At 67.9% G+C, this 57,671-nt stretch carries 36 protein-coding genes and 5 pseudogenes (2 of these 41 cut by a window edge); 28 read left to right on the top strand and 13 right to left on the bottom strand.

From position 1 onward, the window contains the following. From flhA to EO156_RS07490, 7 genes are all read left to right on the top strand, one after another. A protein-coding gene (flhA, locus tag EO156_RS07520) for a flagellar biosynthesis protein FlhA (protein WP_029828960.1) crosses the window boundary here: on the top strand, nucleotides 1–1,131 show its 3' portion. The gene continues 942 nt to the left of window position 1, outside the view; 1,131 of the gene's 2,073 nt are visible here — the last part of the coding sequence; the start codon falls outside the window, past its left edge; it ends in the stop codon at nucleotides 1,129–1,131. 664 nt (nucleotides 1,132–1,795) lie between these two features. Beyond that, the gene (gene flhF, locus EO156_RS07515; protein WP_029828958.1) at nucleotides 1,796–3,496 is read left to right on the top strand and encodes a flagellar biosynthesis protein FlhF; all 1,701 of its coding nucleotides are present in this window, start codon (nucleotides 1,796–1,798) and stop codon (nucleotides 3,494–3,496) included. Then, entirely contained in the window at nucleotides 3,483–4,367 is an 885-nt protein-coding gene (locus EO156_RS07510) for a MinD/ParA family protein (protein WP_005918202.1), read from the top strand. Before flhF ends, EO156_RS07510 begins: the two co-directional genes overlap by 14 nt. After that, nucleotides 4,364–5,131, top strand: coding sequence for an RNA polymerase sigma factor FliA (locus EO156_RS07505; RefSeq protein WP_005918198.1), 768 nt, complete (start codon nucleotides 4,364–4,366; stop codon nucleotides 5,129–5,131). The genes EO156_RS07510 and EO156_RS07505 overlap by 4 nt, the downstream gene beginning before the upstream one ends. 22 nt (nucleotides 5,132–5,153) lie before the next feature. After that, nucleotides 5,154–5,546 carry a chemotaxis response regulator CheY gene (gene cheY / locus EO156_RS07500; protein WP_002813536.1) on the top strand — a complete coding sequence of 131 codons (393 nt, stop codon included), beginning with the start codon at nucleotides 5,154–5,156 and terminating at the stop codon, nucleotides 5,544–5,546. Continuing rightward, nucleotides 5,546–6,172, top strand: a complete 627-nt coding sequence (locus EO156_RS07495) for a protein phosphatase CheZ (RefSeq protein ID WP_005918195.1) — start codon at nucleotides 5,546–5,548, stop codon at nucleotides 6,170–6,172. The genes cheY and EO156_RS07495 overlap by 1 nt, the downstream gene beginning before the upstream one ends. A 2-nt stretch (nucleotides 6,173–6,174) precedes the next feature. Further along, on the top strand, nucleotides 6,175–7,833 hold the full coding sequence (locus EO156_RS07490; protein WP_029828956.1) for a chemotaxis protein CheA: 1,659 nt from the start codon (nucleotides 6,175–6,177) through the stop codon (nucleotides 7,831–7,833). A 597-nt stretch (nucleotides 7,834–8,430) separates the two neighbouring features. On the opposite strand, the gene EO156_RS07480 is transcribed toward EO156_RS07490, so the two are convergent. The 3 genes from EO156_RS07480 to EO156_RS07470 are packed head-to-tail and all read right to left on the bottom strand — an operon-like array spanning nucleotide 8,431 to nucleotide 11,003. Further along, nucleotides 8,431–9,264, bottom strand: a complete 834-nt coding sequence (locus EO156_RS07480; RefSeq protein WP_016851025.1) for a hypothetical protein — start codon at nucleotides 9,262–9,264, stop codon at nucleotides 8,431–8,433. Next, complete coding sequence (locus EO156_RS07475) at nucleotides 9,261–10,631, bottom strand: radical SAM protein (protein WP_015463139.1); 1,371 nt, start codon at nucleotides 10,629–10,631, stop codon at nucleotides 9,261–9,263. The genes EO156_RS07480 and EO156_RS07475 overlap by 4 nt, the downstream gene beginning before the upstream one ends. 3 nt (nucleotides 10,632–10,634) lie before the next feature. Continuing rightward, the gene (locus EO156_RS07470) at nucleotides 10,635–11,003 is read right to left on the bottom strand and encodes a hypothetical protein (protein WP_005923946.1); all 369 of its coding nucleotides are present in this window, start codon (nucleotides 11,001–11,003) and stop codon (nucleotides 10,635–10,637) included. A 232-nt stretch (nucleotides 11,004–11,235) separates the two neighbouring features. On the opposite strand from EO156_RS07470, the gene EO156_RS07465 reads away from it, so the two are divergent. Next, complete coding sequence (locus tag EO156_RS07465; protein WP_015472057.1) at nucleotides 11,236–11,643, top strand: helix-turn-helix domain-containing protein; 408 nt, start codon at nucleotides 11,236–11,238, stop codon at nucleotides 11,641–11,643. Here EO156_RS07465 and EO156_RS24140 read toward each other — a convergent pair. Next, nucleotides 11,621–11,860, bottom strand: coding sequence for a hypothetical protein (locus EO156_RS24140; protein WP_206513884.1), 240 nt, complete (start codon nucleotides 11,858–11,860; stop codon nucleotides 11,621–11,623). The genes EO156_RS07465 and EO156_RS24140 overlap by 23 nt on opposite strands. On the opposite strand from EO156_RS24140, the pseudogene EO156_RS07460 reads away from it, so the two are divergent. Further along, a pseudogene (locus EO156_RS07460) lies at nucleotides 11,756–11,974 on the top strand (transposase); the annotation flags it as partial. The gene EO156_RS24140 and the pseudogene EO156_RS07460 overlap by 105 nt on opposite strands. 14 nt (nucleotides 11,975–11,988) lie before the next feature. Here the strand turns inward: EO156_RS07460 and EO156_RS07455 are convergent. The 5 genes and pseudogenes from EO156_RS07455 to EO156_RS07430 form a co-directional block, all read right to left on the bottom strand. Then, a pseudogene (locus EO156_RS07455) lies at nucleotides 11,989–12,204 on the bottom strand (endonuclease); the annotation flags it as partial. A gap of 70 nt (nucleotides 12,205–12,274) precedes the next feature. Then, on the bottom strand, nucleotides 12,275–13,576 hold the full coding sequence (locus EO156_RS07450; protein WP_029829635.1) for a histidine-type phosphatase: 1,302 nt from the start codon (nucleotides 13,574–13,576) through the stop codon (nucleotides 12,275–12,277). Nucleotides 13,577–13,679: 103 nt separating this feature from the next. Then, nucleotides 13,680–16,565: a TonB-dependent receptor gene (locus tag EO156_RS07445; RefSeq protein WP_016850017.1), complete on the bottom strand. Its 2,886-nt coding sequence runs from the start codon at nucleotides 16,563–16,565 to the stop codon at nucleotides 13,680–13,682. A gap of 465 nt (nucleotides 16,566–17,030) precedes the next feature. Beyond that, nucleotides 17,031–18,101 carry a FecR domain-containing protein gene (locus EO156_RS07435; protein ID WP_126936739.1) on the bottom strand — a complete coding sequence of 357 codons (1,071 nt, stop codon included), beginning with the start codon at nucleotides 18,099–18,101 and terminating at the stop codon, nucleotides 17,031–17,033. Then, on the bottom strand, nucleotides 18,098–18,625 hold the full coding sequence (locus tag EO156_RS07430; protein WP_005926389.1) for an RNA polymerase sigma factor: 528 nt from the start codon (nucleotides 18,623–18,625) through the stop codon (nucleotides 18,098–18,100). The genes EO156_RS07435 and EO156_RS07430 overlap by 4 nt, the downstream gene beginning before the upstream one ends. 348 nt (nucleotides 18,626–18,973) lie before the next feature. Here EO156_RS07430 and ecfK point away from each other — a divergent pair, with 348 nt between their 5' ends. From ecfK to tssA, 18 genes and pseudogenes are all read left to right on the top strand, one after another. Next, a complete protein-coding gene (gene ecfK, locus EO156_RS07425) occupies nucleotides 18,974–19,513 on the top strand; it encodes an ECF-type sigma factor EcfK (protein ID WP_003487343.1) in 540 nt (179 codons plus the stop codon). Next, complete coding sequence (locus EO156_RS07420) at nucleotides 19,492–22,011, top strand: serine/threonine-protein kinase (protein WP_029996410.1); 2,520 nt, start codon at nucleotides 19,492–19,494, stop codon at nucleotides 22,009–22,011. Before ecfK ends, EO156_RS07420 begins: the two co-directional genes overlap by 22 nt. Nucleotides 22,012–22,054: 43 nt before the next feature. Then, the gene (locus EO156_RS07415) at nucleotides 22,055–22,369 is read left to right on the top strand and encodes a PAAR domain-containing protein (protein WP_014091406.1); all 315 of its coding nucleotides are present in this window, start codon (nucleotides 22,055–22,057) and stop codon (nucleotides 22,367–22,369) included. A 235-nt stretch (nucleotides 22,370–22,604) separates the two neighbouring features. Next, nucleotides 22,605–23,936: a tetratricopeptide repeat protein gene (locus EO156_RS07410; RefSeq protein WP_016850541.1), complete on the top strand. Its 1,332-nt coding sequence runs from the start codon at nucleotides 22,605–22,607 to the stop codon at nucleotides 23,934–23,936. Between the two features lie 150 nt (nucleotides 23,937–24,086). Beyond that, a complete protein-coding gene (locus tag EO156_RS07405) occupies nucleotides 24,087–26,054 on the top strand; it encodes a type VI secretion system tip protein VgrG (RefSeq protein ID WP_016850542.1) in 1,968 nt (655 codons plus the stop codon). Continuing rightward, on the top strand, nucleotides 26,051–26,599 hold the full coding sequence (locus EO156_RS07400) for a hypothetical protein (RefSeq protein ID WP_029829631.1): 549 nt from the start codon (nucleotides 26,051–26,053) through the stop codon (nucleotides 26,597–26,599). The genes EO156_RS07405 and EO156_RS07400 overlap by 4 nt, the downstream gene beginning before the upstream one ends. A gap of 286 nt (nucleotides 26,600–26,885) precedes the next feature. Then, complete coding sequence (gene tagH / locus EO156_RS07395) at nucleotides 26,886–28,202, top strand: type VI secretion system-associated FHA domain protein TagH (protein WP_016850250.1); 1,317 nt, start codon at nucleotides 26,886–26,888, stop codon at nucleotides 28,200–28,202. 578 nt (nucleotides 28,203–28,780) lie between these two features. Next, a complete protein-coding gene (gene tssK, locus EO156_RS07390; RefSeq protein ID WP_026007049.1) occupies nucleotides 28,781–30,115 on the top strand; it encodes a type VI secretion system baseplate subunit TssK in 1,335 nt (444 codons plus the stop codon). Further along, nucleotides 30,097–31,377, top strand: coding sequence for a type IVB secretion system protein IcmH/DotU (gene icmH / locus EO156_RS07385; RefSeq protein WP_016850253.1), 1,281 nt, complete (start codon nucleotides 30,097–30,099; stop codon nucleotides 31,375–31,377). The genes tssK and icmH overlap by 19 nt, the downstream gene beginning before the upstream one ends. After that, nucleotides 31,374–34,904 carry a type VI secretion system membrane subunit TssM gene (gene tssM, locus EO156_RS07380; RefSeq protein WP_029829628.1) on the top strand — a complete coding sequence of 1,177 codons (3,531 nt, stop codon included), beginning with the start codon at nucleotides 31,374–31,376 and terminating at the stop codon, nucleotides 34,902–34,904. Before icmH ends, tssM begins: the two co-directional genes overlap by 4 nt. After that, nucleotides 34,901–35,476, top strand: coding sequence for a type VI secretion system-associated protein TagF (gene tagF, locus EO156_RS07375; protein WP_029829626.1), 576 nt, complete (start codon nucleotides 34,901–34,903; stop codon nucleotides 35,474–35,476). The genes tssM and tagF overlap by 4 nt, the downstream gene beginning before the upstream one ends. Next, nucleotides 35,473–36,189, top strand: a complete 717-nt coding sequence (locus EO156_RS07370; RefSeq protein ID WP_003487360.1) for a PP2C family serine/threonine-protein phosphatase — start codon at nucleotides 35,473–35,475, stop codon at nucleotides 36,187–36,189. Before tagF ends, EO156_RS07370 begins: the two co-directional genes overlap by 4 nt. A gap of 4 nt (nucleotides 36,190–36,193) precedes the next feature. Then, the gene (locus EO156_RS07365; RefSeq protein ID WP_029829625.1) at nucleotides 36,194–39,895 is read left to right on the top strand and encodes a bifunctional serine/threonine-protein kinase/formylglycine-generating enzyme family protein; all 3,702 of its coding nucleotides are present in this window, start codon (nucleotides 36,194–36,196) and stop codon (nucleotides 39,893–39,895) included. After that, nucleotides 39,892–40,352 (top strand): annotated as a pseudogene (locus EO156_RS07360) (hypothetical protein). Before EO156_RS07365 ends, EO156_RS07360 begins: the two are co-directional and overlap by 4 nt. Continuing rightward, nucleotides 40,349–42,025 (top strand): ShlB/FhaC/HecB family hemolysin secretion/activation protein, encoded by a 1,677-nt coding sequence (locus tag EO156_RS07355; RefSeq protein WP_016850058.1) that lies wholly within the window; start codon nucleotides 40,349–40,351, stop codon nucleotides 42,023–42,025. Before EO156_RS07360 ends, EO156_RS07355 begins: the two are co-directional and overlap by 4 nt. Before the next feature lie 11 nt (nucleotides 42,026–42,036). Next, nucleotides 42,037–44,745 (top strand): annotated as a pseudogene (locus tag EO156_RS24605) (filamentous hemagglutinin N-terminal domain-containing protein); the annotation flags it as partial. A gap of 31 nt (nucleotides 44,746–44,776) precedes the next feature. Continuing rightward, nucleotides 44,777–50,203, top strand: a pseudogene (locus tag EO156_RS07345) (hypothetical protein); the annotation flags it as partial. A 49-nt stretch (nucleotides 50,204–50,252) separates the two neighbouring features. Continuing rightward, nucleotides 50,253–51,296, top strand: a complete 1,044-nt coding sequence (gene tssA / locus EO156_RS07340) for a type VI secretion system protein TssA (RefSeq protein WP_029829622.1) — start codon at nucleotides 50,253–50,255, stop codon at nucleotides 51,294–51,296. A 309-nt stretch (nucleotides 51,297–51,605) separates the two neighbouring features. Here the strand turns inward: tssA and EO156_RS07335 are convergent, their stop codons facing one another. Next, on the bottom strand, nucleotides 51,606–51,896 hold the full coding sequence (locus EO156_RS07335; RefSeq protein ID WP_003487371.1) for a DUF2782 domain-containing protein: 291 nt from the start codon (nucleotides 51,894–51,896) through the stop codon (nucleotides 51,606–51,608). A gap of 76 nt (nucleotides 51,897–51,972) precedes the next feature. Between EO156_RS07335 and polA the strand changes: the two genes are divergently transcribed. Continuing rightward, on the top strand, nucleotides 51,973–54,777 hold the full coding sequence (polA, locus tag EO156_RS07330; protein ID WP_029829621.1) for a DNA polymerase I: 2,805 nt from the start codon (nucleotides 51,973–51,975) through the stop codon (nucleotides 54,775–54,777). Between the two features lie 855 nt (nucleotides 54,778–55,632). On the opposite strand, the gene hemF is transcribed toward polA, so the two are convergent. From hemF to EO156_RS07305, 3 genes are all read right to left on the bottom strand, one after another. Next, entirely contained in the window at nucleotides 55,633–56,532 is a 900-nt protein-coding gene (gene hemF, locus EO156_RS07320; protein ID WP_016849296.1) for an oxygen-dependent coproporphyrinogen oxidase, read from the bottom strand. 283 nt (nucleotides 56,533–56,815) lie between these two features. After that, nucleotides 56,816–57,385: a hypothetical protein gene (locus EO156_RS07310; protein ID WP_016849295.1), complete on the bottom strand. Its 570-nt coding sequence runs from the start codon at nucleotides 57,383–57,385 to the stop codon at nucleotides 56,816–56,818. Beyond that, nucleotides 57,382–57,671, bottom strand: partial view of a hypothetical protein gene (locus tag EO156_RS07305; protein WP_026006883.1) — the end only. The gene runs 427 nt beyond the window's last position; 290 of the gene's 717 nt are visible here — the last part of the coding sequence; its start codon lies beyond the right edge, outside the window — the gene reads right to left on this strand; its stop codon occupies nucleotides 57,382–57,384. Before EO156_RS07305 ends, EO156_RS07310 begins: the two co-directional genes overlap by 4 nt.

Below are 57,671 nucleotides of genomic sequence, written 5' to 3'. Positions count from 1 at the left end.
ATCGCCTGGAAGCTGTACAAGCGCAGCTTGGCAAAACCGGCGTCCGGCGATCCGGCGGCCGATCCGCAGGCGGCCGCCGCTGCGACCGCCGCCCAGGCCAGCGCCGAACTGAGCTGGGACGAACTGCGCCCGATCGACCCGCTGGGCCTGGAAGTGGGCTATCGGCTGATCCCGCTGGTGGACAAGAACCAGGGCGGCGAGCTGATGGCGCGCATCAAGGGCGTGCGCCGCAAGCTCACCCAGGACATCGGTTTCCTGGTGCCGCCGGTGCACATCCGCGACAACCTGGAACTGTCGGCCAATGCCTACCGGCTACTGGTGCATGGCGTGCCGGTGGCCACCGCAGAAATCTATTCCGACCGCGAACTGGCGCTGGACCCGGGCGGTGCGCTCGGCCAGCTCGACGGCATCCCCGGCAAGGACCCGGCATTCGGCCTGGACGCCACCTGGATCCAGCCGCACCAGCGCGCCTATGCCGAATCGATGGGCTACACCGTGGTCGACCCGGCGACCGTGGTCGCCACCCACCTGTCGCACCTGATCCGCGAACATGCCCCCGAACTGCTCGGCCACGAGGAGGTTCAGCAGTTGCTGGCGACCCTGGCCAAGACCGCACCGAAGATGGTCGAAGACCTCACCCCGAAGGCGCTGCCGCTGTCGGTAGTGGTGCGCGTGCTGCAGAACCTGCTGATCGAGAAGATCCCGGTGCGGCAGTTGCGCAAGATCGTCGAAGCGCTGGTCGAACACGCCCCGCATAGCCAGGACCCGGCCACCCTCACCGCCGCCGTGCGTACCTCGCTGGGCCGCTTCATCGTGCAGGAAATCGCCGGCATGTCGGCCGAGCTGCCGGTGTTCACCCTGGCCCCGCAGCTGGAGCGCGTCCTGCAGGAATCCACCCACGGCAACGGCGTGGCGCTGGAGCCCGGGCTGGCCGAACGCCTGCACCAAAGCCTGGCCGATTGCGTGGGCAAGCAGGAAGCCCGCAACGAACCGGCGGTGGTGCTGGTCCCCGGGCAGGTGCGCGCCGCACTTGCCCGCCTGGTCCGCCACAGCGTGCCCAGCCTGTCGGTGCTGGCCTATAGCGAAGTCCCGGAAGACAAGCGCCTGAAGCTGGTGGGCACGATCAGCTGAGACCGCCCCGGCAACCACGCACCCGTCGCGCGCCGGGTTTGCCGGGGCCGCCCGTCGCGCCCGGGTGCGCTCCTACGACATTGGAGGCAATGCCGCCCACGCGACACCCCCGTAGGAGCGCGCCTGGGCGCGACCGGCGTTACCGGAACGGCCTATCGCGCCCAGGTGCGCTCCTACCAAGCGATTCCCGCGCCCGGCCGCATGCCGGTCAGCGATGGATACCTGCCGGCAACCGACGACCCTAGCCGGCGTCGGAAAGCCGCCACCGGCCCGGACCTCCAATCGATTGCGTGGCGCCGGCCGCTTCGGGGCGTTCCAGGTGCGCCCGGCTCGGCCTCCGGCCTGCGAGCGCATCAGCCCGCCCGAAGGCGTCTGCGCCTGGCCCTTCCGGAAAAACGTCAATCAATCCATCGACTTGAAACCTTCGGACCGGATCACACGCACAGCGCCCACCCTGCCCCAATGCTCCAGCTCCACGCGCCGGAACCCCGGCACCGCGTTTTGGCACACCGCATGCATTAGCTCTGCCGAGACCACAGCCAGCACCACCGCTGCGGAACTGGACGAACGAACGGGACAGGCAACTCATGACGCTGGCAACACACCCACATTCATCGCACATCCGTCCGGCGTCCGGCGGGTCCCGTTCCTGGAGGCACTTCGCATGAAAATCAAACGCTTTGTCGCCCCGGACATGCGCACCGCATTCCGCATGGTGCGTGAAGAACACGGCCCGGACGCGGTGATCCTGTCCAACCGTCGCACCGCCGAAGGCATCGAGATCGTCGCTGCCAGCAATTACGACGAAGAGCTCGTGCAGCGCGCCCTGGAAACCGCGCGCTCGGACACCCCGGCCTCCGCACAGCACCAGCAGGCTCCCGCGCAGCAGGCGCCGGCCGCGCAAGTCCCGGCCAAGCCCGCTGCACCGGTGCACGCGCTGCTCAAGCCGTCTGCCGACGCCGAGGCCAGCCAGCGCCAGCGCGTGGCCAGCGCCGCCGACGACATGATCGCCGCCATGGCGCTGCGCCAGCCGGTCAGCGTGCCGCGCCAGGCGCCGGTCGCCGCTCCGGTGCGCACCGCCAGCATTCCTTCGCCCGCTGCCCAGGCACTCGCCCACGCGGTTGCCGTCACCGCTGCGCCGCGCCAGGAACACGCGCTGTCGGCCGTGCCGGAACAGTTGTTCGCCGACTTTTTGACGACTGCCCCGGTGCAGCGCCCGGCCGTCCCGGCCACGGCGGTGCAGGCACCCGCGCCGGTCGCGGCGGCAATGGCCACCGCCCCGGCCTTCGCTGCCGCAGGCCAGGACGACGACGCCTTCGCCGATGAAGCCGACTTCGATCTGGACGATGCCCTGCCGCAGATCCTGCCGCCGGCCGCGCTGCCGCCGATCGTGGTCGCCCCGCCCGCCCCGCCGGCCCTGGCCGCCGTGCCGGTTGCCGCCACGCCCGCACCGCAGAACGACGAAGAACTCAAGCAGCTGCGCGGCGAACTGGCGCTGATGCGGCAGATGATCGAGCGCGAGATGAACCGCCTCACCGACGAGCGCCTGCGTGGCTCGCCGGTGCGCGCCCAGGCGCTGGAACTGATGGACGACTACGGTTTCGACGCCGGCCTGACCCGCGATATCGCCCTGCAGATCCCGGCCGATACCGAATTGCACCGTGGCCGCGGCCTGATGCTGGGCCTGCTGTCCAAGCGTCTGCCGGTGGCCCCGGTCGACCCGTTGGAACGTGGCGGCGTGATCGCCCTGGTCGGGCCGACCGGCGCCGGCAAGACCACCACAATCGCCAAGCTTGCCCAGCGCTTCGCCGCCCAGCACGCCCCGCGCGACGTGGCCCTGGTCACCACCGACACCCAGCGCGTGGGCGGCCGCGAACAGCTGCACAGCTACGGCCGCCAGCTCGGCATCGCGGTGCACGAGGCCGACAGCGCCGAAAGTCTGCTGGACCTGCTCGAGCGCCTGCGCGACTACAAGCTGGTGCTGATCGACACCGCCGGCATGGGCCAGCGCGACCGCGCCCTGGCCGCCCAGCTGAACTGGTTGCGCGCCGCCCAGCAGGTCACCTCGCTGCTGGTACTGCCCGCCAACGCCCATTTTTCCGACCTCGACGAGGTCGTACGCCGATTCGCCCACGCCAGACCCCAAGGCGTGGTGCTGACCAAACTCGACGAGACCGGCCGCTTCGGCAGCGCCTTGTCGGTGGTGGTCGATCACCAAATGCCCATCACCTGGGTGACTGACGGACAGCGGGTCCCTGACGACCTGCACCGCGCCAATGCCGCCAGTCTCGTTCTTCGCCTTGAAGATTTGCGGCGCGCTGCCGATAAGCCCTGTACTCCGGAGCACAACCATGCAGTCGCGTGAATACGCCAAGCTGACCAACGCCTTCCCCCTGTCGGCGACCCGTCCCGAGCCTTTGGGCCCGGTGCGCACCATTGCCGTGACCGGTGGCAAGGGCGGCGTGGGGAAAACCAACATCTCCGCCAACCTGGCCGTGGCGCTTGCCGACATGGGCAAACGCACGCTGCTGCTGGACGCCGACCTCGGCCTGGCCAACCTGGACGTGGTCCTGGGGCTGGCGCCCAAGTACACCCTGGCCGACCTGATCGCCGGCCGTTGCACGCTCGATGAAGTCATCATCGAAGGCCCCGGCGGCGTGCTGGTGGTGCCGGCCGCCTCCGGTCGCCGCCACATGGCCGAACTGGCGCCGGCCCAGCACATCGGCCTGGTCAACGTGTTCTCCGAACTGGAACGCGACCTGGACGTGATGGTCATCGACACCGCCGCCGGCATCACCGACAGCGTGCTGACCTTCTGCCAGGCCGCCCAGGACACCGTGGTGGTGGTCTGCGACGAGCCGGCCTCGATCACCGATGCCTACGCGCTGATCAAGGTGCTCTCGCGCGAACGCGGCGTGGACCGCCTGCAGATCATCGCCAACATGGTGCGCGACCCCAACGAAGGTCGCCTGCTGTACGACAAGCTCTCGCGCGTGTGCGAAAAGTTCCTGGGCGATGTTTCGCTGAACTATCTCGGCCATGTGCCGCAGGACGACTGGCTGCGCCTGTCGGTGCAGCGCCAGCAACCGGTCATCAAGGCCTACCCCGCCAGTCCGTCGGCGCAGGCCATCGCAGAAATCGCACGCCGTACCTCGCGCTGGCAGGCCCCGACCGTGCCGCGCGGCAACGTCGAGTTCTTTGTCGAACGCATCATCCAACGGGGAGTGGCCGCATGAGCACCGCTACCGCAACCACGGCCAGCGCCCAGTACCGCGCCGTGCAGCGCAACAACGCCAACGACGTGGTGACCCAGCACGCCGACCTGGTCCGCCGCATCGCCCACCATCTGGCAGCGCGTCTGCCGGCCAGCGTGGAAGTGGACGACCTGATCCAGGCCGGCATGATCGGCCTGATCGAAGCCTCGCGCAGCTACGACTCCGAACAGGGCGCGTCGTTCGAAACCTACGCCTCGATCCGCATCCGCGGCTCGATGATCGACGAGATTCGCAGGGGCGACTGGGTGCCGCGTTCGGTGCACCGCCGCGCCCGCGATGCCGCCGCCGCCGTGCGCAAGATCGAACAGAACACTGGCCGCGCCGCCGCCGCCACCGAAGTGGCCGCCGCCATGGAAATGCCGCTGCCCGATTACCTGCGCCTGATGGAAGATGCCGCACGTGGCCAGGTGCTGAGCCTGGAATCGCGCATCGAAGACCACGGCGAGCTGGACACCACCGCCAAGGGCGGCCCCAATCCGCAGCAGATGATGGAGCGTGGCGAATTCGGCCGCGAGCTGGGCAAGGCCATCGGCCAACTGCCCGAGCGCGAGCAACTGGTGCTGTCGCTGTACTACGAACAGGAATTGAACCTGAAGGAAATCGGCGCCGTGCTGGGCGTCAGCGAATCGCGCGTGTGCCAGATCCACGGCCAGGCGGTGGTGCGTTTGCGTGGCCGCCTCAAAGTCTTCGAACTGGCCGATGCCGGTGTCGAAATTGACGACTAATTTTTTGTGTTAGGAGCTTGATGTGAACAAGAACATGCGGATCCTGATCGTGGACGACTTCTCGACGATGCGACGTATCGTCAAGAATCTGTTGGGCGATCTCGGCTTCACCAATACCGCAGAGGCCGAAGACGGCAACAGCGCCCTGGCGGCGTTGCGTGCCGGCCCGTTCGATTTCGTGGTCACCGACTGGAACATGCCCGGCATGACCGGCATCGACCTGCTGCGCAACATCCGCGCCGACGCCAAGCTCAAGCACCTGCCGGTGATGATGGTGACCGCCGAAGCCAAGCGCGAGCAGATCATCGAAGCGGCCCAGTGCGGCGTGAACGGCTACATCATCAAGCCGTTTACCGCCCAGACGCTGGAAGAAAAGCTGGGCAAGGTGTTCGAACGTCTGGCGGCGACCGCCTGATGAACGCGACCATGGAAACCGATGCCGAACGTGCCGCGTTGATCGAGCGCCTGCAGAACGCACTCGATGCACTGGAAAGCGGTGACCAGGTCGCCTGGCGTCGCGAGGTGGATCATCTCGCCGCCCTGCGCACGCGCCCGATGATGCAGAGCCTGAGCCGGCTCGCCCGCGAACTCGGCCAGGCGCTGGGCGAGCTGCCCACCATCCCTGAAGAAGCCGGCGAACTGGACGATGCCTGCTCGCGCCTGGACCACGTGGTGGAAATGACCGAAAAGGCCAGCCATCGCACGCTGGATCTGGTCGAAGAATGCCGCGAGCTGGCCAACCAGCTGCGCAACGGCGGGCTCAATCAGGACCAGGGCGCGCTGCTGGAAAAGATGCGCCACAACCTGACCGAGCTGTCGCTGGCGCAGAGCTACCAGGACCTGAGCGGCCAGATCATCCGGCGCGTGGCCGGTATCGTGCGGCGCGTGCACGAAGGCTTCGGTGCGCTCGGCCTGCCGCCGAAGAACATCGAACCGAAGAAAGACGACGGCGGTCTTGCCGGTCCTGCAGTCAAGGGCCTGGACCGTCACGCGGTGTCGCAGGACGACGCCGACGACCTGCTGTCCGGATTGGGGCTGTAACCATGAGTGCTGTTCCAGACGATATTGCTGCCGATTTCATCGTCGAGGCCCAGGAAATCCTGGATCGCCTCGGCGAACAGCTGGTGTCGCTGGAACAGGCGCCAGAAGAAGCCGACCAGCTCAACGCGGTGTTCCGCGGCTTCCACACGCTCAAGGGCGGCGCCGGCTTTCTGGCAATCAAGCCGATGGTGGAGCTGTGCCACGCCGCGGAAGAAACCCTAGGCATGGCGCGCTCGGGCCAGGCGGTGCTGCAGGCGCATCACTTCGATGCCGCACAACAATCGCTGGATTATCTGCAGGCCATGCTGGATGCCATGGGCTCGGGCGAAGCCGTGCCGCATGCGCCGGCCACGTTGATCGCGCAGTTCGACGCCAAGAGCGCCCCGCCGGCGATCAAGGCCGCACCGCAGGCGGCCGCTGCCAAGCCGGCTGCTGCCGCACATGGCGACGATGCGCATGCGCCCGCCCCCAAGGCCGCCGGCAAGGCCGCGGCCAAGACCGGCGCCGAAGCCGAACAGACCGTGCGCGTGGACACCAAGCGCCTGGACGCCATCGTCAACCTGATCGGCGAACTGGTGCTCTCGCGCAACCGCTTGAAGACCTTGCGCACCCGCCTGCGCGACGAAGAACTCGACCGCGCAGTCAGCACGCTGGACATCGCCACCGCACGCCTGCAGACCGCGGTCATGCGCACCCGCATGCAACCGGTCAGCAAGGTGTTCGCCCGCTTCCCGAAGGTGGCCCGCGACGTCGCGCGCACCTTGTCCAAGGAAGTGGAACTGGAACTGATCGGCGCCGAAACGGAGCTGGACCGCAATCTGGTCGAAGCCCTGGCCGACCCGTTGGTGCACCTGGTGCGCAATGCCATCGACCACGGCATCGAATCGCCTGCGCTGCGCGAAGCCACCGGCAAACCGCGTAGCGGCCATGTGCGCCTGTCGGCGCAACAGGAAGGCGACTACGTCAGCATCGAAATCCAGGACGACGGCGCCGGCATCGACCCCGAGCGCCTGCGCGAAATCGCCCGCAACAAGGGCCTGATCGACGCCGAAGCCGCCGCCCGCCTGAGCACCGACGAGTGCTTGCATCTGATCTTCATGCCGGGCTTCTCGACCAAGGCGGAAGTCACCGACATCTCCGGCCGCGGCGTCGGCATGGACGTGGTGCAGTCGCGTATCCGCGAACTCAGCGGGCAGATCCAGATCCAGTCCGAACTGGGCCGTGGCAGCCGCTTCATGATCCGCGTGCCGCTGACGCTGGCGATCCTGCCGACCCTGCTGGTGCAGGCCGGCGAAGCGGTCTACGCATTGCCGCTGGCGCGCGTGGTCGAAGTGCTGCACGCCCCGCAGACCTCGCTGGGCTGGTTCGACGGCCGCGCCGTGCTCGACCGCCGCTCGCACACCCTGCCGCTGATCGACCTGCGCCGCTGGCTGGGCGTACCGGCCGAACAACCGCCGCTGCTGACCGTGGTGTTGCTGCAGGCCGGCGAAACCCGCTTCGGCCTGGTGGTGGACCAGGTCCGCGGCCGCGAGGAAGTGGTGATCAAGCCCCTGCCCCGCGCCCTGCGCGGCCTGCCCGGCTACGCCGGCGCCACCCTGATCGGCGACGGCCGCATGGCGCTGATCCTGGACGTGGATGGATTGCGCTCCAGCGATCATTGATTTTGGGATTCGGGATTCGGGATTCGGGAATCGGGAATCGGGAATCGGGAAGACGATCCTGGATGCCTGATCTAACGACAACGGCCGCGTACTGCGGCCGTTGTCGTTTCACTACCGGCATCGCTGCCGATCTATGTCGCCAAGCGCGCAGGCATGGGCGCGATGGTTTGGTGACGGTCAAGCTGCCGTGCAAGTGAACCTGGAACCGTTATCTCCGTAGATCTCGCTGCGCGCGGGTGCAGGTGCGTGGCGGAAGACATTCCGTGCAACCTCAACCCTTACCCCAGCAGCTCTCCCGCAGGCGGGAGAGGGGCTCGTACAGACGAATCGCTTCTTTTCTCGGCATGCGTTCGTCCCTTCCCGCGTGCACTGATCCCTTCTCCCGCGTGCGCCGGTCCCTTCTACCGCTAGCGCTGCTCCCTTCTCCCGCTTGCGGGGGAAGGTGCCCGAAGGGCGGATGGGGGGAGACATCGCCGGCAGCAATCCCGCCGACAGTCGATCTACGCAGGCGCTCTCTCGACGGAAGCGCACCAGTCTCTTGGCATCAGCCCAATGGTCACGATGCGCCGCCGGCTCCACGGCCATGCGGGCGGCGGGTCAGGCCGCGGGCACCGCAGCACGGCCCGAGCGCGCCTGCCCATAATCGAAATCGGTCACCCGCCGATCCAGCGCCGGCCACAGCAGCCAGGCCGGTGGGTCGCTTCGGATCTCTGCTTCCAGCAATGCGTTGACCTGCGCCACCAGCGCGGCGACGCCATGCGTGCCAGCGGCGAATTGCGCCGCCACGTAGGGCCGATGATCGGCGAAGGACACCAGCCAGACCGCATAACCGAAGCGTTCGGCCAAGGCGAATACTCCCCGCGGCGTGCGCGCCCGATGGCCTAGGAATGGCCCTTCCACGTACGCGGTGTCGTCGTAACAGAAATCGATCATGCAGCTGACCACGCGCTGCTGACGGAAGGCGCGTAGCAGCCGCATGCTGCTTCCGGCATCGCGGAACGCAAGCAGGTTGCCCTCGCCCATGAGCACGCCCATCCACTCCGCCCGCTGGGCGATCAAGGTCAGAACACCTGTCGCCCGCACGCCAGCCATGAGCACGGGAGCTGCGGGATGGTGCAAGGTCAGTATCAGCGTCGCCGGGGGCACCGCGAACGCCGGCGCCGCCGGTCGCGCGTACGCAGCCGACAAGTAGTACTCCGCCTGTCGCTGCAGGTAGTGCGCCGCGAAGGTGGGCCGCACGCGCCAGCCCAACCGCTGCGCGGCCTGTGCATAGCTCCAGTACGCCTTGCGGGTCTCGTGCTCCAACGGGCCAGCCAGCCAGTTGGCCAGCGCGTGACAACTTGTCGGTTCGGCACGTGCACGCAGGTGGGCCACCAGCGCATCGTCGTCCAGCGGCATGTCGGGCCGCCAGCCCGGTACGGCCAGTGTCATGCCGCCTCGGCGAGCGCATCGCCCTGCGCATGCCGCGCGTAGTACGCGAACAAAGGCCGTTCGGCAGCCGTGAACTCGCGCAGCAGTTCGGGATACAGATACCGCGACAATGCGCATTCCACCGGATCCACGCTACGGTCGTGACCAGTGCGCACCAGTGCCTTGGCCACGCAGGTGCCGCCGCACAGTCCGAACAGTGCACAGCGGCTGCAGCCTTGGCCATGCAGCCGCAGCCAGCTGTGACGCGCGACGATGGCAGCGCGCGCCGGCGCGTCGCCCCCGTCCTGGCCTGCCTTCAGTTCGAAATACGGGTGATAGACGCAGTCGCAGGTCCGTTTGCCGCCCTGCGCGTCCAGCACCAGGAAATCGCCGGCCGCGCCGCAGGGCCCCCGATAGCAAAGATCGCGGGACTGCAGCGTAAACAGGTTGTTCATGCGTGCGACCAGGTTGCGCAACGCCAGGCTATGGAGCTGACCGTTCCGGATCATCTCCAGCAGCCCTGCATACAGATCCACGGCCTGTTCGGGCGAGAGCCGCTCGTCGGCGAGATCGGCGCCGCGGCCGGCCAGGTCGAGGAAGGTGATCGACATGCCCTGCACACCGAAGTCCTGCAGCCAGCGCGCAAACGCCGGCAGCCCGGGTGCCGAGGTACGCGAGGCAACGGCCAGGAAACCGCAGCGCTGACGCACGAACTGTGGACGCTCGCGCATCAGCGCCAGGATGCACTGCAGCGGCGTCCGCGGCCCCCGCGTGCGGCGCAATGCATTGCTCGCTTCATCCAGACCATCGAGCGACAGGCCGACCGAAAAGTCGTGCTGCTCCAGAAAGTCGAGAATCTCCGGCGTGAAGCGCGTCCCGTTGGTCTGCAACGAGAAACCGACGCGGGCGCGGTGCGGTTCCAGCCATTGCACCACCTGGCGGATGAGACCGAACCGCAGCAATGGCTCGCCGCCATGGAAGGCAATCGACAGCGGCTCACCGCGCTCCAACAGCGGCGCCAGCGTAGTCTGGATGGTGCCGAGAGATTGCTGAGCGCGGAACCGTTCGGCGTCGTAGTCGTAACAATAATCACAGTCGATGTTGCAGGTACCGGTGAGCTTGAGCAGCACCGCGGTCGGGGACTGGGCCTGACGGTACTGCGCGGTGTCGATGCAGCGTCCATCGCGCGTCAGCAATGCCGACTCCCACAACTGCGTCAGCGGCTGCAGCTGGATGGAATCGTCCAATTCCAGCGGCAGCTCCGCTCGCAGCTGCCGGTAGGCGTCGCGGGTCAACACGCACCAGCCGGAACTGCCGTCCGCCAGCACTGCCAGATCGTCACCGTCCAGCGGAAGCACACGGTGGCTGGCCCACGCATAACCGGCCACGGCTCAACCCCTCGCCCCGGTCTGGAGCCGTGCCAGGCCCTCGCGCACTGCCCCCAGTTGCCGTTCCAGCTGAATGACTTGCTCGGAGAGCTTTTCCAGATCCACTACCGGATCGATCAGACGGTCGCGCGGGTTGTCGGCAATCTTGCAGGTCGCCTTTTCCCAGATACGACTTTCGTAGCCTGCGCCCGCGTTGCTGACGATGCGCGGCACCGTCCGGACCACCACATCCGAAAGCCGTCCGACCTTGCCGTCCAGATGCGAAAGCGCCTTCTCCAACTGCTCGGCCACGCTCTCGGCCGCGGTGTCTTCGGTCACCTCCACTGCCAGCGTCAAACTGATTTCCTTGGTGCCTGTCCTGGTTGTCTTCATGACTCACCTGATGTGATTAAGGGAATTGCGCGCCTTGCTGGCCGTCCTGTCCCATTCCTCCCGGCCCGGTGTGGCTCGAAGCATGCATGACGGGCGGCAACCCGGGCAGCCCGCATGCGCCCGCGGCACGGGCAGCCACGCTGCCTCACTGCGGGGCGGCGCATGCGCCGCCGTTGCCAGCAGGCTGTGTAGGCTTGTCCGGACAGCGGAAGTAGCCAAAATGTGCTAATTCTTGCTGCCCCGGAAGACGCACTTACCTCAACCCGACGCAGGTGATTCGGTGACGTCCCTGTCTGCTCGTATTCGCCGCGCGCGCGCGCTCGCCGCCATCAGTCAGGCAGAACTGGCCAAGCGCGTCGGCGTCCAGCGCAGCGCAGTCACCCAATGGGAATGCACTGCCGGCACCACCCCCAGCGTCGGCCACTTGATTCAGATCGCCTGCGAGACCGCAGTGTGCTTCGAATGGCTGGCCACCGGTCGCGGCCCGTCCCGGGCACAGGAGGGCCTGCTGGATGCGGCCGTGCAAAGCGGCGACTTCGCGCGCGACGAGCTGGAAAGCAGCGTCTTGGTCGCTTTACGGCGCGCATCTCAGCGCAAACGTGTTGCCATCGCGCAGATCATCGAATTGTTGACGGGCTGAGCCGCGCGGTGCGGCGCCCGCGGTGCAACACCCGATCCATGGGCGGCGCGGCCGCGCCAGGCCATGGGTCGGCAGTGCGGACGGGCGGCCATGTGACCGACCAGGTGCCGCGCCAAATCAGAATGCCTTCATCGAGCGCTTCAATCGCACGTTCCGCGAGGAAGTGCTCGACCTGAATCTCTTCGCCTGCCTCGACGAGGTGCGCGAAGCCGCCCACTGGTGGATGATCGACTACAACGAAGCAAGATCCCATGATTCGCTCGGCGGAATGACCCCGGTCGAGTACCGCAACAAGTACGCCGAAAGCTCTACTTTTGAAGTGCCTGCTTGACGGGGGAGCTTACGTTCCTGCACGTGAACCAGCGCATACGGCGCCAGTTTCGGTGCCAGCAGCGGCGTATTGGTGGCGGGGTTGCTGCTGGAGATGCCCTCCGGCAGGCCGGCGACGTTATAGGTGAGCACGTCGAGGACGCCGACGCTTGATTGGGCGTGGGCGACACCGGCGCAGGCCAGGGTCGCACCGATTCCGACGCTGAGCAGAGAACGAAGATGCTGAAGCATGATGACCTCGTGCGGTTGGGGAACAGCGGATGGACGCGACGCGTCGGGCCCGGCGCGTCGCGTGGAGGGCTCAGTGGTCCAAGGCGAGCGGATCGAGTGCGGCCTGGACGATGCGGGCGAACTGCGGCAGCGGGCAGTCGTACGCCGGCGTGGCGGTGCTGCAGCCGGGAATGAAGATGGCTGCGCTCGGCGGTGGTGCCTGCAGCGTCAATGGCACGCGTTCGCGCAGCTGCGTCAGGCTCTGCGCGGTGTAGCGCAGGCGAATGACGCGCTCACCGTCGGCACGCCGCCAGCGTTCGAACACCAGCGCGCCACCGGGGACGGTCTGGTCGGATTGATAGCCGGGCAACTGCCAGTGCAGATCGAACATGCCGGCCAGCAAGGTCAGGGTGCCGTCATGGCCGGACACCACCACCAGGCGCGCATCGCCGCCGATGGCCTCGGCCGCGGCGTGTGCATCGTCGCCTTGCTGCAGCGTGGCCAGCAGGCGTGCGGCCAGCGGGGTGCTGGCCAGGCGAGCGACGGTCGGCGCGCGCAACCGCAGCGCGAACTCGGCCTGGTGCGGGGCGAACACGCGCAGCAGCGTGGCTTCGTCCAGGCCTTGCCAACCCAGCGCGGCGAAATCCTGCCCATCGGCCCAGCCCATCAGCAGGCTTTCGGTGATGCCCGAGGCAGCCGCGGCGGGGCCATCGAGACCGGGAATCGACGGCCCGGCATCGTCCAGCCCGGCCGGTACCGTGGTCAGGCGCAGCTTGCCAGGCGCGGCCTGCGCGGGACACGGCCGTTGCGCGCATTGCAGCAGCAGGTGTTCGAGCGTATCGAGCGCATCGCTCTGGGTCGCATTCCAGGCCTGCGCATCGCCACCGATGCGGCCGGCAATGGCCGCCTGCATGCGCGCACGCGCCTGGGGCTGGCGCAGCGCAGCGGTGCCATCGAACAACACATCGGAACTGCCGGTCGGTACGTGATGCACCGGGTCGGCGCAGCCGGGCGTCAGTGTGCTGGCCAGCGCTTGCGCCGAGGCAATGGTGCGTTGGGTGCGGTTGGCCCAGTAATAGGCCTGGTTGCAGCCATCGCCGTTCAACAGACCAAGCGCGGTGTAGCGCGCGCGGTAGTAGTCGCCGAACAGGCGTTCCAGCTGCGCGCCGTTGGCGGTGAGGTGACCGGCCGGCACGCCGAAATGCGGCCATGGATGCAGCGAATAGCGGCCCAGCCGTTCGGGGCTGGACATCGCCGCACGCACGCCGTGGCGTTTGAGGATCACCACTTTTTCCAGGGTGTCCGGCGTCGCATCGGTGGCCTGGGCAGGGGTGAGCGGCATGAGCGCGAGCCCGAGTAGGGCGGTAGCGCGGCGGCAAAAGTGCAGAAGCATCGGCAGATCCATGACGAGTGAAGCGGAGAGGCGAAACAATCGGCGCAGCGCGGTGGCGGCCGTGCGCGCGCGCGACGACCGCCAGCTGCGCATGCAAACCCGCTTAGAAGCGCGCGCGCAGACCCAGCGACCACGTACGGCCGTAGTCGGTGTAGCCGCCGAACAGGTGGTCGCCGACGTACTGCCGCTGCACCTGGCCGGTGAGATTGATGGCGTTGACGAACACCGACAGGGTGTCGTTGACCTTCCAGGCGACATTGGCATCCAGGCTGCCGAATGCATCGCTGTTGAGCGTGGCCACATTGGCGGTGCCCACCGCGTTGACGATGTTGTCGCTCCAGCTGTAGCTGGCGCGCGCCATCAGCGGGCCCTTCTCGTAGAACAGCACGGCGTTGTAGGTGTTCTTGGCCACGCCTTCCAGGCTGTCGGTGAAGCGGCGCGTACCGTCGCGGTAGCTCGCCTGGCTGTCGGTAAAGGTGTAGTTGAGCTGCATGCCCAAACCGTCCAGCGGCGCCGGCAGGCCGGTGAACACCTGCTGGTAGGCCAGCTCCACGCCCTTGACGCTGGCCTGGCTGCCGTTGGTCTTGGACGAGAGCAGGTAGGTCTGGCCCTGGTAATCCAGATACGACAGCTGGGTCTGGATGAAACTGGAGATGTCCTTGTAGAACACGCCGCCAGTCAGCGCGGAGGTGCCGTCGATGTACCACTCGAAGGTCAGGTCGTATTGCCAGGCTTCGAACGGACGCAGCGCCGGATTGCCGCCGCTGGCGGTCAACACTTCGCCGCTGGAGTTGAAGGTGAGTTTGGACGAGAGGTCGGTGAGATCCGGGCGGGTGATCACCTTGGCTGCGGAGGTCCGCAGCACCATGTCATCGCGCACGTCCCAGGCGGCGTTGAACGAGGGCAAGGCGTTGGTATAGCTGCGCTCGAAATGCACCGGCTGGGCGGCGCCGTCGAGGTCGGCATGGCCGTCGGTGGTCTGCTCGGTGCGCACCAAGCGCACGCCGAGATTGCCGCGTACATCGCGCCCGGCCAGGGTGCCGCCGAAGTCGGTCATCGCATACGCCGAGCCGATCTTCTCGCGCACCTCGTAGGAATTCTGCAGGTCGGCGCTGTTGGGCGTGCCGCTGAGGTCGGCGGCGGTCGGCCAGTCGCCCCAGAACGGCGCTTCGATCGGCGCCAGCCACTGCCGTGGCAGCGTGCCCTTGCCGTCGACCAGCATGTCGCTCACCGGCAGCGCGGTGAAATAGCTGCCCGGAAAGCGCACGCCGGCGATGCGGTTGAGCAGCAGGTCGGCACGATCGTAGGTGCGCGAGCGCTCGCGGTACTTGGCGCCGAACTTGATGTCGCGCAGCCAGCCATCGCCGAGCGTGCGCTTGGCGTCCAGCTGCAGCGCGTCGTCCTTGTCGCGGGCATCGATTTCGCGCCATTCCAGCCGGCGTCCGTTGACGCTGGCCGGGTTGGTCGGATCGAAGCCATTGGTGAAGCTCCAGTTCGGCACGTTGTCGTCGTCGGCTTGCGGCATTTCCACCCGCATCGACAGGTTGGTGCCGCTGCGCAGCCGCGTGCGGCGGATCGGGTCGGAGTCGTAGCTGTGCGCCTGCGAGTGGAACGCCACTGCGCCAAGCGTCCACAGATCGCCATTCCAGGTACTGGACAGGCGCGCGCTGCGATTGTCGTCGGTGATGCCGGAGGTTTCGCGCGAGACCTGCACCTGGCCATTGCGATAGTCGAAGCCGGTCACGCCGCCGTGGTCCACTTGCAGGTTGCTCATCTTGGCAACGCCGTCGAAGCCCACGCCCAGGCTGTATTCGTCGTAGTGCACCGTCTGCCTGGCATACAGCAGGTCCAGATTGGTTTCCCAGGCGGCACTGGGGCGCCATTGCAACGAGGCGGCCACGCCGGTGCGCTCGCGCTGCTCCAGTTCCAGCGTCGGGCGCAGGCCGGTGGGCAGGTAAGACGCACCCGGCGCACCCGGCACGCCATTGGGGTAGTAATCCCAGCTCACTTCGTTGACGCGGTCCTGGCGCAGGCTGCGCTGGGCATATGCGCCGGACACCAGCATGCCGAAGGTGCCCTGGGCATTGACCCAGTTGAACAGGCCGGAGACGCGCGGATCGTTGGCATGCGTGCGTTGCGCCTGGCTGGATTCCAGCGAGGTGTTCAGCAAGGTCTTGCCCAGTTCCAGCGGGCGGAAGGTGCGTACGTTGACGATGCCGCCGATGGCGCCTTCGTCCAGATCGGCGGTGGGGCTCTTGATCACGTCCAGGCCGGAGACCAGTTCCGCCGGCAAGGTGTCGTAGCGAAACTGGCGGCCGGTCTGGCCGGAGGTGCGCACGTTCTCGTTGACCGCCATGGTCTGGCCGTTGAGCGTGGTCACCTGGAAATTCGGTCCCAGGCCGCGCACGCGCACGTACACGCCTTCGCCGCGGTCGCGCACGATCGACACGCCCGGCACGCGCTGCAGGGCTTCGGCCACGTTCTGCGCTGGCAGCTTGCCGATGTCTTCGGCGGCGATCACGTCCACCACGCTGTCGGCATAGCGCTTCTCGCGCAGCGCGGCGCTGAGGCTGCCGGCATAGCTGCCCAGCACCTGGATGCTGTCCAGTTCGCGCACCGGTGCACCGGCGGCGATCGGCGTGCTGCTTGGCGCAGCCGGCACCGCTGCAGCCGGCGCCTGGCTGGTGGCGGTGTCCGGTTCGATGGTCACCGTGGTGGGCGTGAGATAGCGATAGCGCAGGCCGGTGCCATCGAGCAGTTGTTGCAATGCCTGCTCGGGTGCCGCGCCGTCGGTGGTGCCACGGCTCTGACGCTCGGCGCCGACGCTTGCCGCGTAGACGAATTGCAGACCGGTCTGGCGCGACAGCGTATTGAGCGCGCGTGCCAGCGGTTGTGCGGGAATGGCAGTGACCGCGACGGGTGGCGTTTGGGCGCCGGCAGCACCGGCATGCAGGGCAAGGGCAACGGACAGGAACAGGCAGCGGCGCATCGTCACTTCCAGGCAGAGGGAGAGGGGCGCCGCACACGCGCATGGGGCGATGCGGCGACTACCCCATCTACGAGGCGCGACAAGCTGAGTCGGGCACCGTTTTTCCATGAATTTTCTGTGACACGTGCAGGGGCGCTGGCGTGCGCGTGCCGTGGAGTGCATGCAGGTCCGTGTTACCCGGCGAACAGCATGTTGGCGGTTCGATCGCCGATTGCGTCGATCGTTGCGTTGCGCGGCACCATGCAGCGCAATGCGCACGCCTAGATCGCATTGCGCCAACCCGGATGCCAGCCGTTCGGTGCGCAGATGCGTCAGCGCGAATCTGCGATGCGAACAGGCATGAAAGTGCGACGCCGCGGCGTGCCGACCCACGGCAGGCACACGCCGAGCAATGCGGTGGTGCCTGCAGTGCTGACTTCTGCACGCACGTGAGCGCCAGCGTGTCTGTCGCGTTGGCCGCGGGCCTTACCGGTTGGCGGTCGCCGGTGGTGCACGGCTGACGATGTGCAGCGCATCGGCGTGCTGTTCGAGCCGCAGGCCGGGCTGCCGCGCGAGAAACGCGCGCAGGCCGGCGAGATCGTCGCTACGCAGATTGCCGGTCAGGCGCATCGCGCCGGCGCGCGCATCGTCGATATGCAGCTGGATGCGATTGAGGCGATTGAAGTCTTCGGCCACGTTGCGCAACGGCTCGTCGCGGAAGACGATGCGCTGCTGCTGCCACGCATGCATGGTGGCGACATCTTCATTGCTCAACTCGACCTGGCCGGCGCCATCGATGCGCGCGCTTTGTCCTGCACCCAGGTTGGCCAGCATCGGCTGCGCCGGGCGGTCGGCGCGCCAGAGATGCACGCGACCGGCAGACACGTCGATGCGTGCCTGCTGCCCATGCAGGGCAATGTCGAACGCGGTGCCGATGTCTTCCACGCGCAGGTCCAGCACCCGGACCTGCAACGGACGCCGATCCCGGGCGACATCGAAGCTCGCCTGGCCCTGCAGCAACTGCAGGTGGCGCGACCACGGCGACATGGTGGCCTGGATGCGCGTGTCTGCATTGAGGAACACCACGCTGCGGTCGGCCAGTTGCACGCGGCGTTGTTCGCCATGTGCGGTCGCATAGGTCGTGGTGCGTGGCCAGGCCCAGCCGCCGAGCACGGTCAGCAGACCGAGCATGGCGGCCAGACCGACATGCCAGTGCGACCGGCGTGCCGCCGACCGCGATCGCGCGGTTCCCCTTGCAGCGACGGGACGCCGCGGCGGCAACGGCAGCGCCACCACGTTGCGCGCCGTCCCGGTGTCGCGTTGGCGCTCGGCCTGCAGCAGCGCCTCGACATCCAGCGCCATCGCATCCAGCGCCTCGCCGAGCGCACCGGCCACCTGCGTCACTGCCAGGTATTCGCGCACATGCGCCGGCGAGGCGGTCAGCCAATCCATGAAACGCGCCTGCTGGTCGGCATCCAGCGGCTGCATGCGTTGCAGCGCATGCCAGTGTGCCGCTTCCTCGGTCAGGCGGCGCGCCGCCAGCGACGCGACGCTCACCACCACTGCGCTCCCTCGTCGGCCAGCGCCGATCGACAGGCCGACAGGCCGCGCACCACGTATTTCTTGACCATGTGCGAGGACACACCCAGACGTTCGGCGATCTGTTTGTAGCTCAGGCCGTCGCGGTACTGCATCACCAGCACCGCACGCACGCGCTCGGGCAGCCCGGCCAGTACGATCTGCAGGCGTTGCTGGCGCTGTTGCCGCTGGGCGCTGTCTTCGACATCGTCACCGGCCACCAGCCGTTGCGCGAACTGTTCCATGTCCTCGATGCGCAGCGGGGCCTGCCTGCGCCGCGCCGCCTGCTCGCGCGCCAGATTGACCGCCACGGTATAGAGATACGCTTCCGGGTTGGCGATGGCCTGGCCCGGCTGCTGATGCGCACGCAGCAGGCGCAGATAGGTTTCCTGGACCAGGTCTTCGGCGTCCTCGTTTGCTCCGCGGCGCACGAAGAAGCCGCGCAGCACCGGGCCATGCTCGGTGAACAGACGTGCCCAGGCGCGCTTTGGATGTGCCGACACCCCAACCTCCGGCCGATTGCAGGGGCGCAGGCTAGCGGCGTCGTATGACGTCGCGGTGACGCGGTTGCTGCCCATGACGTGGCGGCAGGCACGCAGGCGGGCACAGGCCTGTGCTTGCCCACGCAGCCGCCGCTACCCGATACCGCGGCGTCCGGAGGTCGCGCTTTCCGGGGGACAGGCTGGGCGTGCCCGAGGCGGACCCGGCTGCCGGCGACACCTGGTCGCCGGCCTGGCTCCTCCGCGCTGTGGGGGGCGCGGTGATCGGGAATCCAATTGGTTACCGGCTGCGCGTTCCGCGTTGGCGCCAATGCGGGATACTGCGTGTCCACGCAGGCGAGATGGGCTTGGATGTCCGAGCTGCCGATCACCGAGTTGTTGCAGGCCTGGCAGCGCGACGAACCCGGCGCGGGCGACGCATTGGCGCGCCAGGTCTACGACGTGCTGCGCGCCACCGCGATGCGCGAGCTGCGTCGCGACGCGCGCGCCGGCTTGCAGGCAACCGAGCTGGTGCACGAGGCGTGGATGCGACTGGAACAGGGCCAGCAGGGTTTTCGTTCGCGGGCGCATTTCTATTCGGTGGCTGCGCTGCAGATGCGCCACCTGTTGGTGGATCTGGCGCGCCAGCAGGCCAGCGCCAAGCGGTTGGGGCAGGCGGTGACGCTGACCATCAGCCTGTCCGACGGCGCCGCACGGCCGGAGGCATTGATGCTGGTGGCCGATGCCTTCGACAAGCTGGCCCAGGTGGACGAGCGCAAAGCCAAGGCATTCGCGTTGACCGAGCTGGTGGGTTTCAGCGTGGCCGAGGCAGCCGAACAGCTGGAGGTGTCGGTGCCGACGCTGGAGCGCGATCTGCGTTTTGCCAGGGTGTGGCTGGCGGCGCAGCTGTGAGCCTGGCGGCCACCGCGTGGCAACGTTTGGAAGCCTTGTTTCATCGGGCCTGCCAGCTGCCTGCGGCTGAGCGCGAGGCATTCGCGCGCGCGCAGGCCGGCGACGACGCCAGCTTGCGCGACGAACTGCTGGCGATGCTGGCGGTGGAATCGCAGGCCACCTTGCGCGTGCGGGCGCCATTGAAGCAGGCCGCCGCCGCATTGCGCGCGCCATTACCGGAACTGCCGGCCGGCACACGCTTCGGTGCGTGGGCGATCGACCGCCTGATCGGCGCTGGCGGCATGGGCCAGGTGTATCTGGGCCACCGTGCCGATGGCGCGTACGAGCGCGAGGTGGCGATCAAGCTGGTGGCTGCCGATGCGCTGGATGCGCAGGGCCGTGCACTGTTCGAATTCGAGTGCCGGCTGCTGGCGCAGATGGTGCACCCGGCGATCGCGCAGATACACGACGTGGGTACCGATGCCCACGGCCAGCCGTACCTGGTGATGGAATACCTGCGCGGCGAGCCGATCACCTGGTGGTGCGACGAACACCGCCTGTCGCTGCATGCGCGCGTATTGCTGATGCTGCGTGTCGGCGAGGCAGTCCAGCACGCGCATCAGAAGGGCGTGATCCATCGCGACCTCAAACCCAGCAACGTGCTGGTCAGCGAGATCGACGGGCGGCCGATGCCAGGGGTGATCGACTTCGGCATCGCCGTCGATGCGACCAACCCGGGCATGACCTACGCGCATGATCGCGGCACGCCGGGCTACATGAGCCCGGAACAGGCACGCGGCGCGCAGGATGTGGACGCACGCAGCGATATCTATGCGCTGGGAGCGATGTTCTACGAATTGAGTTGCGGGCTGGCGCCAGTGGCCGGACGCGACGGGGTGCCGCAGCCGCCGTCGCAGCGGGTGGCAGCAGTGCCGGCCGATGCGCGTGCGCGCATCTGCTCGGCGCGCGAGACCACCTACCAAAAATTACACGAGCAACTGCGCGACGGGCTGGATGCGATCGTGCTGCGCGCCCTGGAACCGCAACCGGGTGCGCGCTACGCATCGGTATCTGCGCTGCTGGACGATCTGCATCGCTGGCTGGACGGTTACCCGCCGCGCGCCCTGCAGGCGAGCCGCTGGCTGCGGCTGCGCAAATTCACCCAGCGTCATCGCAGCGGCGTCGCCGCCGCCGGCCTGGCTGCGATCGCCGTGGTCGCCGGCCTGGGTGCCACGCTGTGGTCGCTGCAACAGGCCGCGCGCGATGCCCAACGCGCGCAGGTCACCGGCGATTTCATGAGTTCGGTGTTGTCCAGCGTGGACCCTGGTGTGGCGCGCGACCTGGACAAGACCCTGATGCTGCGCGTGATGCAGCAGGCCTCGCAGCGTGCGGCGCGCGAGCTGGCCGACCAGCCCGATGCGCGCACCCAGGTGGAACTGACGCTGGGCCGCACGCTCATTGCGCTGGCTAATTTCCCGCAGGCCGTGGAGCATCTGCGCATCGCACAGACCCTGGCGCAGCAGACCGCCGGCGCGGGCAGCCTGCCGGCGTTGAAGGCCGCTTCCATGCTGGGACAGGCGCTCACCGGTGACGGCAAACCCGGCGACGCCGAGCGTGTCTTGCGCCAGGGCATTGCACAGGCAGCACGCGGCGATGCGCAACAGCAGGCCATGGGCAACGAGCTGCGTGCGTGGTTGGCGTGGGCCCTGCGCGAACAGGGCCGCATGCGCGATGCGTTGGCAGAGAGCCGGCATGCCTATGTCGCTGCGCTGGCCAATGCCTCCAGCAGCGCGGACCAGCGTATCGACGCCGGCAACAGCTACGCCGCCATGCTGGCCGATAACGGCCAGCTGGTACCGGCGATCGCCTTGCAGCGCAGCCTGTTGCGCGAGCGCATGGCCATGCGCGGGCCCGAGCATCCACTGGTGGTGTCGATGCGCAACAGCCTGGCAGTGTTCCTGCTGATGCAGCGCGACTTTGCCGGTGCCGAAGCCGAACTCGTCCCGCTGCTGCGGGTCACACGCACGTTGTATGGCGAGAGCGCCGCCGACACCTTGATGATCGAAGGCAACCTGGCCGGCGCGTTGCGGCAGCAGGGCAAGGTGGCCGAAGCCGGGCCGTACTCCCGCAGGGCGCTGGAGCGCGCGCGCGCGGCCTTCGGCAACGATGCACCGGCCACCATCGCCTATCGCAGCAACCATGCGTTCTGGCTGCTGGACGACGGCCAGGTGGACGCGTCGCTGGCCGAACAGCGCGCCGCGCTCACCGCATCGGAGCGTGTGCTGGGGCGCGCGCATCCGCAAACGGCCGAGATCCTGCGCGGCATGTCCGAAGCCGAGCGCAGGCTGGGACAGACCGTGGCGGCGCGCGATCATGCACGGCAGGCGTTGCAGATTCTTACCGGCATTTTCGGCGATGCAGACGCGCCACTGCGCGCCGCGCGCCAGACCCTGGCGTCGGCGACGCCGCCGGCCGACAGCCGTGAGGCAGAGGCCACTACCGCGGTGGCGCAGCGCTGAGACGAATTGTCGGGTGACCGGCGCGGCCTGGCTGGATAGTGCCGTGCATGGCCACGACCGAAGCGTGCCGATGCAACCTGCCGCGCGCCTGACCGATTTGCATGTCTGCCCCATGGTGACCGGGGTGGTGCCGCATGTGGGCGGGCCGATCGTCAGCCCCGGTGCGCCAACGGTATTGATCGGCGGCCTGCCGGCGGCGCGGCTGGGCGACATGGCGGTATGCGTCGGCCCGCCGGACAGCATCGTGGCCGGCGCACCGACCGTGTTGATCGCAGGCCAGCCTGCTGCGCGCCTGGGCGACAGTACCGCACATGGCGGGGTGATCACCCTGGGCTGCTTCACCGTGCTGATCGGGTGAGCGGTGCGGTGGGGCGGTTGGTGACCGGTGGCAGGCTGCCGCCAGTTGTCCGCCGATCGCGCCCATGCGCAGGTACTCAGGCCTGCCAGTGCCCGCAGCGATTCCAGGCAGTGGCTGCCCCGGCGCGTCAGCACCACGGTCGTGGTGTTGGCTGCGCGTTGCAGGCGTGACGCCGTGCCGCTCCGCGCTCAGGTTCGTACCCGCACCACCGGTTGCCGTGTCTTTGGAGAAGCTCATGCAAACTGCGACCCAGCCACACCCCGAGGCACTGCAGCAGGCGATCGCCGCGCACCGCAGTGGCCGACTCGAACACGCCGCGCAGCTGTACACGCAGCTGCTGGATGATCAGCCCGGGCATACCGACGCGCTGCATTACCAGGGCATCCTGCTGCATCAGCGCGGCAACAGCGCCGCAGCGGTGGCCTCCATCACCCAGGCGTTGACGCTGGCGCCCGCGCAACCGGATGCCTGCAACAACCTGGGCAACGTGCACCGCGAATGCGGCCGCCTGCGCGATGCCGAAAATTGCTATCGCCGCGCGCTGGCGCTGGCGCCTGCGCATGCCGATGCACTGGCGAATCTGGCAGCGGTACTGGAAGCGCAGCGGCGCGGCGAAGAAGCCTTCGTCACCTATGCGGCCTTGTTGCACATCTATCCACAATCCGCGCATGCGCATTACCTGCTCGGCCTGTTCCTGCGCAACAACGCGCAGGCCGCCGAGCATCTGCAGCAATCGGTGCAGTGCCTGCAGCAGGCCTGCACGCTGGCACCGGACAACCTGCACGCCCGCGAGGCGCTGGGCACCGGGCTCTACCTGTTGGGCGAGCAGGCGCAGGCGCAAACGGTGTATCGCGACTGGCTGGCGCTTGAGCCGGGCAACGCAGTGGCGACGCATATGCTGGCGGCCTGTGGTGGCGCCGAACCGCCGCCGCGTGCCGGCGATACCTATGTGCGTGAACTGTTCGATGGCTTTGCCGACAGTTTCGACGAACAGTTGCTGCATCACCTGGAGTACCGCGCGCCGCACCGGCTGACCGAGGCATTGGCGGCCTGCCTTGCGCCACCGCATGCAGGCTTGCGCATGCTCGATGCCGGCTGCGGCACCGGGCTGTGTGCGCCGTTGTGGCGCCCGTATGCACGTGAACTGGTGGGTGTGGACCTGTCGCCGGGCATGGTCGCCAAGGCACGCCAACGCGGTGGCTACGATCGCCTCGACGTGGCCGAACTCACTGCATACCTGCACGCGCAGCACGCGCAATGGGATGTGATCGGCTCGGCCGACACGTTGGTGTACTTCGGTGCGCTGCAGCCGGTGCTCGCTGCCGCTGCTGGCGCGCTCACGCCAGGGGGCGTGCTGGGCTTCACGGTCGAAGCGCTGGACGCGCGGAGCGACCGGGTCGAACTCGATGCCAGCGGGCGCTATCGGCACAGCCATGCGCATGTGCGCGCCGCATTGCGAGGCGCTGGTCTGCAGCCGATCGCGTTGGAATTGGACGTGCTGCGCAGCGAACGCGGCCAGCCGGTGCATGGCTGGGTCGTGACCGCGCGCACGCCTGGGCCGGCCTGAGACGAAATGTCGGCTTTGCCGCACGCACGCATGTGAGCATGTGCGTGACGGTTGCCGTGCCCGAGCCGCCTGCCGTTGCACGTGCGGGTACGCAACACAACGCTGTCGGTCAGCGCAACGTGCGTTGCCCCATCACCTGTGGATGCTTCGATGCCGCGCACCATCACGCTGCACTCCGACCTTGGCGAGCGCCTGCTGCTGCACCGCATGCAGGCCAGCGAAGCGTTGGGGCAGCTGTTCGACTACCGCATCGATGCGTTGTGCACCGAGCTGCAGCCCAACCTGCGTGATCTGCTTGGCACGCCAGTGGCGGTGCAACTGGCCGATGGCGAGGGCGAACAGCGCTGGTATCACGGCATGGTGGCCAGTTGCGCGCACAACGGCTACGCCGTGGTCGATGCGCTCGAGTACGCCGTGCTGGAACTGCAGGTGATGCCCAAACCATGGCTGCTGACCCAGCGCCGCGATTGCCGTATCTATCAGGACATGAGCGTGCCGGAGATCGTCACCAGCGTGCTGGGCGAGATCGGCTACGGCGATGTGCAGCAGCAGCTGAGCGCGCAGTACGCCAAGCGCACCTACTGCGTGCAATACCGCGAGGACGATTTCAGCTTCATCAGCCGGCTGCTGGAACGCGAAGGCATCTACTACTACTTCACCCATAGCCGCAGTGCGCATACCTTGGTGCTGGCCGATGCGCTGGGTGCGCATGCAGCGCAAAATGGCGTGGACAGCTTGCCGTATGCGCCGCCGGGCACCGACGACCGGCGCCTGATGCGCTCGGTGGTGAGCCATTGGCGCAGTGCGCGCGGCGTACATTGCAGCCAGCATGGCAGCACCGACTACGACCCGCTGCAGCCGCGTGCATCGCTGGCCGCCGAGGCCGACGCCAGCGGCGAACAGTTGCACACCGTCGATGGTCTGATCGCCTTCGACTATCCCGGTGCGCATACAGTGCAAACCGACGGTAATCGCTACATGCAGGTGCGCAGCGAGGCGCACAACGTGCAGCGCGCCAGCCATGCAGCCACCACCAATGCCTGCGGCCTGATGGTCGGTGCCTTGTTTCGCTTGCGCGGGTTTCCGCGTGCCGAACTCAATCAGGAATATCTGGTGCTGTCGGCGCACACCACGCTGGCCGCGCCCGAACACGCTAGCGGCGAGCCGCCGTTTTCCAGTAGCGTGCAGGTGATGGAAAGCCGGCTGCCGTTCCGTAGCCTGCAACGCACCGTAACGCCGACCATTGCCGGCCTGCAGACGGCGATGGTGACCGGCGACACCGACGAGGACATTGCGGTGGATGCGCATGGCCGCGTGCAGGTGACCTTTCACTGGGCCACTGCGGCACGCCCGCATGCCGCACTGTCGTGCTGGGTGCGTGTGGCCTCGATGTGGGCGGGCAAGGGCTGGGGCGCGATGAGCCTGCCACGCGTGGGGCAGGAAGTGGTGGTGAGCTTTCTGGAAGGCGACCCGGACCGCCCGCTGATCGTGGGCAGCGTCTACAACGGCGACCATGCGCCGCCGTTTTCCTTGCCCGACAACAAGACCCAAAGCGGCGTGCGCAGCCGCAGCCTGCTGGGCGGCACTGCCGATTTCAACGAGCTGCGATTCGAAGACAAGGCCGGCGCAGAAGAGCTCTACCTGCGTGCGCAACGCGATCTGCGCGAAGAAGTGCAGCACGATCACACCAGCACCATCGACAACGATCGGGTGCTGACCGTCAAGCACGACCGCAGCGCGCGTATCGACAATAACGACAGCGTGGATGTCGGCAAGAAGCTGCTGCTGAAAGCCGGCGAAGAGATCGAGTTGGTGACCGGCAGCGCGCGCCTGGTGATGAAGCAGAACGGCGAGATCGTGTTGAGCGGCATCAAGATCCTGGTCGATGCCAGCTCGGAAGCCAAGATCACCTCCACCGCCATCAAGCTCCTTGCCGATGCACAGCTGCAGGCCAAATCGCCGGCCACCGAAGTGGCTGGCGATGCCACGCTTAAACTGACCTCCGGCGGCATGCTCAGTGCCGAAGCCGGTGCCTCGGCCACGCTCAAGGGCCCGTTGGTCAGCATCAAGGCCGACGCCTTGGTGCAGGTCGGCGGCGGCCTGATCATGATCGGATGAGCGCGCCCACGCTCTCGCTGGCGCAGGCCTGTGCGCAGATGCAGTTGTCTGCGCCCGCCTGCGCGCAGCTTAGTACGCCGATCGCGCCGCAAGCGGCGGTTGGCGCGCTGCTGGCCAGCGGTCATGGCGAAGATGCCATCAAGCTGCTCGCGCGCCTGCTGCCCAAGCGCTACGCGGTGGCCTGGCTGTGCCAATGCGTGCGCGGCGAAACCCTGGACGAGGAAGACCGTGCCGGCGCGGCACTGGCCGAGAAGTGGGTGCGCGAGCCCAGCGAGGCGCATCGTCGCGCCGCGCAGGCATTTGCGCATGCCGGCGACTATGTCTCTCTGGGTGCGTGGCTGGCGGCGGCAGTGGCCTGGTCCGGCGGCAGCCTGGCGCCGCCGCATCAGACCACGCCCGTGCCGCCGGCCGACCATCTCACTGCGCGCGCGGTGGCCGCCGCCATCACCTTGCTGGCCGCGCGCGAGCCGGCGCAGCTGGAAGCGCGGCGCAGCGGCTATGCAGCGCATGCCATGGAGCTGCTGACCAGTGTGGGGGCGCCATGAAGCCGCCTGATCGCCGAACGGGCGGGGTCGATTGCGCCGATGGCCGTTGGCGTTTGGCTGCGCGTGCGGGTGCGCTGTCCACGCGCGGAAACGGCGCCGGCAGGCTTTCTTGCACAAGTCTATTGCGCTGGGCGCGCGTGCCGATCCGCATCGGCGGACGCAGGTCTGTGTACCGGCTGCCTGCGTGCCGCATACAGGCGTGCGGCATCGATGTCCCCAGCGTTTTCCGCCGGCCTGCACGCTTGCCGGCGGCCACTTTCAGTGATCCTTTGCAGGAGCCCATGGCGTGTCCAGTTCGCAGTTGATCCTCACCGTCGGCGGCGCGCAGGCCGCGCAGTTCGGCGCCAGCGCGCAGAAGCGCTTTGCCGGCACCGGCGGCAGCATCGGCCGCTCCGACGAAAGCGATTGGGTCCTGGCCGCGCCCGGCGTCTCGCGCACGCATGCGGTGGTGCGCTTTCTCAACGGGATGTATTTCATCGAGGACCGCAGCACCAACGGCATGTCGCTCAACGGCACTGCGCTGACGCGTGCGGACCCCTCAGCGCTCAGCGATGGCGACCGCCTGCAGCTGGACAGCTTCGAGATCCATGTGCAGGTGCAATCGCTGGCTGCAGCCCCGACGCCGGCGCCGGCATTCGACCCGCTGCCAGATGCGATGGACGACCGCACCCAGGTTGCGCCGCCGCCGTCGACGCGGCGTGCCACCTCCGCCACAGCGTGCCTGGATCTGCTGGAGTTCGGTACGCCGCCTTCTGCGCGGCCTGCAGTGGACGCGTTGTTGGACGATGTGTTGCTGAGCGGCGCACCCGGCGAGCTGGATCCGTTGCGCCTGCTCGACCCGTTGCCTGCACCGGCACGCGATGCCAGCCCCAGCGCGTGGAATCAGAGCAACGCCAGCCACGACCATTTCCGTCCACCGGCCAGTCCCGATGCGCGCGCCACCTTGCCGGAAAACTGGGACATGACGCTTGGCGATTTTGCGCCGCCCGCGCCATTGCCTGCGTTAGCGCCCATGGCCGCGCCGGTGGCCTCGCCATTCGCGCCGCCGGCGGCGGTGTCGGTTGCAACCGCACCATCGGCGGCAACAACAGTGCCGCCGGAGCTGGATCGCATCTTCGCCATCGTGGTCGATGGCGTCATGGATGTGCTGCGTGCACGCGCAGAGATCAAGAACACCTTTCGCTTGCCGGTCACGGTGATCCAACGCTCGGAGAACAACCCGCTCAAGTTCGCCGCCACCGCCGAAGATGCGCTGCAGAAGTTGCTCGCACCGCCAAGCGCGTCGTTTCTGTCCGGGGTGCCAGCGTTCGAAGATGCCTTCGACGATATCCGCTGCCATCAGATGGCGATGCTGGCCGGCATGCGCGCGGCCTTCGACGCCATGCTGTTCCACTTCAGCCCGGACCGCCTGGAGCAGGAAGCCGACGCCGGCGGTAAGCGCCTGGGTTTCGGTGGCAAGGGGCGTTACTGGGAACGCTACCGCGACAATTTCGAGCAGCTGCGCAGCGACCCGGACGACTGCTTCCGTCGCCTGTTCGGCGATGAGTTCGCGCGTGCCTACGAGGCGCAACTGACGCGCTTGAAATCGGCACGGCGGCAGTGATTGGCCCACTGGTCGACGATGGCCGGCACCAAATCGCCGATCGCTTTCGGTCAAGCGCGATCGATCGCGGCCCGATCCGTTGTCCTCCGCCAACGTGGGTCGTCATCGCTGAGGCGGGCTTGCAGAGTTGGAGAAAAACGATCCGGTGCCTGACGTCGGGCGATGTGTTGAGCGAATCGGGTTCAGAGCACGCCAATGGCGTCGCTGGCTGGAGCGGCAGTCGTCCAGCACATCTTCCAGTTCTGCATGGCTCGGCGAGAGTTCCGCCGGTCTGAGTGGGCGGCAGCCCGATACCGCTTCGGATGGATGATATCGCCGCCTGCGGTCGAGGCCGGGGGGCTGAGACATTTTGACGGGTGAGCACCTCGGGTGCGCCGCAGAATCGCTCCACCGACACGCATCGGCAGTGCGGGGCTTGCGTCGGCAACGACCGCCAGGCGTGCAGCATGCAACGCACCTCAATGCACCCAACAACGCAGCGCATCGACGTTCCTGCAGCGTGCCTGGCAGGTCGCATGCGACGCGGTGTGGATGCCTGTGCGCTGCATCGGTGGCCGACCTCCCTCAGCGAGTGCATCATGCAGAACAACAAGGTCGTGTGGAGCGAAGGGCTGTTCCTGCGCCCGCAGCATCTGCAGCAGCAAGAGCGCTACCTGGAGCGCTACGTCGATCTGCGTGCCGCGCGATTGCGGCCGCATGCCTGGGGCGTGAGCGAGCTGGAATGGGAGACCGACCTGCTGGCGGTGGGCAAGCTGGGCCTGCGGCGCGCGCGTGGCGTGTTCGCCGATGGCACGCCCTTCGCGATGCCGGGTGACGACCCGCTGCCGGTTGCGCTGGAGGTCGAGCCCAACTGCCGCGACCAGATCGTCTATCTCACCGTACCGCTGCGGGTGCCGGCGCAGCCCGAACTCGGGCGCCCGGAATCGCCGGCCGATCAGCTGTTTCGCTACCGCGTGCGCGAGACCGAAAGCAACGACGCCTCCGGCAGCACCAGCGAAGCGGTGTTGATGGAAGTCGGCGGGTTGAGCACGCGGTTGCTGCCGCACTCGCAACCGTTGGAGGGGCTGGACCGCATCGCGGTGGCGCGCATCATCGAGACGCGCGCCGACCGTCAGGTGGTGCTGGACCCGCATTTCATTCCCAGCGCGATGGTATGCCAGGCGGCGCCGCGCTTGACCACCTTTCTGACCGAGTTGCTCGGTCTGTTGCATCAGCGCGGCGAAGCGCTGGCATCGCGCGTGACGCTGACCGATCGCGGCGGCGCGGCCGATATCGCAGACTTTCTGCTGCTGCAGCTGGTCAATCGTTGGCAGCCGCAGATGGCGCACTGGGCGGCCGCGCCATTGGCGCATCCGGAAGAGCTGTTTCGCGCCTTGGTGGCGCTGGCCGGCGAACTGAGCACGTTCACCGCTGCCGCCAAGCGCCCGCCTGCATGGCCTGCCTATCGGCACCAATCGCAGCAGGACAGCTTCGAGCCGGTGATCGGCGCCCTGCGCAGCAGTTTGAGCGCAGTGCTCGAACAGACCGCCACGCCGCTCCCGATCCAGGCGCGCAAGTTCGGCGTGTGGGTGGCGATGGTGCCGGACCCGGGCCTGCTCGACAGCGCGGCGTTCGTGCTCGCGGCCAAGGCCGACATGCCCAGCGAAGAGTTGCGCCGGCAATTGCCCGCGCACGCCAAGATCGGGGCGGTGGAGCAGATTCGCGATCTGGTCAATCTGCAGTTGCCCGGCATCGTGGCCACGCCCATGCCGGTGGCGCCACGACAGATTCCGTATCACGCCGGCTATCTGTATTTCGAATTCGACAAGAGCGCAGCGTTGTGGCGAACGCTGAAGACCTCCGGCGGTATCGCATTCCACTTCGGCAGCGAATTCGCCGGGTTGGACCTGCAATTGTGGGCGATCCGGAGCTGAGCATGAGCCGACCTGTTGCCGATCTGGCGCCAGCCTACGCCGCACCGCTGCCGGCCGCAGAGGGCACCGGCGTGCCCAGCGAAGGCACCGACATCAGCGAATTGCTGGGCCGCAGCGTCAACCCGTTGGTGCAGGCCGCCACGCCGCTGCTGCTGTTGGCGGTGCAGTTGCGCCACAGCGCGCAATCGCCCGATGTGGCCCGCCTGCGCGAGCAGGTGATGGCGCAGGTGCGCCGCTTCGAACACCGTGCGCGCGATGGAGGCGCGCCGGTGGAAGCGGTCACCGCCGCGCGCTACGTGTTGTGCGCGCTGCTGGACGAAGCGGTACTCAACGCACCGTGGGGCGAGCGCAGCGGCTGGTCGCAGAAGACCTTGCTGGTGACCTTCCACAGCGAATCGTACGGCGGCGCCAAGTTCTTCCAGATCCTGGAGCGCTTGTGCGCCGATATGCCGCGGCATCTGGACTTGATCGAGTTGATGTACCTGTGCCTGGCGCTGGGGTTCGTCGGCCGCTACCAGATCGAGGCCGGCGGCATCGCGACGCTGGCGGCCATCCAGGAGGATGTCTATCGCCGCATCCGTGCGGCGCGCGGCCCCGCGCCGGACAGCTTGGCGCCGCGTTGGCGCGGGGTGGAAGACCGCCGCCGGCTGGGCCGTTATCTGCCGGTGTGGGCGGCTGCATTGCTGGGGTTGAGCATGCTCGTGGTGGCGTTCGTGTGGTTGCAGGCGCGTTTGAACAGCCTGTCCGCACCGATCAGTGCGCAGGCCGCCCAATGGGGAATTGCGCCGGCCACGCCGCCGGACGCTGCACCCGTGCCGCCGCCTCCGGTGCGGCTCAAGCAGTTGCTCTCCGCGCAGGAACGCGCCGGCCTGCTGCGCGTGGACGAACAGGCCGACGGGCAGACGCGCGTGCGCCTCAGCAGCGCGGCGATGTTCGCCTCCGGCGGGGTGGAGGTAGAGCTGCAGCAGCGCGGCTTGATCGCGCAGATTGCAGCGGCCATCGAGCAATTGCCGGGGCGGGTGATCGTGGTCGGGCACACCGATGACGTGCCGGTGCGCTCGCTGCGCTTCCAGGACAACTACGCCTTGTCGGCCGCGCGTGCGCAGGCGCTTGCGCAGGTGTTGCAGGCGCAGCTGAGCACGCCGGGGCGGGTGGAAGCCATTGGCGCCGGCGATTCGCAACCGATCGCACAGCCGGTGCAATTACCGGCCAACCGCGCGCGCAACCGCCGCGTGGAGATCCTGTTCCAGCCTGGGGAATGACGATGAAGACGCTGTTGTCCAAGCTGAGCGCAACGGTGGTGGTCGGCCTGTTGGCGCTGTGCCTGCTGTCGGTGTTGCTGTGGGTGGGTGGGCCGTATGTGGCGCTGGCCGGCTGGAGCCCGCTGAGCAGCGTGGCGGCGCGGTTGCTGGCGATCGTGTTGCTGCTGGTGGTGTGGGTGGGTGTGCTGGCGCTGCGCCGCTGGCGCAGGCAGGCGCGTGCGGCGACCTTGTCCAGCGCACTGGCGGCGCCCGGCCGCGACGACGACCGCGAGCTGCGCAGCGGACAGGAACGCGCGCAGCTGCAGGCGCGCTTTCAGCAGGCGATCCAGCTGCTACGCAAGCGGCGCGGCGGCGCCGATCTGTACACGCTGCCGTGGTATGCGCTGATCGGCCCGCCCGGTTCGGGCAAGAGCACCTTGCTGCAGCATTCGGGCCTGCAGTTTCCGCTGGCTGCGCGCATGGGCGATGCGGCGTTGCGCGGCGTCGGCGGCACCCGCGATTGCGAATGGTGGTTCACCGACGAAGCGGTGTTCCTGGACACCGCCGGGCGCTACACCACGCAGGATTCGGATCAGGCGGTGGATGCCGGCGCGTGGCGCGATTTCCTGCGCCTGCTGCGACGCTATCGCCCGCGCCGCCCGCTCAACGGCGTGTTGGTGACGATGAGCATGTCGGACCTGTTGCTGCTCGACGATGCCGAGCGCGACACGCATATGCAGGCGATCCGCCGCCGCCTGGACGAGCTGGCCGAGCAGTTGCAGGCCAGCGTGCCGGTGTATCTGATCTTCACCAAGTGCGATCTGATCGGCGGCTTCGGCGAGTTCTTCGACGATCTGACGCCGGCGCAGCGCAACCAGGTGTGGGGCATGACATTTGCGCTGGCGCAGACCCTGGACGGGCACGCGGCGCGCAAGTTCGCCGACGAGTTCGGCGTGCTGCAGCAGCAGCTGAGCGCGCGCCTGTTCGAACGCCTGAACCTGGAGCGCGACCGTCTGCGGCGTGCGGCGATCCTGTCGTTTCCGCAACAGGTTGCCGCTCTTGGCGAGCGTGCACGGCAATTTGTCGAAGGCACGTTCGCCGGCAATGCGTATGGCCCGGCACCGCTGCTGCGCGGGGTGTACTTCACCTCCGGCACCCAGGACGGCACGCCGATCGACCGCATGATGGGCGCGGTGGCGCGCACCTTCGGCCTGGAAGAAGCGCGCGTGCAGGCACCGGGCGCGCAACGCCGCACCTTTTTCGTCGAGCGGCTGCTGCGCGAGGTGGTGCTGCGCGAATCCGGCCTGGCCAATGCTCCGCCCGCCCAGCAGCGCCGCAGGGCGTGGTTGCAGGCCGCCGCGTACGCGGGTGTGGCGTTGCTGACCGGCGCCGTGCTGGCCGGGTTGGGGCTCAGCTACCTGGGCAACCGTGCGTACCTGCAGCAGGTACGTGCTGCACTGGAGGCGCGGCCGGCAGTGCCCGATCCCCATGCCGCCACCGGCATGCCCGAGTACGTCGCGCGCACCCTGCAGCAAGCCGATGCGACGCAGGCGGTGGTGAAGGTGGCGCAGCAGTATCACGCCGGCGCGCCGTGGTCGTTGCGCATGGGATTGTTCCAGGGACAGGCGTTGGGCGAGCAAGTGCGGGCGGGCTATCTGCGTCAGCTCAACGCCACCTTGTTGCCGGCCTTGGCGGTGCGCCTGCGCACCGGTCTGGTGGATAACGCGCAGGCGCCGCAGGCGCTGTACTACACGCTCAAGGGCTATCTGATGCTGGGCCAGCCGCAGCATCTGGACCCGGCGCAACTCGGCGCGCTGGCGGCGATCGAAGCCGAAAAATTATTCCCGGGCGAGCCGGCCTTGCAGCAGGCGCTGAGTGCGCATCTGCAGGCGGTGCTGGAGTCGCCCACGCACGTGCGTGCGCTGTCGCTGGACACCCAACGCATCGCCCAGGCGCGTGCCAGCCTGCGTGCCGCCGATCTGTCGACACTGATCTACGGCAACCTGTTGCTGACCCCGCCGGACGGCACGCCGTTGCGGCTGGACAAAGCGCTGGGCCTGCTGGCCGACACCTTCGTGCGCCGCAGTGGCACGGCGTTGTCCATGCCGGTGCCGGCGCTGTACACACAGCCGGTGTTCGCCGCCCTGCAACGCGAGGGCATCGGCCAGGCGGTGGAACGCTTCGGCCGCGACGATTGGGTCTTCGGCGGTGCGGCGCTGGATGCGTCTGCCAGGGCCACGCTGGTGCGCGAAGTGGGGCAGCGCTACACGGCCGACTACATCCGTTACTGGGATGGACTGCTGGCCGATCTGCAACTGCGCCCCTCGGCCGATCTGGCCGGTGCCAGCGCCACTGCCGCCAAGCTGGCCGGGCCCAGTTCGCCCCTGCGGCTGCTGTTGGGCGTGGTGGGCGAGCACACCCAGGCGATGGACCGCGCACCGCCGGCAGACCCCGCGCAACGCGCGCTGGCGGCTGCCGCCAGCGCGGCAGGCGCCAAGGCGAATGCGGCCGCGGCCAAACTCCCCGGCGGGGCGGCGATCAGCGCCGCGCTGGCCACGCCCGCCGATGGTGCCGCAGCTGCGGCGCCGGCACCGGGTGCGGCGATCAGCGAGCATTTTCTGGCGCTCAACGCCTTGGCCGCCGGCGCGCCCGGCAGCACGCCGCTGGACCATCTGCTGAGCGTGCTCGATCAGCTCGGCAAGCAATTGCTGGTGATCTCCCAGGGCGGCGGCGATGCCGCGGCGGCCAACGCGCAACTGGCATTGGCCCGGCAGGAAATGGCGCAACTGCCACCGCCGGTGACCGACTGGCTGCAGAGCCTGGCCGGCAGCAGCGCCACCTTGATGACCCAGGGTGCACGCGCCGCACTGGATGCGCAGGTCAGGCAATCGGTGGGCGAGGTGTGCACGGATTTCGTGCGTGGCCGCTACCCGTTCGATCCGGAGGCGCAGGTGGAGATTCCGCTGCAGAATTTCGGCGAGTTGTTCGGCAGTGGTGGGCGTCTGGAGACGCTCTACACCGGCACCGTCAAACCGCTGCTGGACACCCAGTCCCCGCAATGGCGCTGGAAGGATGGCCCGGACGCGGTCATCGGCGCGCCCGGTCTGCCGGTGCAACTGCAGTTGGCGCAACGGATCCGGCAGAAATATTTTCGCGGCGGGCCCACGCCGCAGATCGGCTTTACCGTGCTGGCGCCCACGCTGGGCGAGGGCGTGACCCGGCTGACGCTGGATATCGAAGGCCAGCGTTACGACTACCAGCCCGGCGCGGCGCAAAGCATGCCGATGATCTGGCCCGGCCCGGTGCCGGGGCATGTTTCCATCGCCGCGTTCGGCGCCGATGGCGTGGCGCTGGGAACGCTCGACTACGAGGGCGACTGGGCGCTGTTCCGTGCGCTGCAGGCCGGGCACCTGGAAAACCCATCGGATCTGCGCTTTGTCGCCAGCTTCGCGCTTGGCGGCCACGACGTGCAGGTGCCGCTGCGTGCCGGCAACCTGCGCCATCCGTTTCTGGACCGCGACGTCCAGCACTTCGCGTGCGGCGGATGAGCATGCCGGCGAACGAACCACTCGGCTTCCACGGCAAGTTGCCTGGCGTGGGCGACTTCGTGCAGCGGCGCCTGCCGGCCAGCTTCGTGCAGCCGTGGGACCTGCACTTCGCCAACTGCCTGGACACGGTGCGCCAGCCGCTCGGGCAGCACTGGCCTGGCGCGTATCGCAACAGCGGTCTGCGCGCGTTTGCGTTGGGGCCGGGCGTGTGCGGGGCGCAGGCCTGGGCCGGCATGCTCGGCCCGGGCGAAGACCGCGTGGGGCGCTGTTTTCCGCTGACCGTGGCGATGCCCTTGCCGCACATGTGCCTGCCGTCGGCGGCGTGGTTCGGCGCGGTGGCTGCGTGCCTGGGCCGCAGCTTGCGCGCGCGCACCGATGCAGCCGGATTCGATGCGGCGCTGCTTGCGCTCGGCGTGCCGGCCGCGCCTTCCAGCACGTACGCACCGGTGCACGGCGAATCGTGGTGGTGGCGACTCGGTGCGGCCGCACAGGCAATGCATGGGCTGCCCACTGCAGAGACGTATCTGGATTGGTTGCTGGCCGAGCAGGACATCACCGAGGTGACCCGATGAACGCGCCCTACCAATCGGCCGGGCACACCGAAACCGGCAAGGTGCGCCGTCTCAACGAAGATGCCTTGCTGCTGCGCGAAGACGCCGGGCTGTGGGTGGTGGCCGATGGCCTGGGTGGCCACAGTGCCGGCGACTACGCCAGCCAGTTGCTGGTGCAGCGGCTGAGGGCGTTGGTGCGCCCGGCCGACCTATGCGATTTCCTGGATGCCATCGACGACACCCTGGCGCAGATCAACCGCGAGCTGCTGCAGGTCGCGCGCGAGCGCCGCGTGGACATGATCGCCACCACCGTGGTGGTGCTGGTGCACGACCCGGATTTCATGCTGTGCGGCTGGGTCGGCGACAGCCGCATCTATGCGCAACACGGCGGCCCGCTGCGTCAGCTCACACGCGACCACGTGCATGGCGTGCGCGAGGACATCACCCAGTTTGGCGGTGCGCAGGCCAGTGCCGCGGCGGCCGGCGTGCTCACGCGCGCGGTCGGCGCGCAGGAGCCGCTGTTCGTCGATTGGGTGCTGACGCCGAGCCTGCCGGGCACGCAATTCCTGTTGTGCAGCGACGGCATCAACAAGGAAATCCCAGACCCGGAACTGGATGCCGAATGCCATCGCTTCGGCGATCCGCGCGCGCTGCTGGCGCGTCTGTTCGAGTTGGCGATGGGGAGGGCGGCACGCGACAACGTCACCGCCGTCGTCGTCCGCCTGCAGGAGTAAGTGCATGCACGAAGACACTGCCACCGTGACCGAACTGGTCACCGCCATGCGCCGCGGCGCACTCGACCTCAACGCGGTCCTGGCCGCGCTGGGCAGGCGCGCTGCAGTGCCGGAGGCCGAATACCGCGCCGGGGTGGAAACGCTGTGGACGCTGCAACGCCAGCACCTGCTCGACGATGCCACCGTGACCACCCTGGTGAGCCGGCTGGATGCGTTGCGCGATCGCGCGCCTGCGATTGCGCCTGCGCCATCGGCAGCGCAGGAGCCAACGCCCACGCCAACCGTGGTCGACGACGATGCCACGGTGGTGATGCCACGACCGGGCCCGGCGCGCATGGCCGAAAACGACATCACCCGCGTGCAACCGGCGCAGCCCGTGTCCGGTGATGCACCCAGCCTCACCAGCCTGGGGCTGGCCACGCACCCCAACCTCGGCACGCAGACCGGCACTGGCACTGGCACTGGCACGGCCGGTACCGCCAGCGTGTCCAGCTGGCAGCACCTGGCCGAAGCAGCCGGCGGCGATCATGCCGGTGTCGGCAGCCTGCTCAAGGGCCGCTTCCAGCTCGAACGCGAACTCGGCCGCGGCGGCATGGGCGTGGTGTATCTGGCGCGCGACGAACGCAAGGTGGAAGCGCGCGACCGCGACCCGTGGCTGGCGGTCAAAGTGCTCAGCGACGAATTCCGCCGCCATCCCGACGCACTGGTCGCATTGCAGCGCGAAGCGCGCCGCTCGCAGAAACTGGCGCACGACAACATCGTGCGCGTGTACGACTTCGACAAGGATCGCACCCTGGTCTTCATGACCATGGAATACATCGACGGTTGCGATCTGAAAACGCTGATCCGCGAGCAGGCCTACAACGGCATGCCGCTCAAGCAGGCCTGGCCGCTGATCGATGGGATGGGCCGCGCGCTGATGCGCGCGCACGCGGCCGGCATCGTGCATTCGGATTTCAAGCCCGGCAACGTCATGGTCACCCGCGATGGCGTGGCCAAGGTGTTCGACTTCGGCATTGCGCGCGCCGGCAAACATGCGGCCGAGGTGGCGGGCCAACAAACCGTGTTCGATGCGGCAACGCTGGGCGCATTGACGCCGGCCTATGCCAGCCTGGAAATGATTCGCGGCCAAGCGCCCACACCGGCCGACGATCTGTACGCGCTGGGCTGCGTGTGTTTCGAATTGCTGACCGGCAAGCACCCGTTCGACAAACTCAGCGCCGAAGTGGCGCTGCGCGAAGGCCGCCGCCCGCGGCCGGTGCCGGGCCTGACCCGTCGCCAGTACGCCACCTTGTGCGCGGCCGTAGCGTTCCCGGCTGCGCAGCGGCTCACGCGCGTGGACCAGTTGCTCGACGGCCTGCGCCAGGTGCCGCTGCGCGAGCGCGCGCTGCCATTGATCGGCTATGGTGCCACCGCACTCGCATTGGTGGGCGTGGGCGGGTGGGGCGCATCGCGTTATCTGCATCAACGCCATCTGGATGAGGTCATCGCGCGCTTCGGTGCGCAGGACCCGCAGCACTACCGCGACGAAACCCAGGCCATGCAGGCGCTGTCCAGCCTGAGCGCAGACGACCGCCGACGCGTGCTGATGGACCGCAGCGACCTCATCGAAGATTTCCTGCTGCGCCGCCTGGACGCGCTGTGGAATCCGGCCAACGGCCGCGACGATTACCGCGGCGCGTTGCAGGTGTTCGCCTTGCGCGACCGGCTGCGGCTGTATTCGCCCGCGCTGGATGCGCGCCGCCAGGCCATCGAACGCGAAAAGAACCAACGCCTCAACGCGCTCGACACCACGCTCAACCGCCAGCTCGATGCCGGGCTGTTGTTCCGCACCCAGCCCGACAACGCGCTGGCCACGCTCGATCAGGTGCGACGCATCGATCCGGGCAGCAGCCTGCTGCGCCATTCCGCGCTCGAAGTACGGCTGGACGCGGCCATCGCCGAGGCGGTGGCCGCCGGGCAACTCACCACCGCGCGGACCGAAGTAGAACAGGCGCGCGCAGCCTTCCCGGACTCGTTGCGCCTGCAGTTGCGCAGCGCCGAGGTCGGCGTGGCCGAGCAGCAAGTCAGACGTACACCGGTTGCCGCCACGCCGCGCGATGCCGACAGCGCACGCACGGCGCTGGCTGCCGATCTGGCAAACCCCAGTACCGACCCTGCCTGGCGCGCGCGCATCGACGCCGAACTGGCCGCACTGCCGGCGGCCGAGCGCAGCAGCCAGGGCAGCGCGCTGGCCGAGGCCATCAGCACGGCGGTCGCCGTACAAAGCGACCCCGCACAGCTGGCTGGCGCGCAGGCGCTGGTGGATTTCGGCCTGGGCCTGGCCCCGCGATCGGCCAGCCTGCTGGCCCAGCGCATGCGCCTGCAGACGCTGGAGCACCAGTTCGAACAAGCGCTGGCACGCGAAAGCGCCGAGGCCGAACTGGCCGCGCGGATCGAATCGCTGCGCCGCGCCGCCGCCGCCAACGATCTGGGCAAGACCCGCGACGCACTGGCGCGCATTCGCACACTGCAACCGGGCCATCCGCTGTTGCGCAGCGAAGGCCCGCAACTGCTCTCGCAGGTGTATCGCGATGCCGCCGGCGATGCGTTCGCACAGGGGCGATACGCCCAGGCGGCCGACCTGCTGAGGCAAGGGTTGCAGACGCTCGGCCAGCGCGCCGAACTGCGCAGCGCGCAAACCCGTTATGCGGTGGCCGCCGCAGTGATGACTGCTGGCGCGCTGCCGCCCAGCGAACGCCAGCAACTCGCCGGGCGCCTGCAGACGCTCTATCGCACCGATGCCACCGCGCTGGCGCAATTGGAGGCGCAGATGAAGGCGGCCGGCCAATTGCCGGAAGGCTCGTTGTCGGCGCGTCTGCAACGCGCGCGCGCCGCCGATGCGCCGGCCGACGACAGCGTGCCGCCAGGCAGCGCCACCGGGACAGCTACGCCTGCCGTCGGCGTAAAACCGGCGCGCGACAAATCCGCTGCCAGGCCTGCCGCCGCCACCCCAACCACTGCGCGCGACCCCGCCGCCGCTGCGGCATTGCCCGCCAACGTGGACGATGCCGACAGCCTGCCGCCGGTGCCCACCGGCCCGGATCCCTGCGCTGGCCTGGCCGGGCGTGGTGCGGCGTGCTTCGACACACTCGGGCAGACCCGCGCGCCGATGCTGGTGGTGATCCCGGCCATCGCCGGCGGCAAGCCGTATGCGTTGTCGCGCGGCGAAGTGGCGGTGGCCGATTTCAACCTGTTCTGCCAGGCCACCGGCCGCTGCACCGCCCAGGCCGCCGCCACCCCGGAACTGGCGCGCGCGCCGGTGCGCAACATCAGCCTGACCCTGGCGCAGGCCTATCTGCGCTGGCTCACCATCGCCAGCGGCGGCTGGCGTTACCGCCTGCCCAGCGATGCCGAATGGCTGCATGCCGCGCAGGCGGCCAGCAACTGGCGGCAGGCCGAAGACAGCAATTGCGTGCCGCCCAACGCCAGCGCTGGCGATGCTGCTCGCGCACCGGTGTCGGCGCGCGGACGCGATGCCAATCCCTGGGGCCTGATCAATCTCACCGGCAATGTCTGGGAGTGGGTGTCGACCGGAACAGGCGTGCAGGCGCGCGGCGGAAGTTTTTCCAGCTACTGGTCCGATTGCACGGTGCAGGCCAGCCGTGCCGACAAGGGCTCGGCGCAACCGGACGTGGGCCTGCGCGTGCTGCGGGAGCTGCCATGAGCGCTACCCCGCCGTCGCCCACCGCTGCCGCTGCGCATCCGGCCAATGCGCAGCTGCAGGCGCTGGCGCTGGCCCATCAGCAGGGCCAACTCGACCGCGAGCAATACCGCGCACGCCGTCGGCGCGTGCTGGACGCCGCCCGGCAGACCCAGGGGGTGACCCTGCGCAACGCCTTGCCGAGTTCCTCTGATGCTCGGACGAGCCCGCTTTCGGGGTATCGGGTCACACGCAAACTGCGCAGTCAGGTGGTCGCAGTCTTCGTAATTGTGATGACCATCGCAATAATCTTGCTAACATTGCATAAATGTACGTCAGGGTTTGATCGACGTTCAGCAAGTGGCGAGGTCAGACACGCCACCCGCTGTGCAGTGGCCACTGTGGCGCCTGTCTATGCAGCGGGACACGTCGGCCATGCGCAACAACGGATGGTCTAGGGGAAATGGACGTATGCGTATGACGTGTCTGGCCGCGGCGGTGTCCGCGTGCCTTCAGCTGGCCGCACCCGCGTGGGCGCAATCGCCGACCGATGCTACGGCTGCTGCGCAGTCCGCAGCGGCGGTGCCGGCCATGAAGGACCGGACCGATGCGGTCACCCTGCAGGTGCGCGGCTTTCGCGTGCGCGATGTGGGCCACTACCCGGAGGCCGGCATCGACCCGCCCCGCATGCAGGCCGTGGCCGACGCTGCCTTCGCCGAGCTGGCCCAGGGCCAGCCGGTGGTGGCGTTGCGCTTCGACCAGCTCCAGGCGGTGGCCGACGCCATCACCCGCGCCTATCGCCAGGCCGGCTTCATCGTCAGCACGGCCTATCTGCCGGCGCAGACGCCGGGGCCCGATCAACTGATCGAGATCCGCGTGCTGGAAGGGCGCATCGGCCAGATCAGCGTGCAGGGCGCCGCACGCTACCGCGGCAACGCCTTGTCGGCACCGCTGCGCCAGCTGCAGGGCCGCCCGCTGCGCAAGCAGGACGTGGACGCCGCGCTGTTGTATGCGCGCGATCTGCCCGGGGTGTCGGTGTCGTCGGTATTGCAGCCCGGCCAGAAGGAAGGCGAGACCGACGTGGTGCTGGTCGCCAGCGAGGCCGCCCGCCCGTATGTGATCACCCTGGGCGGCAACAACTACGGCACCGAGCTGACCGGCCGCTATCGCGCCCAGGCCGGCATTACCTGGAATAGCCCGCTCGGCCTGGGCGACGTGTTCGCCGCCAACTACGCCTATTCGCTGGCGCCGCAGCAGAGCCAGATCGGCGCGCTGTCGTATGGCTTGCCGATCGGTAGCGTGTCCGGCCTGAGCGCGGTGATCGGCGCCAGCCGCAGCGAACTGGAAGTGCGCAACGGCGTGTTCGCCCGACTTGGCCTGAAGGGGCCGACCTCCATCGTCTACACCGGCGCCGACTGGAAATTCATCAACAGCCAAACGCTGCAGTTGCAGGGCTCGGCGCGCTATCTGCGCGAGCAATCCAAGCTCAGTGCGCTGGGCATGCAGTTGTCCGACCAGCAGTTCGATGTCGCCGAACTGGGCCTGTCGTTGCGGCGCACCGATCTGCGCTGGCGCGGTGTGGATCTGCTGCAGGTGAGCGTGCGCCAATCCTTGCGCGACCGCTCGGCGCCGGTGGACCAGATCAGCCCCGGTCGCGACAGCTATTTCACCATCGCGCGGCTCGCCTACACGCGCCTGCAATACCTCACCCGTACGCAGCGGCTTTACTTCAAGTTCAACGGCCAATACAGCGACGATACGCTGACCCCGATGGAGCAGTTCGCTGTCGGTGGGCCGGACAGCGTGCGCGCCTATCCGGTCTCCGATGCATTGGGCGACCGCGGGTATTACACCGCGCTTGAATACCACATCGACGCCCCCGGTTTTGCCGATGCCGCATCGCCGTTCAATGGCCGGCCCTGGCGCGAATTGCTGGAGCTGGATGTCTTCGCCGACCACGCCCGCGTGTTCGCCGCCAATGGCCGCCTGGCACCGGCCAGTTTCGATGCCGCCGGCGTGGGCCTGACCTTCCGCTTGCCGCAGTACGCCAATTTCGAATGGCGCATCAGCGCCGCGCTTCCGACCGGCGCGCGCAATGCCTCCGACGGACGCGACGACGCCCGCATCTACACGCGTTTCGGCTTCACTTTTTGAGGGATCTGCGCATGCACGCCACCATCCATCCCGCGAACTCGCCGCGCACGCTCCCGTTGCGTCATCGCCCGCTGGCCCTCGCGCTGGCAGCTGCGCTGATGGCCATGCCGGTCAGCGGCTTGGCCCAGGTGGCGGCCAACCAGCTGCCCACCGGCGGCAGCATCGTCGGCGGCACCGGCACCATCAACGCTGCCAGCGGCACGACCCGGGTTGTCGACCAGACCTCCTCGCGCATGGCGCTGACCTGGTCGGCGTTCGACATCGGCTCGGCCGCGACGATGACCTTCAACCAGCCAACGACCACCTCGGTGGTCCTCAACCTGGTGCAGGGGGGCAACCCCACACAGATCTTCGGCAACCTCACTGCCAACGGGCAGGTGTTCCTGCTCAACAGCAACGGCGTGCTGCTCGGAAGCACCGCCAACATCAATGTCGGTGGCCTGGTGGTCAGTACGCTGGGCACCAGCGTGTCCCAGTTCATGAACGGCAACTACGTCTTCGACGCCGGCGGCAATACCGTGGCGCTGGTCTCCAACAGCGGCACCATCAATGCGGCGGCCGGGTCGGCCACGCTGATCGGCGGCCGGGTCGCCAACAGCGGCACCATCACCGCCACCGCCGGCAACATCACCCTCGCCGGTGCCGACGCAGCCACGCTGACGTTCGAAAGCGGCGGCTTCGGCGTGCTGATCGACAAGCCGCTGCAGCTGAGTCTGGCCACCGAGGCGGTGGACAATTCCGGCACCCTGAGCGCGCCAGGCGGCGCGATCCAGCTGCAGGCGCGCGCGGCGCAAGGCATCTTCGATCGACTCATCAACAACAGTGGCACCATTCGTGCGTCGTCGCTGTCCACTGGTCCCGACGGCAGCGTGTCGCTGATCGCCTCCGGCGCTGGCAGCTTCGATGTCGCCGGCGGCGGCAGCATCGATGCCGGCACCGGGGCCATCACCCTGAGCACCGGCCGCGGCGTACAGCAGACCGGCATCTACACCGCCGGCAGCCTGGGTGGCTTTATCGGTGGCAGTGCCACCTTCAGCGGGGCCAACAAGATCGGCGGCCTCGGCAACCTGGACGTAGGCGGCAACCTCAGCCTGACCAACACGGTCGCGTTGTCCCAATCCGGTTCGCTGGCGGTGACGGGCACCAGCCAGTTCCTGCAGTCCGGCAGTGCGCTTTCGTTGACCAACGGCGGCAATACCTTCGGTGGCCTGTTGAGCGCCAGCGGCAACGGCATTGCCGTGAACGCGGCAGGCAATCTCTCGATCGGTACATTGAACCTCGATAGCAACAGCGCCCTGTCGTTGAGCGCCAGTGGCGTTTTGACCTTGCCGACAACGGCGATCAACACCGGCAGCGCCAACCTCACCCTGGCCAGCGGCGGTGGCCTCACCACGCGCGCTGCGTTGGCCGGGACGAACGTGGACCTCACCGGTCGCGGCGGCATCGCGCTGGCGCACGACGTCACTGCAAGCGGTACGCTGAAATTGACCGCCACCAATGCTGCGATCACCCAGACCGCCGGCAGCGTGGCCGCCACCGGCACCAGCACCAGCACCATCAATGCCGGAACCGGCGCCATCACGCTGGACGGTGCGAGCAACGACTTCCAGGGTGCGGTGGCGCTGACCGGCGGCAACACACGCATCAGCGACAGCGGCGCGCTGACGTTGGGTGCGGTGAACAGCAACGATCTCACCGCCACCAGCAACGGCGCGTTGAACCTGGGCAGCGGCCGGGTGGGCGGCGCGTTGCTCGCCACCAGCAACAACGGCGCGATCACGCAGTCGGGAACCGATGGCTTGACCATCGTCGGCACCAGCGACCTCACGGCCGGCACCGGTGCGATCACGCTGAACAACAGTGGCAATACCTTTGGCGATCTGGTCAGCGCGACCGGGCGCGGTATCTCGTTGAACGCTGCCGGCACTCTGTCGATCGGCACCTTGAGCCTTGGCAACAACAGCGCACTGTCGCTGCGTGCCACCGGTGCATTGACCCTGCCGGCAGCGGCGATCAACACCGGCAGCGCCAACCTCACCCTGTCCAGCGGCGGCAGCCTCACCACGCGCGCCGCGTTGGCCGGCACGAACGTGGACCTCACCGGCACTGCCGGCATGACTCTGGCGCATGACGTCACTGCAAGCGGCACGCTGGCACTGACCACGACCGACAGCGCAATCACCCAGACCGGCGGCAGCGTGACCGCCACCGGCACCAGCACCGTCAGTGCCGGAACCGGCGTCATCGAACTGGACGAAGCGACCAACGATTTTCAGGGCGTGGTGACGCTGACCGGAGGCGACACCCGCATCGCCGACACTGGCGCGCTGACGCTGGGTGCGCTGAATACCGGCAACCTCATCGCCACGAGCAACGGTGCGTTGAACCTAGGCAGCGGCAGCGTCCGCGGCACGCTTGCTGCGAGCAGTGGCAATGGCGCCATCGGCCAGGCCGGCGGACTGATCGTCGATGCTACCGCCACCCTCAACGCCGGCAGCGGCGCCATTGCGCTGACCGATGGCAGCAACGATTTCCGTAGTGGCGTCAGCCTGACCGGCACCGGCATCGGCGTGGTCGATCGTGACGATCTGCGCGTCTCCTCGATCAGCAACGGCACCAATGGCGCCATCGCCCTGACCGCCGGTGGCGCACTCACGCTGCCCACGCAAAACCTCAGCAACGGCACTGGCGCGCTCAGCCTGATCGCCAATGGCGGTGCACACGCTGCCCACGCAAAACCTCAGCAACGGCACTGGCGCGCTCAGCCTGATCGCCAATGGCGGTGCACTGAGCACGAATGGCAGCTTGAGCGGTGGCAACGTCAGCCTGAGCGCGCGCGATGGCGTGGTGCTCAATCACAACGTCACCGCCGGCGGCATCCTGGGCTTGACTGCCACCAACGCCGCGATCACCCAGAATGCGGGCGTGCTCGACGTCGGCGGTCTGGCCACCGTCGATGCCGGCAACGGCGCCATTTCGCTCGCACGCAATAACGACTTCAAGAACGGCCTTGCACTGACCGGCCGCAATATCGCGGTGGTCGATGCGAACGACCTCAGCGTGGTCTCGCTCACCAACGGTGGTGCCGGCACCATCGCGCTCACCGCAGGCAACTCGCTCACGCTGCCTGGCAGCGGATTGACCAGCAGCGATGACCTGACGCTGCGCGCAGACAACGGCACGCTGACACTGGGCGGCGATCTCGTCGGCAATGCGGTCTCGCTGTTCAGCGCCAACGCACTGACGCTGGCGACCGGCATCGCCAGCAGCACGTTGTCGGTGTCCACCAGCAACGGCGCGATCAACCAGACCGCAGGCGCCTTGCGTATCGGTTCGACCTCCAGCGTCAACGCCGGCTCCGGCGCGATCGCGTTGGGCAGCGCCGGTAATCACTTCGGCGGCGCAGTGAGCCTGACCGGCAACGGCGTGTCGATCCGCGACGGCGGCGCCTTGATGCTGGGCACGCTGAACACCGGCAGCCTCACCGCCACCAGCAATGGTGCATTGAACCTGGGTAGCGGTCGCGTTGCCGGCACGCTTGCTGCGAGCAGCGGCAATGGCGCCATCGGCCAGTCCGGCGGACTGATCGTCGATGCTGCCGCCACCCTCAATGCCGGCGGCGGCGCCATCACGCTGACCGATGGCAGCAACGATTTCCGTAGTGGCGTCAGCCTGATCGGCACCGGCATCAACGTGGTCGATCGTGACGACCTGCGCGTCTCCTCGATCAGTAACGGCACCAATGGCGCCATCGCCCTGACCGCCGGTGGCGCACTCACGCTGCCCACGCAAAACCTCAGCAACGGCACTGGCGCGCTCAGCCTGATCGCCAATGGCGGTGCACTGAGCACGAATGGCAGCTTGAGCGGTGGCAACGTCAGCCTAGGCGGACGCAATGGGATCGTCCTCAATCACAACGTCACCGCCAGTGGCAGCTTGGGCCTGACTGCCACCACCAACGCGATCTTCCAGAATGCAGGAGTGCTCGACGTCGGCGGTCTTGCTACCGTCGATGCCGGCAGTGGCGCCATTTCGCTGACAGGCGATAACGATTTCAAGAACGGCATTGCACTGACCGGTCGCAATATCGCCGTGGTCGATGCGAACGATCTCAGCGTGGTCTCGCTCACCAACGGTGGCGCCGGCACCATCGCGCTCACCGCAGGCAACTCGCTCACGCTGCCTGGCAGCGGATTGACCAGCAGCGATGACCTGACGCTGCGCGCAGACAACGGCACGCTGACACTGGGCACCAGCAACGGCGCGATCAACCAGACCGCAGGCGCCTTGCGTATCGGTTCGACCTCCAGCGTCAACGCCGGCTCCGGCGCGATCGCGTTGGGCAGCGCCGGTAATCAGTTCGGCGGCGCAGTGAGCCTGACCGGCAACGGCGTGTCGATCCGCGACAGCGGCGCCTTGACGCTGGGCACGCTGAACACCGGCAGCCTCACCGTCACCAGCAACGGCGCATTGAGCCTGGGTAGCGGTCGCGTTGCCGGCACGCTTGCTGCCACCAGCGGCAATGGCGCCATCGGCCAGTCCGGCGGACTGATCGTCGATGCTGCCGCCACCCTCAATGCCGGCAGCGGCGCCATTGCGCTGACCGATGGCAGCAACGATTTCCAGGGCGCCATGCGCCTGACCGGTACCGGCATCGCGGTGCGCGACAGCAACGATCTCACGCTCTCGACGTTGACCAGCAACAACGGCGGCACGATCGCGCTGACCGCGGGCGGCAATCTGGCCCTGCCAGGCACGACGTTGAACAACGGCAGCGGCAACATCGATCTGATCGCCAACCAGCTGAGCCTGTCGGCAGCGTTGCTTGGCGACGAAGTGAGCCTGCGCGCCAACAGCGGCTTGACCTTGGGCCAGAACATCACCGCGCGCACATTGTCGCTTGCCAGCAGCAATGCCGCGATTACGCAAAGCGGCGGCGCACTGCTGGTCAGCGGCGCCACCACGGTCGATGCAGGCACGGGTGCGATTTCGTTGCTGCAAGCCGGCAATAACTTCGACAGCGTGCGCCTGACCGGCAACGGCATTGGCGTGACCGACGGCGACAACCTCAGCCTCGCCGCACTGACCAGCACCGGCAATGGCGCGGTCGTTGTGACGGCCGGCGGTACCTTGAGCCTGCCGTCGCAGGCTATCGCGGTCGGCAACAGCAACCTGACCCTGTCATCGAACGGCGGCGCACTGAGCACGGCCGCAGACCTGGGTGGCAACGACGTGACGCTGTTCGGACGCGACGGCCTGACGCTCGGCCACACCGTCACCGCCAACACGCTCGCCCTGCGCAGCACCAATGCCGCCATCGCGCAGAACGCCGGCGCACTCGCCGTGGTGGGTGCCAGCACCGTCGATGCCGGTAGCGCCAGCATCGCGCTCAACAGTGGCAGCAACCGCTTTGGCGCTGGCATCAGTCTCACCGGCACCGGCATCACGGTGGCCGATAGCGGCAACCTCACCATCAATGCCTTCAATGCCGGCGCCAACGGCACCATCGCGTTGACCGCCGGCGGCGCACTGAATCTGTCCGCGCAGAACCTGGACACCGGCACCGCCGATCTTGCCCTGATCGCCAACGGCGGCAGCATGAGCACCGGCGGCGACTTACGCGGCCGTAACGTGACCCTGTCCGCACGCGACGGTCTCACCATCGGCCACACCATCACCACCACCGACGCGCTATCGCTGAGCAGCAACAACACCGCGATCACGCAGACCGCCGCGGCACTCAACGTTGGCACTACCACCACCGTCAATGCAGACAGTGGCGACGTCACGCTCAACATCGCGGGCAACACCTTCGACGGCGTGGTCAATCTCACGGCAGGCGATGTGCAGATCGCCGGCAACGCACTCAGTTTCGGCACGCTGTCCACCAATGCACTCACCGCCAACAGCAGTGGCGCATTGAATCTCGGTCGCGGTGTGGTGCGTGGCGCGTTGAACGGCACCAGCGGGAATGCAGCGATCACCCAGAGCGGCGGGTTGTCGGTCGGCGGTGCATCCACGTTGAATGCCGGCAGCGGCGACATCGCCTTGACCGATGCCAACAACGACTTCGTCGGCGCGGTTGCGCTCACCGGCAATGCCATCGCCGTGCAGGATCGCAACGACCTCAGCATCGCTGCGGTGCGCAGCGGTGCCAACGCGGCGATCGCGCTGGTCGCGGGCGGTGACTTGAACCTGCCGGCCAGCCAGATCGACGCCGGCACCGGCGCGCTGACGCTGACAGCCAACGGCGGCACCTTGCGCACTGCCGGCGCGTTGCGCGGTGGCACGGTGCAATTGACCGGCGCCAGCGGCATCGCGCTGCGCAACACGGTCACGGCAAGCAACGCGCTGCGCTTGAACAGCACCAATGCGGCCATCACCCAGACCGGCGGCGCATTGCTGGTCGCAGGCGACACCGCGGTCGATGCCGGCGGCGGCGCCATTGCCCTGGAGGCGGCGGGCAACGACTTCCAGGGCGTGCTCGCCCTGACCGGCGGTGCCAGCAGCGTGCGCGATGCCAATGCCTTGACCCTGGGCACGCTCAACACCGGCGACCTGCAGGTCCGCAACGGCAGTGCGTTGAATCTGGGCGTTGGCCTGGTCAATGGCGATCTGGATGCGGCCAGCAACGGCGGCGCCGTCACCCAGAGCGGCGCCGTGACCGTTACCGGCAGTGCCCGCATCGATAGCGGTGGCGCCGCCATTGCATTGACCGATGCCGGCAACGATTTCCAGGCGGCGGTGAGCCTGGGCGGCGGCACGGCCAGCGTGCGCGATCGCAATGCGCTGGTCCTGGGCAACCTGGATGTCGATGCACTGGAGGTCGCCAGCGGCGCCGGCCTGGATCTGGGCCAGGGGCGGATCGGCGGTGCGCTGGTGGCACGCAGCGGGAGTGCAGCAACGGCCAACGCCAGCACGGTCGTTGCCCAGGCGATCGCCGTGCCTGCGGCCACCGCTGCCGGCATCGCCCAGCAAGGCGCATTGACGGTGGTCGGCAGCAGCCTGCTCGATGCCGGCACCGGCGCGATCGTGCTGGATGCGGCCGATAACGACTTCCAGGGCACGGTGCAGGCGCGCGGCAGCAGCATCGCCATCGTCGATCGCAACGACCTGCTGGCGACTGCGCAAGCCAGCGATGCCCTGCGTCTGCAGGCCGGTGGTCAGCTCGCTACCGCCGGCACGCTCAGCGCCAACGCCATCGCCCTGCGCGGCGGCACCGGCGTGGTACTCGGTCACGACATTGGAGGCGCCAGCGTGGCCTTGAGCAGCGGCGGGGCGATCACCCAGGACGCCGGCAACCTGCGCGCCGGTCAGCTCAGCGGCAGCGCCGCCGGGGCGGTCGCGCTCACCGGCAGCGGCAACGCCATCGATGTGCTCGGTGACTTCAGCGCGCAGGGCCTGGATGTGCTCAGCAACCGCACTTTGCTGGTCAGCGGCCGCGTCGCCGGCGGCCCCTCGCTGCGCCTGCGCAGTGGCGGCGAATTGCAGCTGAGCGGCCAGCTCAGCGGTGCCACCAGCTGGTTGCAGGCTGTCGCCGGCATCGGCCAGCGCGCCGGCAGTTCGATCACCGCCGGCCTGCTCAGCGGTAGCGCAGGCGGGCCAGTGGCGCTGGGCGATGCGGCCCGCTTCATCGACAACCGGGTGGTGAGCCTGGGCGAGGTCACCGCCAGCAACGGCTTCAGCTTCACCAACGGCGGCGACCTGCTGCTGGTGCTGGCCAATGGCAGCAGCTACAGCGTGGATGCCGGCAACAGCGCGATGTTCCTGTCGGTACGCGGCAATCTGTTCCAGGACGGCCGCGCGCCGTTGCGCAACGGCACCGGCACCTTTGCCGCCACCGGCCAGATCGGTACGCAGCAGAACCCGATCTATGTAACCGGCACCGGCACCCAGACCGTGGCGGCGATCGGCGCGCCGCCGGCGTATTTCAACGCCACGGCGGTCGATGGCAGCCTGCTCGATCTGGCCGGCGCCTCCGGCTTCAATGTGCCGGCCTCGGCGTTTGCGGGCCGTGCGCAGAGTTCGGCCAGCCGCACCGTGGCCTTCGTGGACCTGTCGGCCAGCGGTACCCCGTACCGCGCCTTCGGCCTGGTCCGTCCCGGCCTGCGTCTGCCCGACGACCAGCAGCCGGCCTGCGATGCCGGCGATCCGGACGCAGTCTGCAGCCCCGAGTGATCTGCCTGCCGCCGCTTACCGCGGCGGCTCCCCCGATGGAGGCCGTGCCATGCAAGACGACAGTTCCCTGGAGACCCTGCTGGCGCCGCTCGGCGACGACGCCCCGGCCGGACCGGATCTGGAATACGACCCGGAGTTCCTGCGCCTGGAGCGCGAGTCGGCGGTCCGCGCCGAGCGCGCGCTGGGCGAGAGCGTCATCGCCGCCGAAGAACCGGACTGGGACAAGGTACAGGCGCTGGCGCTGGACCTGTGCCGGCGTAGCCGCGACTTGCGCGTGGCCGGCAGGCTCGGCGCCGCCTGGCTGCGCCTGCGCGGCCTGCCGGGCTGGGCCGACGCGCTGGCGTTGATCCATGGCCTGCTTGAGCGCCATTGGGACAGCGTGCATCCGCAACTGGATGCCGACGACGACAACGACCCGACCTCGCGCATCAATGCGCTGGTCGGTCTTAGCGACCCGATGGGCCTGCTCGGCGCGCTGCGCGCCACCGCGTTCGTGCAGTCGCCGCGGCTGGGCCGCTTCAGCCTGCGCGATCTACGCGTGGCCAATGGCAGCATCAAGCTGCCCGACGGCCAGAGCGGCCCCAGCCTGGCCGAAATCGAAGCCTGCTGCCAGGACTGCACGCCGGAAACGCTGGCCACCTCCGCCCAGGCCATTACCGAAGCGCTGCGGCAGGCGCGCGCGATCGATGCGCTGCTGAGCGAACGTGTCGGCACCGCCGCCCCTGACTTGCGCCCGCTACTGACCGACCTGCGCGATCTGGAGCGCTTCGTGCTGCCGCACTGGCAAGCGCGGCAGGGCATCTCGGCGATCGCCGAAGACGGCGAGCAGACTGCCGGCGAAGGCCACGCCGTCGCCTCGGCAACCAACGCCATGCGCCGCAACGACGAGATCGCCGGTCCCGATGATGTGAAGCGGCGGCTGGAAGAGATCTGCGCCTATTACGCCCGGCACGAACCGTCCAGCCCGGTGCCGATGCTGCTGCGCCGCGCGCAACGCCTGGTCGGCGCCGATTTCCTGGCCCTGATGAAGGAGCTGGCCCCGGCCGGCATCGACGAACTGCAACGCGTCACCGGCCCGCTGGAAGACAGCTAAAGCTGCGCAAGCGCCCGGCAGGCCGAGCAAGCTGGCCAGCTGGTGCACCGGACCGGGCGGAGAAAGCCGAGCGGTGCGCCCAGCCAACTGGAAAAACGCTGAGCCACGCGCCCAGCCGTGCCGTCACCGCAAAGCAGCAGAACTGGCGGCGCACGACGCCGGCATGCGAAGAACTGTACCCAGGCCTCAGTCAGCCATTCTCTACGAGCAACGCCGCAGCGCACCTAACCCACCAAACCAGAGATCAAAAACAAAGCCACGGAACGTCTCCGACCCGCGGCCCCTGCTTTATGAATCTCCAATCCCCAATCACCAGCTATAAAGCTGCCAATACACCTTGTTGACCTTGTCCCTTTCCGCGTCGGTATGCCCGTCGTGGTCGCGGTCGTACAGGAAGTAAGGCGCCCCACGCGCCGGCGTCACCCGCACCATTTCCAGCTGACCGTTGACGCGGTATTCGTCGACCTTGTCGCCGTTGCCCATGGTCTTGCTGGTGACATCGGCGCCAGCCGGGATATCGCCACCGGCGCGGTCGCCGCCGCTGGTGGCACAGCCGCCGAGCAGCAGGAACGGCAGCAGCAAAAGACGTGCTTTGTTCATTGTCGTTATCCGTATTGAGCGTCGGCAAGTATGCGCTGGCGCGGTGTGCCCTGGGCGTGCAGCGTAGAATTGGGTCATGAGCAGATTAGTCCTGATCGACGGGTCCAGTTACCTGTATCGCGCGTTCCACGCGCTTCCGCCGCTGACCAATGCGCAGGGCGAGCCCACCGGCGCCTTGTTCGGCGTGGTCAACATGCTGCGCGCCACCTTGAAGGAGCGCCCGGCCTACATCGCCTTCGTGGTGGATGCGCCCGGTAAAACCTTCCGTGATGACTTGTATGCCGACTACAAGGCCAACCGGCCGTCGATGCCCGACGACCTGCGCGCGCAGGTGCAGCCGATGTGCGACATCGTGCATGCGCTGGGCATCGACATCCTGCGTATCGACGGCGTGGAAGCCGACGATGTGATCGGCACGCTGGCGCTGCAGGGCGCCGCCGATGGCCTGGCCGTCACCATCTCCACCGGCGACAAGGACTTCGCCCAGCTGGTGCGCCCGGGCATCGAACTGGTCAACACCATGAGCGGCAGCCGCATGGATTCGGACGCGGCGGTGATCGCCAAGTTCGGCGTGCGGCCGGAGCAGATCGTGGACCTGCTGGCGCTGATGGGCGACACCGTCGACAACGTGCCCGGCGTGGAAAAGTGCGGCCCCAAGACCGCCGCCAAATGGCTGGCCGAATACGACTCGCTCGATGGCGTCATTGCCAATGCCGACAAGATCAAGGGCAAGATCGGCGACAACCTGCGCGCCGCGTTGCCACGGCTGCCGCTCAACCGCACGCTGGTCACCATCAAGACCGATGTCACCCTGGCCAGCGGCCCGCGCGCGCTCGACCTGCGCGAGCCCAATGCCGAGGCGCTGGCGGTGCTGTATGCCCGCTACGGTTTCACCCAGGCGCTGCGCGAACTGGGTGGCGCGGCCGCTGCCCAGGCGGGCCTGCTGGCCGAGCCGGTGGCGCTGGGCGCTGCTGCTGCCACTGCGCGCACCGAGCCGGGCCGCGCGCGCGGCACCGGCTTCGTCTCCGGCCCCGTCAACGCAGCGGTGGATCTGGATCCGTCGCTGTCGACGCCCGGCCAGTACGACACCATCCTGACCCAGGAGCAGCTCGACAGCTGGATCGCGCGGCTGCGTGCCGCCGGGCAGTTCGCCTTCGATACCGAAACCGACAGCCTGGACCCGCTGCAAGCCGATTTGATCGGCCTGAGCGTGGCCGCCGAGCCTGGCCAGGCGGCGTACCTGCCGTTTGGCCACAACTTTCCCGGCGCCCCGGTTCAACTCGACCGCACCCAGGCGTTGGCGCAGCTGGCGCCGCTGCTCACCGACCCGGCCGTGCGCAAGCTCGGCCAGCACGGCAAGTACGACCTGCACGTGATGCGCCGGCATGGCGTGGAACTGGCCGGCTACGCCGACGACACCTTGCTGGAGAGCTTCGTGCTCAATTCCGGCAGCGCCCGCCACGACATGGATAGCCTGGCCAAGCGCTATCTCGGCTACGACACCGTCAAGTACGAAGACGTCTGCGGCAAGGGCGCCAAGCAGATCCCGTTCGCCCAGATCAGCCTGGAAGACGCCACCCGCTACGCCGCCGAAGACGCCGACATCACCTTGCGCCTGCATCGCGTGCTCGGCCCCCGCCTGACCAGCGAACCGGGCCTGGAGCGCGTCTACCGCGACATCGAAATGCCGCTGGTGGACGTGCTGGCCCGCATCGAGGCCAACGGTGTGTGCGTGGATGCGGTCGAACTGCGCCGCCAGAGCGCGGACCTGTCCAAGCGCATGCTCGCCGCCCAGCAGAAAGCCACCGAGCTGGCCGGGCGCACCTTCAACCTGGATTCGCCCAAGCAGCTGCAGGCCCTGCTGTTCGACGAGCTCAAGCTCCCTGCCGTGGTCAAGACGCCCAAGGGCCAGCCCTCGACCAACGAAGAGGCGCTGGAAGCCATCGCCGACCAGCACGAGCTGCCGCGGGTCATCCTGGAATACCGTGGCCTGACCAAGCTGCGCAGCACCTACACCGACAAGCTGCCGGAGATGATCCACCCGCAGTCCGGGCGCGTGCACACCAGCTACCACCAGGCCGGTGCCGCCACCGGGCGGCTGTCCTCCTCGGATCCGAACCTGCAGAACATCCCGATCCGCACCGAAGACGGCCGCCGCATTCGCCGCGCCTTCGTCGCACCGCCCGGACGCAAGCTGATCGCCTGCGACTATTCGCAGATCGAACTGCGCATCATGGCGCACCTGTCCGGCGACCCCGGGCTGGTGGGTGCGTTCGAGTCCGGCGCCGACGTGCATCGCGCCACGGCCGCCGAAGTCTTCGGCCGCACCATCGACACCGTCAGCGCTGACGAACGCCGCGCTGCCAAGGCGATCAACTTCGGCCTGATGTATGGCATGAGCGCCTTTGGCCTGGCCCGCCAGCTCGGTATCGGCCGCGGCGAGGCGCAGGATTACATTGCGCTGTACTTCAGCCGTTACCCGGGCGTGCGCGACTTCATGGAAACCACCCGCCAGCAGGCGCGCGACAAGGGCTATGTGGAAACCGTGTTCGGCCGTCGGCTGTACCTGGATTTCATCAATGCCGGCAGCCAGGGCCAGCGTGCCGGTGCCGAGCGCGCCGCCATCAACGCGCCGATGCAGGGCACCGCTGCGGACATCATCAAGCGCGCGATGGTCAAGGTGGATGGCTGGATCGCCGACCACGCGCAACGCGCGAAGATGATTTTGCAGGTGCACGACGAACTGGTGTTCGAAGCCGATATCGATTTCGTCGACACGCTGCTGAGCGAGGTCACCACGCGCATGGCGGGCGCTGCTGAATTACGCGTGCCGCTGGTGGTCGATTCGGGCGTTGGCGATAATTGGGACCAAGCGCATTGATGCGGCGAATGGCAGCGATATGCTGAATACGCAGATCGGCAATAATCCGTTCCAAACATAATGTGAATTCAGCTGAGTTAATGGAATGAATACCCCCTAAATTCTACATTTTTTTAACAGTCATCTTCACGATCCATCAATGTGGAAAATGTTGTTATACCCCTCGACGGGCGCAACGCCTGTCGGCAGATCTCTCCCATCCCCTGGAGCAGATCTCGGAGCGGAAACTCCTCCCCAAGTTTCCGTTCCCTGGCCCCGCCGACCTCCCCCTGGTCTGCGGGGCTTTTTTATTTGTGTCTTCCCAATGATGCCGCAAGCACTGCAGGGTCGGTTGCGATGCTGTGTGCCTCGGCGTGCGCAGGCGCGCGGCATGTAGCGACATGGTCAGAGGTCCCGCGCAGGCGACGCATTGGCTTGCGCCAGGCGCCACTGCAGGCTGCGTTGCAGGAAAAATGCCATTCAATTGGCCGCGCGCGGCGATGTAGAGGTCATGCTGCGACGGCGGTATGGTGACCCCCTCAGGCATTCAGACTTATGGGTCGTGCCACCGCGCGCATTCAGCTATCGGCTTACCGTTGTTGCGTTCACACGCTAGCCCTGCGCGCTTGCCGGACACGCTCCCGATGCCGGCGATGGATGGCGAGTTTCATCCTGCTAGGGAGCAGGGCGCCTTGCGTTGCGCGATCCGCGCCTTTGCGGCGCTGTCGCCGGCGGCGTGGCGCACCGATGACGCACAGTCGATCGAGCCGTCAGCAAGTAGCGCACTTGCTCGCGACGCGCGCTGGAACGTATCGGCCACGACCACAGCCTGCAGGGAGGTCCGCTAGGACGACACGCCTTACGGCGGCGTCTTCATCAACCCAGCCAGTCCCGTGGGATGAGGTAATCGGCCAGGCGCGCTTCCGCGCTGCCTGGCTCCGGCGTAAAGCCGTACTCCCAGCGCACTCGCGGCGGCAGACTCATCAGGATGCTCTCGGCGCGCCCACCGCTTTGCAGACCGAACAGGGTGCCGCGGTCGTAGACCAGATTGAATTCCACGTAGCGCCCCCGACGGTACAGCTGAAACTCGCGTTCGCGCTCGCCATAGGGTGTGTCCTTGCGACGCTGCACGATGGGTATGTAGGCATCCAGAAAGCCATCGCCCACTGCGCGCTGGTAGGCAAAGTCGCGCTCGAAGTCCTGACCCAGATCGTCGAAGAACAGCCCGCCCACGCCCCGCGTTTCGTTGCGGTGGCGCAGGAAAAAATATTCGTCGCACCAACGCTTGTGCGCGGCATAGCGCTCTTGTCCAAACGGCACGCACAGCGCCTGCGCAACGCGGTGCCAGTGCTGCACGTCTTCATCGACGGGATAGAACGGGGTCAGATCGAAGCCACCGCCAAACCAGGCGGCCACCACCTCGCCATCGCGCTCGGCGCGGAAGTAACGCACGTTCATGTGCGTGGTCGGGATATACGGATTGTGCGGATGAAACACCAGCGAGACGCCGCATGCACGCCAGGTCGCACCGGCAAGCTCGGGCCGGTGCGCACTGGCCGACGGCGGCAGGCGCGTACCGGACACATCCGAAAAACCGATGCCGGCCTGCTCGAACACCGCGCCGTCGCGCAGGATGCGGGTCCGGCCACCGCCGCCTTCTTCGCGCTTCCAAAGATCCTCGGCGAAGCGTGCCCTGCCGTCGGCAGCTTCCACAGCGGCGCAGATCCGGTCCTGCAGGTCGGTCAGATAATCGCGTACACGGTCGAATTCGTTCATGTCCCAATTCTAAGCCGTGCACTCCGCGTGGTGGATCCCGCGCAAGCGCGCCCGTTTGTCGCAGTGCGATGCGGGGATGCTGGTGCAGTGTCCTCCGCAACGATGGGTGCACGGCGTGTGCCGCGAGCGATGCAGGCGCCGTACAGTCGACCTGGGCTTGAAGATCGCCGGGCAACCGCACACGCAAGCTCTCAGTTTTTGATGCGCAACTGGCGAGCGAGGGGTATTTCGTTGCAAGGCAGCTGATCTGCTGCAGGCTGCAGCGTCCTTGCCCGCTCCCAAGTCACTCAGGTTGCGAGAACTCCGCGCGGACAGCGGGCGTGCACAACCGCCATGCCAGGACCGCATGCACGCAGCCGATCGCCAGCGCACCCAGGCCGGTGAGGACCAATGCCATCTGCTGGGTGGCCTGCAAACGTGCCCGCATTTGCGGCCATTCCGGGCTTTGCAGCACATCGGCGGGTAGTAGCGTCTGTACGCCGTCGAACAATGGTCCAATCAACGCCAGTCCGCCGAAATTGAGCACTCCGGTCACCAGCAACACCGCCACGAAGCCAAGCCTTGCCCACTCGCGCCGCTGCAGCAGCGCCCAACTCAACCAGCAGAACGCAGCCGAGAGCAACACGCCGGCGACGGATAAGGACAGCGCGTGATCGATCAGCCATTGCCAGGAGTGGGGCAGGGTGATGCCTTCGGGCAGACCTAGCGATGCCGCACCTGGCGTCAGTGCGATCATTGCGATCTGCACCAGATTGGCCAGCACGCCGACCACCCCCAGCAACAGGGAAACCCACGCCAACGGAGTGACGAAGCCACCGCGCTGCCGCGCCGATGCTGGCTGGACGGCGCTCATTGCAGCGATGCGATGTGGGCAGCCACCATCGCCTGCCCGGGGGGATCCAGCGCCGGTTGCAGTTGCGCGTACCACTCGGGCACTGCATCGGCTGGCAGGCATTGGCGCAACAACGGCGTACTGCGCTCAAGAAAGGCTTCGAGAAACGGCAGCCCGCGCACGTACAGGAAGTGGCTGTCGGTGATGGACATGCCGGCGTATGCCTCGCGCAACCATTCCAGATGCGGCAGCGCGTGCGCCCCATGGCCGGCGCGGGTGAGCGCGGTGAGGAAGCTGGTACGTGCGG

The sequence above is a fragment of the Xanthomonas sp. DAR33341 genome (assembly GCF_003992815.1).
GTDB classification, from domain to species: domain Bacteria; phylum Pseudomonadota; class Gammaproteobacteria; order Xanthomonadales; family Xanthomonadaceae; genus Xanthomonas; species Xanthomonas cissicola.
The sequence above is the reverse complement of the archived record's forward strand: the minus strand, read 5'-3'. Positions and strand labels throughout refer to the sequence as shown.

What these genes read in the sequence shown, in the direction of transcription:
- EO156_RS07445 (WP_016850017.1), bottom strand. Translation starts at nt 16,565, where the DNA reads ATGCGCCGCTGCCTGTTCCTGTCCGTTGCCCTTGCCCTGCATGCCGGT.
- EO156_RS07365 (WP_029829625.1), top strand. Translation starts at nt 36,194, where the DNA reads ATGCACGAAGACACTGCCACCGTGACCGAACTGGTCACCGCCATGCGC.
- tagF (WP_029829626.1), top strand. Translation starts at nt 34,901, where the DNA reads ATGAGCATGCCGGCGAACGAACCACTCGGCTTCCACGGCAAGTTGCCT.
- EO156_RS07335 (WP_003487371.1), bottom strand. Translation starts at nt 51,896, where the DNA reads ATGAACAAAGCACGTCTTTTGCTGCTGCCGTTCCTGCTGCTCGGCGGC.
- tssM (WP_029829628.1), top strand. Translation starts at nt 31,374, where the DNA reads ATGACGATGAAGACGCTGTTGTCCAAGCTGAGCGCAACGGTGGTGGTC.
- EO156_RS07405 (WP_016850542.1), top strand. Translation starts at nt 24,087, where the DNA reads ATGCCGCGCACCATCACGCTGCACTCCGACCTTGGCGAGCGCCTGCTG.
- EO156_RS07310 (WP_016849295.1), bottom strand. Translation starts at nt 57,385, where the DNA reads ATGAGCGCCGTCCAGCCAGCATCGGCGCGGCAGCGCGGTGGCTTCGTC.
- tssK (WP_026007049.1), top strand. Translation starts at nt 28,781, where the DNA reads ATGCAGAACAACAAGGTCGTGTGGAGCGAAGGGCTGTTCCTGCGCCCG.
- EO156_RS07505 (WP_005918198.1), top strand. Translation starts at nt 4,364, where the DNA reads ATGAGCACCGCTACCGCAACCACGGCCAGCGCCCAGTACCGCGCCGTG.
- flhF (WP_029828958.1), top strand. Translation starts at nt 1,796, where the DNA reads ATGAAAATCAAACGCTTTGTCGCCCCGGACATGCGCACCGCATTCCGC.
- EO156_RS07470 (WP_005923946.1), bottom strand. Translation starts at nt 11,003, where the DNA reads ATGAAGACAACCAGGACAGGCACCAAGGAAATCAGTTTGACGCTGGCA.
- tssA (WP_029829622.1), top strand. Translation starts at nt 50,253, where the DNA reads ATGCAAGACGACAGTTCCCTGGAGACCCTGCTGGCGCCGCTCGGCGAC.
- EO156_RS07370 (WP_003487360.1), top strand. Translation starts at nt 35,473, where the DNA reads ATGAACGCGCCCTACCAATCGGCCGGGCACACCGAAACCGGCAAGGTG.
- EO156_RS07495 (WP_005918195.1), top strand. Translation starts at nt 5,546, where the DNA reads ATGAACGCGACCATGGAAACCGATGCCGAACGTGCCGCGTTGATCGAG.
- EO156_RS07490 (WP_029828956.1), top strand. Translation starts at nt 6,175, where the DNA reads ATGAGTGCTGTTCCAGACGATATTGCTGCCGATTTCATCGTCGAGGCC.
- EO156_RS07510 (WP_005918202.1), top strand. Translation starts at nt 3,483, where the DNA reads ATGCAGTCGCGTGAATACGCCAAGCTGACCAACGCCTTCCCCCTGTCG.
- polA (WP_029829621.1), top strand. Translation starts at nt 51,973, where the DNA reads ATGAGCAGATTAGTCCTGATCGACGGGTCCAGTTACCTGTATCGCGCG.
- EO156_RS07400 (WP_029829631.1), top strand. Translation starts at nt 26,051, where the DNA reads ATGAGCGCGCCCACGCTCTCGCTGGCGCAGGCCTGTGCGCAGATGCAG.
- ecfK (WP_003487343.1), top strand. Translation starts at nt 18,974, where the DNA reads ATGTCCGAGCTGCCGATCACCGAGTTGTTGCAGGCCTGGCAGCGCGAC.
- EO156_RS07450 (WP_029829635.1), bottom strand. Translation starts at nt 13,576, where the DNA reads ATGCTTCTGCACTTTTGCCGCCGCGCTACCGCCCTACTCGGGCTCGCG.
- hemF (WP_016849296.1), bottom strand. Translation starts at nt 56,532, where the DNA reads ATGAACGAATTCGACCGTGTACGCGATTATCTGACCGACCTGCAGGAC.
- EO156_RS07410 (WP_016850541.1), top strand. Translation starts at nt 22,605, where the DNA reads ATGCAAACTGCGACCCAGCCACACCCCGAGGCACTGCAGCAGGCGATC.
- EO156_RS07480 (WP_016851025.1), bottom strand. Translation starts at nt 9,264, where the DNA reads ATGACACTGGCCGTACCGGGCTGGCGGCCCGACATGCCGCTGGACGAC.
- EO156_RS07355 (WP_016850058.1), top strand. Translation starts at nt 40,349, where the DNA reads ATGACGTGTCTGGCCGCGGCGGTGTCCGCGTGCCTTCAGCTGGCCGCA.